Annotated in this window: 33 protein-coding genes (2 of these 33 only partly in view); 21 read left to right on the plus strand and 12 right to left on the minus strand. The window is 62.3% G+C overall.

The genetic code is table 11. The features are described from left to right. The 6 genes in view from AC3WQS_RS18505 to hisF are tightly spaced (at most 19 nt apart) and all read left to right on the plus strand, a layout consistent with a single transcriptional unit that may run on beyond the window. On the plus strand, positions 1-723 hold the 3' portion of the coding sequence (locus tag AC3WQS_RS18505) for an MFS transporter (protein WP_042449554.1). The gene continues 399 nt to the left of window position 1, outside the view; the window shows 723 of its 1122 coding nt (coding positions 400-1122); the start codon falls outside the window, past its left edge; it ends in the stop codon at positions 721-723. 9 nt (positions 724-732) lie between these two features. After that, positions 733-1368: an imidazole glycerol phosphate synthase subunit HisH gene (hisH, locus tag AC3WQS_RS18510; RefSeq protein ID WP_003942389.1), complete on the plus strand. Its 636-nt coding sequence runs from the start codon at positions 733-735 to the stop codon at positions 1366-1368. Beyond that, a complete protein-coding gene (locus AC3WQS_RS18515) occupies positions 1365-1616 on the plus strand; it encodes a hypothetical protein (protein WP_019748773.1) in 252 nt (83 codons plus the stop codon). Before hisH ends, AC3WQS_RS18515 begins: the two co-directional genes overlap by 4 nt. A 19-nt stretch (positions 1617-1635) precedes the next feature. After that, entirely contained in the window at positions 1636-2370 is a 735-nt protein-coding gene (priA, locus tag AC3WQS_RS18520; RefSeq protein WP_003942371.1) for a bifunctional 1-(5-phosphoribosyl)-5-((5-phosphoribosylamino)methylideneamino)imidazole-4-carboxamide isomerase/phosphoribosylanthranilate isomerase PriA, read from the plus strand. Between the two features lie 9 nt (positions 2371-2379). Next, positions 2380-3213, plus strand: a complete 834-nt coding sequence (locus AC3WQS_RS18525) for an inositol monophosphatase family protein (RefSeq protein ID WP_021333657.1) — start codon at positions 2380-2382, stop codon at positions 3211-3213. Then, the gene (gene hisF, locus AC3WQS_RS18530) at positions 3210-3983 is read left to right on the plus strand and encodes an imidazole glycerol phosphate synthase subunit HisF (RefSeq protein ID WP_003942380.1); all 774 of its coding nucleotides are present in this window, start codon (positions 3210-3212) and stop codon (positions 3981-3983) included. Before AC3WQS_RS18525 ends, hisF begins: the two co-directional genes overlap by 4 nt. Here the strand turns inward: hisF and AC3WQS_RS18535 are convergent. Further along, positions 3980-4597 (minus strand): TetR/AcrR family transcriptional regulator, encoded by a 618-nt coding sequence (locus AC3WQS_RS18535; RefSeq protein WP_029255504.1) that lies wholly within the window; start codon positions 4595-4597, stop codon positions 3980-3982. The two genes, hisF and AC3WQS_RS18535, sit on opposite strands and share 4 nt — an antisense overlap. Positions 4598-4715: 118 nt before the next feature. Here AC3WQS_RS18535 and AC3WQS_RS18540 point away from each other — a divergent pair, with 118 nt between their 5' ends. Continuing rightward, entirely contained in the window at positions 4716-6197 is a 1482-nt protein-coding gene (locus AC3WQS_RS18540; protein ID WP_042952046.1) for a flavin-containing monooxygenase, read from the plus strand. 21 nt (positions 6198-6218) lie between these two features. Here AC3WQS_RS18540 and AC3WQS_RS18545 read toward each other — a convergent pair whose 3' ends face one another. Further along, the gene (locus tag AC3WQS_RS18545) at positions 6219-6740 is read right to left on the minus strand and encodes a universal stress protein (RefSeq protein WP_020907996.1); all 522 of its coding nucleotides are present in this window, start codon (positions 6738-6740) and stop codon (positions 6219-6221) included. A gap of 101 nt (positions 6741-6841) precedes the next feature. Here AC3WQS_RS18545 and hisI point away from each other — a divergent pair, with 101 nt between their 5' ends. The 4 genes from hisI to AC3WQS_RS18565 all read left to right on the plus strand — a co-directional run bounded on the left by hisI (position 6842) and on the right by AC3WQS_RS18565 (position 8602). Next, positions 6842-7189: a phosphoribosyl-AMP cyclohydrolase gene (gene hisI / locus AC3WQS_RS18550; protein ID WP_003942390.1), complete on the plus strand. Its 348-nt coding sequence runs from the start codon at positions 6842-6844 to the stop codon at positions 7187-7189. Between the two features lie 6 nt (positions 7190-7195). Then, positions 7196-7489, plus strand: a complete 294-nt coding sequence (locus tag AC3WQS_RS18555) for a DUF1905 domain-containing protein (protein ID WP_042952044.1) — start codon at positions 7196-7198, stop codon at positions 7487-7489. A gap of 26 nt (positions 7490-7515) precedes the next feature. Further along, entirely contained in the window at positions 7516-8142 is a 627-nt protein-coding gene (locus AC3WQS_RS18560) for an SRPBCC family protein (RefSeq protein WP_492713298.1), read from the plus strand. A 73-nt stretch (positions 8143-8215) separates the two neighbouring features. Beyond that, positions 8216-8602, plus strand: coding sequence for a DUF2784 domain-containing protein (locus tag AC3WQS_RS18565; protein ID WP_042952043.1), 387 nt, complete (start codon positions 8216-8218; stop codon positions 8600-8602). A gap of 60 nt (positions 8603-8662) precedes the next feature. Here AC3WQS_RS18565 and AC3WQS_RS18570 read toward each other — a convergent pair whose 3' ends face one another. After that, a complete protein-coding gene (locus AC3WQS_RS18570) occupies positions 8663-9088 on the minus strand; it encodes a nitroreductase/quinone reductase family protein (protein ID WP_182262356.1) in 426 nt (141 codons plus the stop codon). A gap of 109 nt (positions 9089-9197) precedes the next feature. On the opposite strand from AC3WQS_RS18570, the gene AC3WQS_RS18575 reads away from it, so the two are divergent. Further along, positions 9198-9620, plus strand: coding sequence for an ArsR/SmtB family transcription factor (locus AC3WQS_RS18575; RefSeq protein WP_020907992.1), 423 nt, complete (start codon positions 9198-9200; stop codon positions 9618-9620). Beyond that, a complete protein-coding gene (locus AC3WQS_RS18580; protein ID WP_264612923.1) occupies positions 9617-10657 on the plus strand; it encodes a cation diffusion facilitator family transporter in 1041 nt (346 codons plus the stop codon). Before AC3WQS_RS18575 ends, AC3WQS_RS18580 begins: the two co-directional genes overlap by 4 nt. Positions 10658-10670: 13 nt before the next feature. Here AC3WQS_RS18580 and AC3WQS_RS18585 read toward each other — a convergent pair whose 3' ends face one another. Beyond that, the gene (locus AC3WQS_RS18585) at positions 10671-11282 is read right to left on the minus strand and encodes a VOC family protein (RefSeq protein ID WP_019748763.1); all 612 of its coding nucleotides are present in this window, start codon (positions 11280-11282) and stop codon (positions 10671-10673) included. 317 nt (positions 11283-11599) lie between these two features. On the opposite strand from AC3WQS_RS18585, the gene AC3WQS_RS18590 reads away from it, so the two are divergent. Then, the gene (locus tag AC3WQS_RS18590) at positions 11600-14704 is read left to right on the plus strand and encodes a multicopper oxidase family protein (RefSeq protein WP_492713301.1); all 3105 of its coding nucleotides are present in this window, start codon (positions 11600-11602) and stop codon (positions 14702-14704) included. Positions 14705-14822: 118 nt separating this feature from the next. Then, a complete protein-coding gene (locus AC3WQS_RS18595) occupies positions 14823-16061 on the plus strand; it encodes an HNH endonuclease signature motif containing protein (RefSeq protein WP_492713299.1) in 1239 nt (412 codons plus the stop codon). Between the two features lie 85 nt (positions 16062-16146). Here the strand turns inward: AC3WQS_RS18595 and AC3WQS_RS18600 are convergent, their stop codons facing one another. The 3 genes from AC3WQS_RS18600 to AC3WQS_RS18610 are packed head-to-tail and all read right to left on the minus strand — an operon-like array spanning position 16147 to position 20629. Continuing rightward, positions 16147-17118, minus strand: a complete 972-nt coding sequence (locus AC3WQS_RS18600) for an antibiotic biosynthesis monooxygenase (protein WP_029255495.1) — start codon at positions 17116-17118, stop codon at positions 16147-16149. Then, complete coding sequence (locus AC3WQS_RS18605; protein ID WP_046378654.1) at positions 17115-19808, minus strand: molybdopterin-dependent oxidoreductase; 2694 nt, start codon at positions 19806-19808, stop codon at positions 17115-17117. The genes AC3WQS_RS18600 and AC3WQS_RS18605 overlap by 4 nt, the downstream gene beginning before the upstream one ends. Further along, entirely contained in the window at positions 19805-20629 is an 825-nt protein-coding gene (locus AC3WQS_RS18610; RefSeq protein ID WP_021333613.1) for an FAD binding domain-containing protein, read from the minus strand. The genes AC3WQS_RS18605 and AC3WQS_RS18610 overlap by 4 nt, the downstream gene beginning before the upstream one ends. Before the next feature lie 259 nt (positions 20630-20888). Here AC3WQS_RS18610 and AC3WQS_RS18615 point away from each other — a divergent pair, with 259 nt between their 5' ends. The 3 genes from AC3WQS_RS18615 to AC3WQS_RS18625 all read left to right on the plus strand — a co-directional run bounded on the left by AC3WQS_RS18615 (position 20889) and on the right by AC3WQS_RS18625 (position 49783). After that, positions 20889-47735 (plus strand): non-ribosomal peptide synthase/polyketide synthase, encoded by a 26847-nt coding sequence (locus tag AC3WQS_RS18615; RefSeq protein ID WP_492741528.1) that lies wholly within the window; start codon positions 20889-20891, stop codon positions 47733-47735. Positions 47736-47821: 86 nt separating this feature from the next. Then, positions 47822-48844, plus strand: coding sequence for an alpha/beta hydrolase (locus AC3WQS_RS18620; protein WP_046378652.1), 1023 nt, complete (start codon positions 47822-47824; stop codon positions 48842-48844). 102 nt (positions 48845-48946) lie between these two features. Beyond that, positions 48947-49783 (plus strand): helix-turn-helix domain-containing GNAT family N-acetyltransferase, encoded by an 837-nt coding sequence (locus AC3WQS_RS18625; protein ID WP_492713315.1) that lies wholly within the window; start codon positions 48947-48949, stop codon positions 49781-49783. A 10-nt stretch (positions 49784-49793) separates the two neighbouring features. On the opposite strand, the gene AC3WQS_RS18630 is transcribed toward AC3WQS_RS18625, so the two are convergent. The 5 genes from AC3WQS_RS18630 to AC3WQS_RS18650 all read right to left on the minus strand — a co-directional run bounded on the left by AC3WQS_RS18630 (position 49794) and on the right by AC3WQS_RS18650 (position 55021). Next, a complete protein-coding gene (locus tag AC3WQS_RS18630; RefSeq protein WP_020907950.1) occupies positions 49794-51260 on the minus strand; it encodes an FAD-dependent oxidoreductase in 1467 nt (488 codons plus the stop codon). Between the two features lie 87 nt (positions 51261-51347). Then, the gene (locus AC3WQS_RS18635; RefSeq protein WP_084325651.1) at positions 51348-51809 is read right to left on the minus strand and encodes a carboxymuconolactone decarboxylase family protein; all 462 of its coding nucleotides are present in this window, start codon (positions 51807-51809) and stop codon (positions 51348-51350) included. Beyond that, a complete protein-coding gene (locus AC3WQS_RS18640; RefSeq protein ID WP_259121173.1) occupies positions 51806-52750 on the minus strand; it encodes an NAD(P)-dependent oxidoreductase in 945 nt (314 codons plus the stop codon). The genes AC3WQS_RS18635 and AC3WQS_RS18640 overlap by 4 nt, the downstream gene beginning before the upstream one ends. Then, positions 52747-53496 (minus strand): SDR family oxidoreductase, encoded by a 750-nt coding sequence (locus tag AC3WQS_RS18645; RefSeq protein ID WP_007728639.1) that lies wholly within the window; start codon positions 53494-53496, stop codon positions 52747-52749. The genes AC3WQS_RS18640 and AC3WQS_RS18645 overlap by 4 nt, the downstream gene beginning before the upstream one ends. A 58-nt stretch (positions 53497-53554) precedes the next feature. Continuing rightward, the gene (locus AC3WQS_RS18650) at positions 53555-55021 is read right to left on the minus strand and encodes an aldehyde dehydrogenase (RefSeq protein ID WP_084325648.1); all 1467 of its coding nucleotides are present in this window, start codon (positions 55019-55021) and stop codon (positions 53555-53557) included. Between the two features lie 243 nt (positions 55022-55264). Here AC3WQS_RS18650 and AC3WQS_RS18655 point away from each other — a divergent pair, with 243 nt between their 5' ends. The 3 genes from AC3WQS_RS18655 to AC3WQS_RS18665 form a co-directional block, all read left to right on the plus strand. Next, positions 55265-56122, plus strand: coding sequence for a mycofactocin-coupled SDR family oxidoreductase (locus AC3WQS_RS18655; protein ID WP_264612915.1), 858 nt, complete (start codon positions 55265-55267; stop codon positions 56120-56122). A gap of 136 nt (positions 56123-56258) precedes the next feature. Then, entirely contained in the window at positions 56259-56825 is a 567-nt protein-coding gene (locus AC3WQS_RS18660; RefSeq protein ID WP_024487471.1) for a TetR/AcrR family transcriptional regulator, read from the plus strand. After that, positions 56822-57671: the 5' portion of a cytochrome P450 gene (locus AC3WQS_RS18665; protein WP_492713316.1), read on the plus strand. 356 nt of this gene lie beyond the right edge of the window; only the first 850 of its 1206 coding nucleotides appear in the window; it begins with the start codon at positions 56822-56824; its stop codon lies beyond the right edge, outside the window. Before AC3WQS_RS18660 ends, AC3WQS_RS18665 begins: the two co-directional genes overlap by 4 nt.

A 57671-nucleotide genomic window follows, 5' to 3' on the forward strand; every position in this document is an offset into this window, starting at 1 on the left:
GCGTCACAAATGGCGGGGCTTCCGCTGGGGCTTGCAATCATGGAACGGTGGTCGGCGACACCGGTGTTCGTCCTCGGTGCGCTGATCCCGGCGCTCGCGCTGGTGGCCATTGCCGGGTTGCCGAAGATCTTCGCCCAGCCGACCGGGGAATCCGTTCGACTGAGTGTGTTCGCCGTCTTGGTTCCGGTGCTCGCTCTGGCGTGTGTGTCCGCGTCGTTCGGCGGGCTGTCGTCTCTACTGCCGATCGCAATTTCGGAGCGCGCGGCCGTTGCAGGTGTGGTGTTGGCGACCGCCAGTGGATCGATGTTGATCGGCCGGTACTCGGCGGGCCTGATCGCCGATCGTCTCGGCAGTGGTCGGACACTCGCGCCGGCATTGGCGTCGTCGACCATCGGATTGGTGCTGTTCGCGATCAACGTCGACGGCGGGTCGACGCCGGTCTTGTTCTGCGCGGCGGTCCTTTTCGGGCTCGGGTTCGGGGCGGTGCAGAACGAATCCTTGGTCATGGCGTTTCAGGCTGCCGGCCCGAGGCAACTCGGATCCGCCAGCGCGATCTGGAACATCGGCTACGACGCCGGCACCGGAATCGGTGCATTGGCGTTGGGATTCGTGGCCACGACTGCCGGCTATGCGTGGGTCTTCGCGGTCTCCGCGGTCGTTGTCGCTCTGCTCCCGGCACTGGCCGCGGGCGGCAAAGTGATTGGCAGCAGGGTTGCCCGATAGAGTTGGGGCATGAGCGCTTCCACGATTGCTGTACTCGATTACGGCTCCGGCAACCTGCATTCGGCTACTCGCGCACTGGCGCGCACCGGGGCGCAGGTGGAGGTGACCAACGATATGAAGGTTGCATTGGCGGCCGACGGTCTGGTGGTGCCCGGCGTCGGTGCGTTCGCGGCCTGCATGGAAGGTCTGCGCGCAGTCCAGGGTGACCGAATCATCGGTAGACGCTTGGCCGGTGGCCGACCGGTGCTGGGTATCTGCGTCGGCATGCAGATTCTGTTCGACCGCGGAGTCGAATTCGGTGTCGAGGCGGAGGGCTGCGGCGAATGGCCTGGCACCGTCGAGAGGCTGCAAGCAGAGGTTTTGCCGCACATGGGCTGGAACACCGTGGAGGCTCCGGAGTCGAGCACGCTGTTCAAGGGTATCGACGCCGACACCCGCTTCTACTTCGTTCACTCGTACGGTGTGCAGAGTTGGGAACTCGCGCCGTCCGAGCACATCGCACCTCCGAAGCTGACGTGGGCAGATCACGGCGGAAAGTTCCTCGCTGCCGTCGAGAACGGTGCGTTGTCGGCAACGCAGTTCCACCCCGAGAAATCCGGCGACGCAGGCGCCGAGTTGCTGAGCAACTGGGTGCAGAGTTTGTGACCGGGAGTTCCGGCCCGAACCGTGGCGACGACTTTTCCCTCGCTCGTCTGGCGTTGTTCTCGCTCGGCGCCGCTGTGGCTGCGTTGGCGGTCGCCACCGTCGTCATCGTCGTGCTCAAACCCTCGCCGGGTGTCGGTCTCGCGATCGGTCTCGTGGGGGTCGTTGCTGCGATCGCGGCAATGGGCGTCGTATCCAAGCGGATGACCCGAAAAGCGTTCGGTGACCCGGAAGACGGTTCGAGGTCCTGACCTACTAGGGTTACCGCACGTGAGCCTGGTCCTTTTGCCTGCTGTAGATGTTGTCAACGGTGAAGCTGTTCGCCTCGTGCAAGGAGAGGCGGGAAGTGAGACCGGTTACGGGTCGCCCCGCGACGCTGCTCTTGCGTGGCAGAACGACGGTGCCGAATGGGTGCATCTTGTCGACCTCGACGCCGCTTTCGGGCGTGGGTCCAACAGTGAACTGCTGGCAGGCGTCATCGGCGACCTGACGGTCAAGGTGGAACTCTCCGGAGGAATCCGCGACGACGCTTCCCTGGAAGCTGCACTGGCCACCGGCTGTGCCCGCGTCAATCTCGGAACCGCCGCTATCGAAGATCCCGAGTGGTGTGCCCGTGCATTGGCCAAGTACGGCGACAAGATCGCCGTCGGACTCGACGTTCGTCTGGTCGACGGCCAGTACCGCACCCGTGGGCGCGGCTGGGTCACCGACGGCGGCGATCTGTGGGAGACCCTGGCCCGTCTCGATCGCGACGGCTGCACCCGTTACGTCGTCACCGACGTCTCCAAAGACGGCACACTCACCGGTCCCAACCTCGAACTTCTCAGTCAGGTCTGCGCTGTCACCGACGCTCACGTCGTCGCCTCCGGTGGTGTGTCGACCATCGAGGATCTGCTCGCCATTTCCAGCCTGGTTGATCAGGGTGTCGAGGGCGCGATCGTGGGCAAGGCGCTGTATGCCGGTCGCTTCACTCTCCCCGAAGCGCTGGCAGCAGTTTCCGGATAGATTTTCCAGATGACTCCGACGCGTGACCTCGACGAACTTCTCGCGATTGCGGGTCGGCTTCTCGATGGCGTCCACGATCAGTTCGTCGCCGGTGTCGGCGCCCCGAGTGCGGTCCGCAAGGGCTGGGGTGATTTTGCCACCGAGGTCGATCTTGCGCTCGAGAAGCGGTTGACCGCGGAGTTGTTCGAGCAGACCGGCATCGAGGTGCACGGCGAGGAATTCGGCGGCCCAGACGTCGGTTCGGGGCTCGTCTGGGTTCTCGACCCCGTCGACGGTACTTTCAACTATTCGGCCGGATTGCCTACTGCCGGAACACTGTTGGCGCTTCTCGACGATGGTGTCCCGGTGCTCGGATTGACCTGGCTTCCGTTGATCGGTCACACGTACGCCACTCGTGCCGGCGGTCCGTTGTTGGTCAACGGAATCGCCGTACCGCCGCTGGAGCCAACCGATCTGGCGTCGTCGATCGTCGGATTGGGTGCCCTCAACGTCAACAGTCGCGGCCGGATCCCCGGCAGTTTCCGTCTCGACCTCCTCGCCGAGATCAGCAAAGTGTCCTCGCGGATCCGGATACACGGCTCCACCGGAGTCGATCTCGCTTTCACGGCGGCCGGCATCCTGGGCGGAGCGATCGTCTACGGCCGCAACGCGTGGGACAACGCGGCCGGGGTCGCTCTCGTTCGCGGTGCGGGCGGGGTGGTCACCGATCTGGCCGGCAACCCGTGGACCGTAGAATCGGAGTCGGTGCTCGCTGCCGCCCCGGGCATCCACGGTGAGATTCTCGATATCCTCAACGCGCTCGGTGATCCGCGCGCTTCGTCCTCAGGAGGACCACAGTCATGACCCTCGCAGTTCGTGTGATTCCGTGCCTCGACGTCGACGCCGGACGAGTGGTCAAGGGTGTCAACTTCGAGAATCTTCGCGACGCCGGAGATCCCGTGGAACTCGCGGCAGCGTACGACGCTCAGGGCGCCGACGAACTGACCTTCCTGGACGTCACCGCCTCCACGTCGGATCGTGGCACGATGCTCGACGTCGTAAGTCGTACTGCCGAGCAGGTTTTCATTCCTCTGACCGTCGGCGGTGGAGTGCGCACGGTCGCGGACGTCGATCGCCTTCTGCGTGCCGGTGCCGACAAGGTCAGCGTCAATACCGCGGCGATTGCGCGCCCGGAACTGCTCAAGGAACTGAGTGAGCGTTTCGGCTCGCAGTGCATCGTCCTCTCGGTCGACGCCCGCACCGTTCCGCAGGGGCAGCCGGACACACCGTCGGGGTGGGAGGTCACCACGCACGGGGGCAAGCGCGGCACGGGCATCGACGCTGTCGAGTGGGCCGAGCGTGGTGCCGAGTTGGGAGTGGGGGAGATCCTGCTCAACTCGATGGACGCCGACGGCACCAAAGCGGGCTTCGACCTTCTGATGATCCGCGCTGTCCGGGCAGCAGTCCACGTACCGGTGATCGCCAGTGGCGGTGCCGGCCTGGTCGAGCACTTTGCCCCGGCAGTCGAAGCGGGCGCAGACGCAGTTCTCGCAGCAAGTGTCTTCCACTTCGGCGATCTGAGCATCCCGGAGGTCAAGGATGCGATGCGTGCCGAGGGAATCGTCGTTCGCTAGGCGTTCTCGGCGCGGATTCCGTCGAACATGAGGCGGCTGATGGCTTGGTTCAGCGTGGTGCAGTCGACGGACGAATCGGCTCGCAATCCTTGAATCGCACTTGCCAGCATCATGCCGTTGACGGCCTGCGCAGTGTTGTCGACGTCGAGGTCGGCGCGTAGATAGCCGCATTCGACTCCGTGATGCAGGTACGCCGCGGTCAACGATGCCGACTGGTCGAGTAGATCGAGCATCCGGCCAGTGAGATCGGCGTCGACGCCTGTCGTCTCGAAGAGCAGAACCCGCGGAATGCGCGGGTCGTCGAAGAAGATGCGGGGGAGCGCTTCGGCGATGCGACCGACCTGGGCGCGGTACTCGTCCAACGTATTTGCTGCGTCAGGGGCATTTTCGACGGCGAGTGCGCTGATGATCTTTGCGATCAGATCGTCGATGACGTGGTCGATGATGTCGCGCTTGTTCTCGAAGTATCGGTAGAACGTGCCGTGACCGATTCCGAGAGTTGTTGCGATATCGGCAATTCCGGTCGCGTGGTAGCCGCGTTCCGCGAAGCACTCGAATGATGCGTCGATGATCTCGCGGCGCAATTCCGCTTTTTTTCGTTCCGCTCGGGTCATGGCCTTCGTCACGTCTGGAATGATACCGTTCTCAATAACGGAATGACGTGTCAGTTTCTGATGTGCAGTTCACGGGTGCGTGGTTCATGGGTGTGCAGTTCATGAGAGGGATTCTCCGATGGCAGTGCAGTACGACGCAGTAGTGGTGGGGGCGGGCTTCGGCGGAATGGGTGCGGCCATTCAACTCAAGCGGATGGGCCTGGACAACCTGGCGATTCTCGAGCGTGAGGACGATCTGGGTGGAACCTGGCACGTCAACCGCTATCCCGGTTTGGCTGTCGACATCGCGTCGGTCACCTACTCGTATTCGTTCGAGCCCAATCCGAACTGGTCCAGGCTCTTCGCACCGGGTGCCGAACTCAAGAAGTACGCCGATCATGTCGCGGACAAGTACGACCTGCGGAAGCACATGACGTTCGGTGCCGTGGTCAACGGAGCCCTCTGGGACGAAGATTCCTCGCACTGGGTGGTCTCCGTGGAGGGGGCACCGGACATCACTGCCAAGTACCTCCTGACTGCGACGGGTTTCCTCTCGCAGCCCCATCGACCGGACATCTCCGGTATCGACGAATTTGCGGGCAAGATCATCCACACCACCGCCTGGGACGATTCCTACGACTTGTCGGGCACCAAGACTGCAATCATCGGAACCGGCGCCACCGCCGTGCAGTTGATCCCCGAGGTGGCGCGGCAGGCCGCAGAGTTGACCGTCTACCAACGCACCCCGATCTGGGTCGTTCCCAAGATCGACGTCCCCATTCCGAGCGCAGTGCAGAAGCTGTTCTCGCGCATTCCGCTCACCCAGCGAATCGCCCGCGCTGTCAGTTCGTCGATACTCGAAATGATCATGGTCAGCGCGGTCCTGCATTACAAGCAGGTCAAACTGTTGAACAAGGGCGCTGCAGCCGCATCGCGAGCGTTTCTGCGGTCGCAGGTCCGTGACGCGCATCTCCGCAAGCAACTCACACCGGACTACGACTTCGGGTGCAAGCGACCCACGTTCTCGAACAGCTATTTCCGTACCTTCACCAAAGACAACGTGCACCTCGAAACCACGTCGATCGACCACATTGCTGCCGACGGAATCGTCACGGCCGACGGCCGCAAGACCGAGATCGACACGCTGGTGCTGGCAACGGGATTCAACCTCTGGGATGTGAACTTTCCGGCCATCGAGGTTATCGGCCGTGAGGGCCGAAACCTCGGTAAGTGGTGGCGCGACAACCGTTTCCAGGCCTATGAGGGGGTCGCGGTTCCCTACTTCCCCAATTTCCTCACGCTCGCCAGTCCGTACTCGTACAGCGGGTTGTCCTACTTCACGACTATCGAATCCCAGATGCAGCACATGGATCGACTGTTCGGTGAGGTGAAACGGCGTGGCGCGGAGACGTTCGAGGTCACCGAAACCGCCAACGCCGAGTTCCTGGACCGGATGACGGAGAACCTCGCGGACTCCGTCTTTTACGGCGGCAGTTGCCAGACTGCGCGGAGCTACTACTTCAATCAGCACGGGGAGGCGGCGATCCTGCGGCCCACGTCTACACGCAATGCGTTTGTCGAAGCGAAACGCTTTCCGCTCGAGGATTATTCGATCAGCTAGGCGGGCATGCCCCGTGTTCGGCTATCTCGCCGATCTGACTCCGCTCGGAACCGATATCACGGGATAGCGGTTCTGCCGGTTCAGTCGGGAAGAGACCGAGCTGTGTATCAGTTGGCTCACCGCGGAGGCAGCGCCTTTTCGCGGTGAGCCGATCACGATGGTGAAGGCGTCGTACTTGTCCGCGGTCGCGAGGATGACACCGGCCGGGTCGCCGTAGGTACAGTCGTATGTCCAGGTGTCCGTGTGCGAGGCAAGCGTCGAGGTTGTCTGTTCGCGTTGCGACACCATCTCGTCGTGCAGACGCGTTTCGAACTGTGGTGAGTCGGTTTCGACAGGCAAGTCCTCGGACGTGATGCAGTGAACGACGTGGAGTGCTGAATCCTCCTTGGCGGCAAGCGTCAATCCGTAGCTGACGACATTCTTGCCGCTCAGGCCTGTGCCGATCCCGACAACGATGTGGCGGGTCGGGACGCGATCGGTGCTCGCGTTCACGAGGTGGCAGGTGTACTCCGGGTGTGGGCCGTCATGACGTTGATGGTTCATGTCGGATCCTCTTCCAGAGCGAGAAGCGAAGAAACTTCCATTCTACGGCGACCAAGCAGGGGAATTCCACGGAAGTCACAGGTGGAAGGTATAAACGTCATATGAGCCTTGATCCCGCAATCGCGGCGAAGCTGAAGCGAAACGACGCCGGACTGTTCAGCGCGGTTGCGCAGGAGAAGTCGACCGGTGATGTGCTGATGGTCGCGTGGATGGACGACGAAGCGCTCGCGCGAACACTGGAAACCCGTAAGGGGACGTACTATTCGCGCTCGCGGCAGCAGTACTGGGTCAAGGGAGAGACCTCCGGGCACACCCAGTACGTGCACGAGGTGCGCCTCGACTGTGACGGCGATTCCGTCTTGCTGATCGTCGATCAGGAGGGCGCCGCGTGCCACACCGGCACTCACACGTGTTTCGACACCGACGTCCTGCTCGCTGCTGAGCAGTGACGCGAGATGGCCACTGACAAGACTCCACAACCGCTCGATTACTCGTTCACCGCTCCCATCGAGAAAGACGGTGCGTTCGCAACGTTCTTGACCGTGCCCGGCTCGGCGGAACTTCTCGGAACCAGACGCGCTGTGAAGGTGGTCGGGACCCTCGATGGTGAGCATCCCTTCGAGGCGACGCTGATGCCCTCCGGCGACGGACCGCACTGGCTTCCGCTGCGCGTGGCGCTGTGCAAGGCGATCGGCAAGAGCGCCGCTGGAGAAGAGGTAGCGGTACATCTACAGCAGCGCCTGAGCTGAAAGTTTCGCTCGAACCGAGGAGTCTCATGGTCGACAAAGCAGTTGATTCGTTGCAGTTGGTGGCGCGAGAACTGGGCCCGTTCGGCGGAGACGAGGGGAAAACGCGCATGCTGCGCATGTCGCGGACTCTCCCGGCACCAATAGGCACGGTCTGGGCGGCGATCACCGAGTTCGACCGCATTCGCCAATGGTTCATGCCGGTCGCGGGAGAAGCCATGATCGGCGGCCACTATCAGCTCGAGGGCAACGCCGGCGGCGAGATTTTGGCGTGCGAAGCTCCTCGAACTCTTCGCATCACCTGGGAATATGGCGGCGATGTGAGCTATGTGACTGTAAATCTCGCCGAAAAGGGCAGTGGTGCAACGCTGTTCGATTTCGAACATGCCGCGGACGTGGAGCCGGATCGGTGGGCCGAGTACGGTCCAGGTGCCGTCGGTGTCGGGTGGGACATGGGACTGCTCGGGCTGGCTCGCCACGTGGAACTGGGGATCGCGACGCCACTCGAGACACCTGAGTGGTCGGCGAGCGACGAGGCCAGGGCATTCATCGCGGGAAGCAGTGAACTGTGGGCCGAAGCTGCGATCGCATCGGGCGACGACCCGGATGCGGCTGCAGCCGCCGCTGCTCGCACGACCGCTGCATACACCGGGTAGATCACCTCTACGAGGACTAACATCGGATTAGTCTGGTTGTTGCGGGACTTCCGCGCCACGAGCGGAGACGACGATGGTGTATCGGCTCATCGAAGTAGTGACGGTGTTCGTTCACTTCGGGTTTGTCCTCTATGTGGTGCTGGGTGGGTTCGTGGCGTGGAAGTGGCGTCGTACCATCGGTTTCCACCTACTTGCAGTCGTCTGGGGAGCCGGTTCGATAGCGGTCGGATATGACTGCCCGCTGACCAATCTCGAGAACTGGGCCCGCCGAATGGCCGGTATCGCGGAGTTGCCGTCCACCGGATTCATCTCGCACTACATCACCGGCGTGTTCTATCCGGCGAGTATCGAAGGCCTGGTACAGGCGCTCGCGGCGACAGTGGTTGTCGGATCCTGGGTCGGATACGTGCTGCTCGGACGGCATTCGAAGGCTGAGGTCAAAGCCTCTTCAGCGACCTGATTCCGTACAAACGATCCCAGCCGTTTCCGAATGGAAACGGCTGGGAGGCGCTACCTGGATTTACGCGCGAGTCAGGGCTACCACCGGGATTGTGCGGATCCCAGCTGTCTTCTCCGCGTATTCGGCAAATCCCGGGTATCGACTGGCCTGCTCGTCGTAGATGCGGTCACGCTTCTCGCCGGTTACTTCGCTGACGGAGACCGGGTATGTTTCGGTGCCGATCTCGACCGCTGCCTGGTCGGTGGCAACGAGGTTGTAGTACCAGTCGGGATTGGTCGGGGCACCGGCCTTGGATGCAAAAACGTAGATGGTCTTCGGATCCTGCTCGTCTGCCAGATACATCATGGGACTCACGAAATCGCGTCCGGATTTGCGTCCTGTGTGGTGGACCAACAGCATGGGCGCACCTTCGAAGGGGCCACCTACCTTGCCCTCGTTCTCCCGAAATTCCGCAATGATTCCTGCGTTCCAATCGTCGGTACTCATCGTTGTCTCCCGGTCTGCGAGTGGCGAAGGGCTCTGCCGCCAAGCTTTGCACAACTGGTGAATCGACGAGAGGTCATCTTCGGCGTCCAGCATGATCTACTATCTACGTATGAACGCAGATAGCGGTGTTTGTCGCCGCAAGCTTCCCGATGATCAAGTCGACCTCGTAGTCGAGGTGTTCCGCATGCTGGCCGACGCAACCCGTGTGCAGGTTTTGTGGGCATTGGTAGACCGCGAGTGCTCGGTGAACGAACTGGCGGAACGCGTCGGCAAGCCGGCGCCCTCGGTGTCGCAGCACCTGGCGAAATTGCGCATGGCAAGGTTGGTGCGAACGCGCCGCGATGGTACGACGGTGTTCTATCGTCTGGAGAACGACCATGTGCGCCAACTGGTTACGGATGCGGTCTTCAATGCGGAGCATGCAGGACCAGGATTGCCGGGGCATCACCGTAGTGAAGGTGAGCTTCGGGAGATACACCCGGAGCGCTCGGCGAAGGTCGATCGTAGCGATCAAGAAGAAGGTGCGTCATGACGCACGAACCAAAGATGTCCCACGGCCACGGCCACGGCCACCGCCATGTCCACGGGCCGAAGGGATTTCGATCGGCAGTCCGCGAAGTGTTCTCGCCGCACAGTCACGACGCTGCCGACAGTGTCGACGACGCATTGGAATCGAGCGCAATCGGCATCCGGGCGGTCAAGATCAGTCTTGTCGCGCTCGGCGTCACCGCAGTTGCTCAGGTTGCGATCGTGGCGATCTCGGGTTCGGTGGCGCTGCTGGCGGACACCATTCACAACTTCTCCGACGCGCTCACTGCAGTCCCACTCTGGATTGCCTTCGCGCTCGGTCGGCGCGCTGCGACCAGGCGCTATACCTATGGTTTCGGACGTGCGGAGGATTTGGCCGGACTGTTCGTGCTCGCCATGATCGCACTGTCGGCAGTGATCGCCGGTGTCGAGGCGGTGAGGCGATTGATCAACCCGGTCGAGATCGAGCACCTCGGTTGGGTAGCGGCGGCAGGTTTGATCGGTTTCATCGGAAACGAATTGGTGGCGTTGTATCGGATCAGGGTCGGCAGGCAAATCGGTTCAGCGGCCCTGGTGGCCGATGGATTGCATGCTCGGACCGACGGATTCACTTCGCTCGCAGTCCTTCTGGGGGCCGGGGGAGTTGCGCTGGGTTTCCCGTTGGCAGATCCGATCATCGGCCTTGTCATCACCGTGGCCATCGTGGCGGTGCTGAGGACTGCAGCGCGAGACGTCTTCCGGCGGTTGATGGACGGCGTCGAACCGGAGTTGGTGGACGGCGCCGAGCATGCATTGATGCACGAACCCGGAGTCCTCGGTGTTCGTGATCTGAAGATGCGGTGGATCGGACACCGACTGCATGCCGATGCAGAACTCGACATCGATCCCCGGGCAACGCTTGCCGAAGCTCACGCGATTGCACACAGCGCCGAGCATTCGCTCACTCACGCGGTACCCAAACTCGCTACCGCCTTGGTGCATGCGTACCCGGCGCATGACGCGCCGAACTCCGAGGTCGGATACCGATCGCCTTCCCGGTGATCCGTGCCTGATGTCAAGCGGACGCGACTTCCCAGGCGAAACCGTCAGGATCCGCGAAGGGTTCGGACGCACCGGTGATGGTGATTCGGTGCGATCCGGTGCCCTCGGGAGCGAGCCCGGCGTCCTTTGCCAGGGCGCCTCGGCCGTACAGTGCCAGCGTGACATTGTTTGCTGCGCTGGTGAATTCGACGTACTTGCGGCCGAAGCTCTTCGACACCTCGAGGCCGTGGTCGAGGTAGAACTGCTTGCTGGCCTTGACGTCTTCGGCGCCGAGCAGCAGCACGAGGCTGTCGATTGTGCGGGTGGCGGGTTCATTGTTCTTCTTCGACGACGTGGCGATCTTCCAGATCGAACCGTCCGGAGCCTGAAGGACTCCGCCGTATCCCCAGAGGGATTTCTTCACCGGCTTCAAGACGGCGGCACCGGCTGCGAGTGCGGCGCCGACGAAGGCGTCGACGATGTTCGGTTGGGAGACGACGAGCGAAAGGGTGTACCCACGAAACCCGGTTGTCGGTTCGTTCGATTCGCGTAGCTGGATTCGATCTCCGACGCCGAGAGCGTTGTAGAAGGCTTCGGCTGCGACGAGGTCGGGTACGTCGAGGATCACGGATTGCGCGGTGGTCATCCGGGCGCTCCCTGCTGATGTGCGGATTGACGACGTGTGGTCGGAAGTGGACTTCTGTGGTGTGTTCATGTGTTTCAACGTAATTGCGGGCCCCTTGGCTGTGCTTCTCGATTTCTGATCGGTTTGCTGAGACTGCTTGCAAGGTGCAGCGCTCGAGCGGGCACTAGGTGGGCAATTTGTCGTGAATGTACTGTTCAGCCGATGTTTTCTCGATAGGCTGATGAGCGCTGATCGGACGTATCTCACGCCACCATGGAACGGGGAAACCAGTGATCGCACTGCGAGGAAGGTCGTTAGCCGCAGCAGTAGTGGTGTCCATGACGATGGCGTTGGCCGCGTGTACGTCCGCTGAATCGGCGCCCGAGGTGGGCGCCAACTACGGCTCGGACGGAACCGCCGTCGACTACCGGGAGCCGGTGAAACTGAGTAGCCGAGATGGTGTTCTCGAGGTGCGCTTGTCCGCTCATCAGGGAGTGATTCCGCTCGATACCGCTTCGGCGCCCGTGTCGAATTTTCTGCTCTTCGGGTACGAGGTCATCCGCGGTACGGCGTCGGACGGATCGACCTCGGCGAGTGACGTCTATCCGGCGCCGACTCTCCGCGTCAATCCCGGAGAGCGATTGATTATTCATTACGACAACGATTTGCAGGATCTCACGATCGAGGACTTCTACGATCCGGCATTCACACCGGCGGGCGGGGACGTGCCGATCTATCCGCCGGCGCTGACGTCGGCTCCGCTGAATCTGCACACGCACGGAGTGCACGTGAGTCCGGACGGCAATGCGGACAACGTGTTGCTCAACATTCCCGCCGGCCAGGGAAACGTGTACGACTACGCGATTCCGGGGACGATGCCGAACGGTCTCTACTGGTACCACAGTCACCGGCACACCCTCACCGCCCAGCAGACGTACATGGGCTTGGCCGGGCTACTGGAAATCGGCCGGCCGGACGGGAATTTGCCTGTCGTGACGGCAAACGACGTTCCGATTCGCGATATGGCACTGCAGTACAACTTCGTATTCGACCGCAAAGGAAAGGGCCGGCAGCTCAACGACGCGAACTGGCCCCAATTCGTCAGTACGTTGACGCCACCCGCCGGTACCGAATTAGCCGACGGGACGTACCGTCCGAGCCTTGCTCCGGTGAATTTCTCGGACACCACCGAGGGCGCGCAGTATTTCACCAACTGGTACGCGGGACCGTTGTCCCCGGCCAATCATCGTGGACAGAATCAATTCGTTCCAGGCAATCTGCAGAGCTTCGTGGGTGAATCGACGAGTGTTCCGGCCGATCCCTCACTGCCGGACAACCAACGCGATGTGCAGTACACCGTGAACGGTCAGTTCCAGCCGTCGCTGAAACTGAAGCCGGGGCAGACCGAGATCTGGGTGCTTGCCAACATCAGCGACTTTGCCTACATGCCGGTTACGTTGACGGAAACCGCAACCGGCACCCATCCGAAGTTCGCAATCGTGGGGCAGGACGGAAACCCGTTCGACGAGGTCAGGCCACCCGTGGACGGGGACGGAACCAGGCTGGTGATTCCGCCGGCCTCGCGCTATGCAATCGCCGTGACGATGCCGGAGTCCGGCGATCTGGTGCTGGAGATGCCACCGCTGGAAGGTGCGAAACCGGTGAGCAATCCGGGAATTCTCTATACCAACAACGGTACCGACAATCCGCCCGCCGAACTCGGAACCGTCACCGTCGACCCGTCGGTGATCAGTTACGCGGACAGATTCTTCACGTTCCCGACTCAGCAGTTGATCCGCGCGACGCCAGACGAGGGCGAAGGGAAGACGACTCCCTTCGAGTTCGGACAGAAGCTCGATACCTACACCTCGTTCGTGGATACAGCAGCGATGACGCCCGACGTGACCCGCAACCTCACAGTGTCCGGTGGGTTCGGAAACGAGAAGGCCAGCAACAGCGATCCGAAGGCCTTCACCTACGAATTCGCCGACAACACGTTCCCCAACATCCCGCTGATTCAACCGCGGCTGAATTCCGTTGAAGAATGGAAGATCACGAACCTCAACAACGACGAACACCCGATGCATATTCACGTGAACGACTTCCAAGTGATGGAAGTCGTTGATCCCGTCGCAGGGACGACGACAGGGGTTCAGCCCTGGGGGATCGACAATGTAAACGTGCCTGCTCCGGTGACTGACGAGAATGAGAATGCTCTCGAGCCTGCGTCAGTGACGTTGCGAACGAAGTTCACCGAGTACACCGGAACCTTTGTGATTCACTGCCACCGACTCAATCACGAGGACAACGGTTTGATGGCTACCGTCAACGTGATTCCCGAGGTATCGACGTATGCCGTCGCGATACCTGGTTCGGCCGGCGTGCCCGCCAAGGTGCAGATATTCGATGCCAACGGCGACAAACTGATCACCGCTGTGACGCCCTTCCCGTCGTTCGAAGGCACCCCGAGTGTGGCGATGGCGGACGTGAACGGAGACATGGTGCTTGATCTGGTCGCTGGAACAGGGGCAGGCTCGGCTCCGGAAGTGGTGGCGTACAACGCAGTCGGCGGCGTGCCGTTCACCGACGAGTTGGCAAGATTTGCGCCCTTCGATGTGGGTTTCCGCGGTGGAGTGAACGTCGGTGGTGTCGACATCGACGGAAATGCACTGGCAGACAACATCATCGTTGCATCAGGCCCGGGGATGGAGTCGCAGGTCAAGATTTACTCCACCGACCTTCCGGCGGACAAGAGGTCCGCACCCGCAGAATTCGGTTCGTTCTCGCCGTACCCGGGATCGAGTAGCGGAGTCACGTTCGCAACCGGAATGGTCGACAGTCACTCCGGTCGAGCGAGCATCGTGACAGCACCCGGTGCGGGCGAGGAGCCGTTGATCAAGACGTTCCGCTACGACCTGTACGAACCGACGGCGGCTGCGCAGGGCGACTCCGATGAACACGCAGGTCATACGGTTGGTCCGGTAACGACATCACAGTTCTTGGCCTTCGACCAGGGCTACCGCGACGGGGTGTCTCTGTCGACGGGTTGGGTGGCCGGCGCCGAGGGTGGCGCAAAGTCGATAGTGGCAGGCATGCTCGGAGGAGAAGGATCAATCCGCGTCTTTTCGAGTGGATCCAGGCTCGACGGTGCACCCGAGATGTACCTCGAGAGTCCAGATCACCATTCGACGGACGTGGCATTTCGGGAGGTTGCAGCTTTCGACCCGTTCACCGCTCCAGGGTCGGGTGTGGGAGTGGCCACGACGAGCACGACTACCGGCGCGGATCTCCTCGTCAGCGGCAGCAACGGAACGGGTGCCGAAGTTCGGAAATTCACTCTCGGTCGTGCCGATCCGTCTGCGACCACACTGACACCGACGCTTGTAGGAACGCTTCCGCCCTATCCCGTCGGCGGGGGAGTTCTGCCGCTCGGTGCTCGATGATCAGGTTTTGAAATTTTCTGAAAGTAGTTACATATCAACCGGTCTCGAGTTCGATGTTTCTTGAAACCTGTCCGTTATGTCTCTGGCTATCGAAAGTATGTTCGATTAAACTTTGAGCATGGACAGTCGGGAAGCGTGGCAACTGGATGGCGAGGGCCTCAAGGGTGAGGTTCTGGATCTGGTGCGTGTCCGGCACGAGTTGCAGTCGCGGTTGGTGTTGCTGATCGTGGAGATGTTTTCCCGGGAGGTTCTCGGTGGGAAGGGTTTTCGGGCGATCGCGCAGTGGTTGCATGGTTCGACGAATTTGGAGATCGGTGAGTGCAGTCTGCTGGTCGGGTTGGCGCGGTTGTTGATGCTCGAACCTGTTGTCGCGGATGCGTTTCACCGGGGTGACGTGGATGCGTTGAAAGCGCGTCAGGTGGCGTCGTTTTGTCAGCATCCACCGAAGAACATGACTCTGGCAGATGTGGACAAGGCTCGCGGGATTCTGCTTGGTCTGGCGTCGAAGAACATCGCGGATTGTGATGCGGTGCGGGCGGCGATTCGGCGGATCGAGAAGCAGTACGGAAAACGCGAGGACGGTGTTCCGGTCGGTGAGGATTCGGAGCGTAACGAGTTCTACGCCTCGAAAGGCTTGTACGGGCGGGTCACGGTGAAGGGCGATTTGGATGCTGTGAACGGGGCCCGTCTGATCACGTTGTTGTCGAGTTTGTCGGCTCCGACACCGGTGAAGGACGGCGTGAAGGACACCCGTACTCCTACATTACGGCGGGCGGACGGGTTTTGCGAACTGTTGCGCCGGTATGAGCGGGCGGGGTTGGGCCCGGTCGAAGGCGGGGTGAAACCGCACATCACGGTGACTGCGTCGGCGAAGGACTTGACGGATCTGCAAGCGTTGAAAGACCTGCTGCCGTCGACGGAGGAACTCGGATTCGCGTGGACGGATTGGGTGGGCCCGATCAGTATCGATACTGCGCGGATGTTGGCGTGCGACTGCACCGTGACGCGGATCTTGTTGGACGAGAAGGGTGTTCCGCTCGAGTGCGGTAAGGAAGCGAGAACGGCGACGGTGCCGCAGCGGCGTGCGTTGGCGGTTCGTGATGGTGGGTGTGCGTTTCCGGGGTGCGGGACTCCGTCGGGGTGGTGCGATGCTCATCATATTGTTCATTGGAACGATGGTGGTCCAACAGATCTCGACAATCTGATCTTGTTGTGCGGTCATCATCATCGGACGATGCACCACACGGAGTGGCGGGTGGAGATCGGACCGGATCGGAAGTCGGTGTTCTATCCGCCGATGTCGGTTGATCCGTATCAGCAGCCGATCGGCGGGAACAGCCCGCCGACGGCCGCCTGAACGGGCATAACTGGAAATGCCAGCGTATGCACCGGGGAAGAATCATGCCCCGGTACATGCGCTGGCATTTCGCGTTCTGGAGAGCTCAGGGCAGCGACCAGAACTGAGTAGTCACCAGATAGAAGACGACCACCCAGAACAAGGTCACCGCAGCGACGATCGCCACCCCTTGCGCGTTGGTTTTTGCGACAGGAATCCCTGGAGGTGGACGCAGCCAACGGTGCAGGAGCCGATTCACGTAGTACGGCATCGTGAAGAAACTCATGATGAAGCTCGACAACAGGTTGCCGATCAACAATCCGAGCCAGAGTGGCAGCTTCAGCGGTGACAGCGCCAAAGTTAGCAAGACGACAGTCGGGTAGAGACCGACCCAGACCGCGATCGAGGTTTTTGTCTCCGAAGGTGGAGGGGCCTCGTTTCCGTTCTCGTCGAAGGCAAACCAACTGCCGAACGAATTGTCCACGGTTCGCAGTTCGAAGTCGTGGAACTTGCGACCCTCGGCGAGAAGCTGTTGTCGCTCAGGGGAAGTCAGCCACGTGTCGAGATGGGCAGCATTGTCGAAGCGATACAGCAGGGTCCACTCATCCTGCACACCGTCGACTGGGCGAAACAGTTCGGTGCCGCGGAATCCGTCGAAAGCACTCTCCACCTCCCGAAGGCGATCCTGCCAGGCAAGGAACTCGTCGATACTGTCGTCACCTACTCGGTGCGTCACTACGACAGTCAGCAGTGGGTCCGGAGGCCTGATCCCGCCGCTCACTACCTGCTGCGTGGCCGGGCCGTCGAAGAACTGACGACCGCTGTCGAGGTAGTCCTGCCTCGTCGCGCTGTTGATCCACGCTTGAACATGAGCGATGGAGTCGAATCGGTACACGATCACCCAATCAGGTTGGGTGGGCGTCGGAGCCGCGATTTCTGCCCCGAGGAAGCCTGCATAATCTGCGGCCGCCCGGTTGAGATCTTTCTGCCAGACCTCGAATTCTTTCTCCAGTCCGGCACGCACTCGCTGGCCGATGATGACCGTAGCGGCGCTGTCCGCCGATGTGTTCGCGGTCATCGGTTCAGGCCTGAGTAGATGCGTTCCGGGGTGAGCGGTAGTGACCGGAATCGTGACCCGGTGGCATCCTGCAGTGCGTTCGCCAAAGCAGGGGCAACCGGATTGATGCAGCACTCCGCCATGCCCTTGGAGCGGAGTGGGCCGACGGAGTCTGATGACTCGACGAGGATCACCTCGGTGCGTGGGACATCTGCATAGGTCGGGATCCGGTAGTTACGTAGATTCGGGTTCGTCATCGCGCCGTTTGCGTCTACGTGGAAGTTCTCGGTGAGTGCGAAGCCGATGCCCTGGGCGACGCCACCTTCGATCTGTCCCCGCACCTGCGCCGGATTGATGATCACCCCAGCGTCGGTGGCTTGGACACTGTAGAGGATGCGGATCTCGCCGGTGATGCGATGGACGGCGATCCGGAAGCCATGAGTGTTGGACACCACGCTGCGCGGCGACCCGTACGCTTTCCGTGCTTCGGTGAATCGGATCCCGCGCGGGCGTGCAGCCTCGAGTAACTCTTGCAGTGTTAATCGAGTACTACCGCAGACGATCTTGTCGTCGTCCATCGAGCACAGGTCAATCGAGACGCCGGTGTGATGTGCGGCGAAGGCCAGTAGTCGATCGCGGAGCGCATTCGACGCGCGGAGTACCGCGTTCCCAGCGACAAACAGGCCGGCGCTGGCGAAAGCGCCTGTGTCGAAACCGGTTCGGTCGGTGTCCGACTGAATGATTCGTACACGTGACGGTGTTGTGCCCAGCTGATTTGCGGCGATCTGCACGTGGGCCGTAGAAGTTCCCTCACCGAATTCGACTGTGCCGATAGCAAGTTCGTATACACAGTCTTCGCCGAGGGTGAGCCAAGCCTCGGAAATGTGCTCGGTGGGTGGCGCGGTCTCATGTAGTGAACTGGCAGTACCGGTGCCGATCAGCCAATCGTCTCCGAGCGAGGGAACCGGTTGGCGCTTCAACGCTGCGTCGATCAGATCGACGCATTGCCCCAGTCCGTCTTCGGTGAAGATCACGTCGTCTGGGCCGTCTTCGAGTGCGACGAGTGAATCGCCAGGTCGGACGATATTGCGTCGACGCAGTTCGAGCGGATCCATGTTCAGCGCGATGGCCAATTCGGTCATGGCCGATTCCACGGCAAAGGCCGGTTGAGTCATCCCGTACCCACGCAAAGCGCCGCTCGGGACGTTATTGGTGTACACGGAATACGCATCGAACTTCTTGTTCGCACAGCGATAGAGCGAGACTGCCGCGCCGCCGGCAAAGAGTGTCTCTCCGCCGTGGTTTCCGTATGCACCGGTGTTCGAGACGTTGCGATAGTGGAACGCGGTGAGTGTCCCGTCCGACTTTGCTCCGAGCTTGATTGTGAGTTTCATCGGATGACGCGGTGACGCGGTGGTGAACTCTTCTTCTCGGGTGAATTCGAGGCAGACGGGACGACCGGTGTCCAGGGTGGCGAGCGCCACCAGATCTTCGCTGATCACTTCCTGTTTTCCTCCGAACCCGCCGCCCACGCGTTTGCAGAACACGCGCAGCTGATCCGGGCGGAGGTCGAAGAGATGGGCGAGTTTGACCTTGGCGATGGAGGGGGACTGCGAACTCGTGCGAACGTGAAGGCGTCCGTCTTCCATCCATGAAATCGAACCGTGCGTCTCGAGATGTGCGTGCTGCACTCGCGGCGAGAAGTAGGTGCCTTCGTGGATGACGTCGGCCTCGGCGAACCCGGCCTCGACGTCGCCCACGTGACCGTGAAGTTCGAGCAGGATGTTGTGCTCGGGATCTCGAACAAAGGGATCGTCGGATCCGTGCAGGGCTGGAGCGCCGTCGGCCATGGCCTCTTCCGGATCGAACACGGAAGGCAGGATCTCGTAATCGACCTTCACCTTCCGACGGCCTTCTTCCGCAGCGACGACGGAGTCGGCGAGGACGGCCACCACCCGCTGACCCACGAACCGCACGACGTTGTCGAGGATGTACGTGTCGTCCGGATCAACAAGGTGGTCGGTATGAATTGCCGTTGTAAAGAGCTTGCGCGGCACGTCTTTCCAGGTGTACACGCGATGGACACCGGGGACGGCGAGCGCCTCGGTGGTGTCGATGGAGGTGATGCGTGCATGCGCGTGGGGCGAGTGCAGCACTTTCAGGTGCAGCATGCCGTCGATCGCGGTGTCCATAGTGTATTCGGCTCGGCCGGTCACGACGTCGGTGGCCGCCGGCGCCCCGACGCTGGTCCCGACCGCCTGTCCGGGGAGGGCAACTTCGACAGCGCCGACACCGTTGACCGCGTCTTCGATGGATCGGTAACCGGTGCAGCGGCACAGGTTTCCCTTGAGCGCTCGCGGCAAGTCTTCTTTCTGCGCGTCGGTGAGCGCCGCGGAGGTCATGATCATTCCGGCGGTGCAGAACCCACACTGAAAGCCGGGTGCATCCCGGAACTGTTGCTGAATCGGATGGAGATCTTCGGGCGTACCGAGTCCCTCGATCGTGGTCACCGCGCGACCGTCGGCGCGAAAGGCGGGCGTGATGCAGCTGTGTATCGGCGCTCCGTCGAGCCACACTGTGCACGCCCCGCAGTCCCCGCCGTCGCAACCCTTCTTCACCCCGTGGTGTCCGAGGTGTCGAAGAAACGTCCGGAGACACTGTCCCGGGAACGGTTCCTCGTCGAACTTCCGGTCGTTCACCGTGTAGCTCATGACTGGCTCCCCGTGAGTTCGATTCGGAGCTCGTCGGCGTAGTGACGGGCGAGGTGCAGGCGGTGGTCGGGGGTTCCGTTGGGATCGTCGAACCAACTGTCGGCCGAAATGGAGTCGACAGCTCGTCGCAGAGAGTGCTCGTCCGGCATCGTGTCGAACGTCAGCCGTATCGGATGCGTAGTGCCGGCGGTGATGGTGACGTGAAAGTCGTCGGCTCCCGGAGTCTGCGTCGCGATCATGAAGATCGTCGAACGGCCGAGGTGCGTGAGACTGAAGCGGCGGTGGGCGTGGCGTTTGGTGAGCGCGTGCACCGGGAACTCGATGCTCCGAAGAACTTCGCCCGGCTCCAGGACATTCTGGTGGTCACCGGTCACGAAGTCGCACGCGTCGACGGTCCTCACTGTTCCGGCGGTGGCCCACAGCGTGAAAGTAGCCTCGAGTGCAACTGCCAGGGTGATCATCGGTCCGGCGGGAAGCGACATACAGATGTTCCCGCCTACGGTGGCCGAATTCCACACCTTGAAAGACGAGAGGAAGTACTCGCAGCTGACGCGAATAAGTGGACTCGCACCCCAATTGTCCGGCGGGACAAACGCATACAGTTCGGCAACGGTGCACGTAGCTCCGACACTGAAATGAGTCGCGCCGACCTCCAGTGGTGTCCACCCGAGCGCGGTGAGGTCGACGAGTCGACGTGTGTCGGGTTGTTCCGCTGAGAACAGCCACGTTCCTCCCGCGAGCCAGGCGTCGCCGGGACGCCACACGTCCCCTGGGCGATCCGGTGGTCGGCGTATCACGTCGGTAATGGTGGTGATGTCCATGCGCCTGCTCCCCTCGGGGGATGTGTCGTCTCGGAGTGGGACATTACCGAGGTGACGGGACACATTCACACTTTTAGTGCATATCGGGCACGTGAAACATGGGCGATACGTACGTGACATCGCCTGGTGGTCCGTGCATGTGCTTGCCGATTCTGGGTACGACTGCTTGAGAGGCGCGATCAGCCTCTTGCTTTCGCGCTGTTGATTCGGACGCGGCTACGCACTCGGCGGCCGCGGAGATCATGCGGGGCGGGGCGCTGTGAAACCCTTCGAGGTAAGACGGACCGACCCTTTTGATGAGACCCTCTTTCCGCTCTCGGCCGCCCAACGGGCAACCTGGTTCGCTCAGCAATTCGATCCCGAAGTCCCGATTCTGATAGCGCACTACGTGGAGTTGCGCGGCGAACTCGACGTCGAATTACTGGATCGCGAAACGCGGGCAGGTGCTTACGAGTTTCAATCTCCCATGCTCAAAGTCATCGAGGTTGATGGTCAGCCGATGCAGTACGTGGACGAGAAGGCCGAAATCTCGGTCGGTTTGGTCGACTTCCGCTGGACCGAGGATCCCTTCGAGGCTGCGCTCGAGTGGATGCGTCGAGATTGCCGGACGCCGCTCGACCTGGCAGTCGACGGAATCGTCGCGACCGCTGTGCTGCGCGTGGGTGACGCGCACTATCTGTGGTACAGCCGTATCCATCATGTCGCGCTCGACGGTTTCGGTGCCATGACCATGATGAACCGCATTGCGCATCGGTACTCGGCCTCGGCGGCGAGAAAAGATCTGCAGCCGAGTCGTGCCGCGACACTGCGCACGCTGTACGACATCGACGAGCGGTACAGACAGTCGGATCGATTCGCTGCCGATCGTGAGTACTGGGCAGGGCGCAATACAGTCGGTGCCGGATCCAGCTTGGCGGAGGCTTCTGGGCCCGCACACATCGAGAGCCGACTCGAAAGCACACTGATGTCGGACCGGAGCTGTGCCCTTCTCCACGAATCCGAGAACCACGCTGCAACGGTCGTCGCTGCGCTCGCGTTGTACCTCTCGCGAATGACGGCGAAAGAGACTGTCCAGATTCATGTTCCGATGTCCGGACGGACTACGGCGGTGTTGCGGGACTCGGGCGGCATGATGGTGAACGTCGCGCCGCTGCTCATCAGTGTCGCCGCCGTCGACACCGTCGGTGAACTCTTCGCCCAGGTCCAGCATGAGCTCATGGGTGCATTGCGGCACCAGCGCTGCAGCCTCGACGACATCCGTCGGGACGCAGGCGTGACGAGCGGTCTGGAAGGCGAAGACTCATATGCCGGGCCCATGGTCAACGTCATGCTGTTTCGCCAGGAGGTGCAGTTGGGCGAGGTGGTTGGGGAGTATCACATCGTCACCTCCGGGCCGGTGGAAGACCTTCTGGTCAACGTGTATCCGAGCGGCGACAGGCTGCGTGTCGACTTCCGGGCAAACCCGATCCGATACGAGGAGGCGGGTTTACGCGAGCACCACCGGAATTTTGTCGGCTTGCTGGAAGAGTTGATCGCGTCTGATTCCGGTGCCGAGCTCGCAGACATTCACGGCCCGACGGCCCGGGAGGGCGAGCGACGACAACGCGAAGTGCGGCACCTCGAGTATTGGAGACATGAGCTCACCGGGGCGCCCGAACTTTTGCAACTTCCCTTCGATCGACCAAGGCCTGCAACGCAATCGCTGGACAGTGCACAGGTTGAGGTCGTGATCGCCGCAGACACCCACGCGCGGATTACAGAAATGGCAAGTGATCTCGGGACGGACACACGCGCGGTCCTACATACGGGCTTCGCGCTAGTGGTGAGCCGATTGTCCGGGGCTTCGGACGTGGTAATCGGTACGCCGACGGGATCCGACACGAACATCGTTGCCATCCGGAGTCGCATCGATCTGGAGACGCCGTTCACGGCGCTCGTGGGCAGTGTCGTCGAGGTCCGAAGTAATGCGCTGCCGCACAGTGGGATACGGCTCGAGCAGGTGGCGCAGTCGCTCGAGGTGGAGGATGTACCTGCGTATGCGCCGGTGATACAGGTGACGTTCGAGTCCGTCGCCAGCGCTGACGAGCACCCTCCCGACCTCGGCCGCTTCGATCTCGGAGTGTCTGCAGTCGAACTGTTCGACGAGGTGGGTACGCCGTCCGGAATCACGGTGACGCTCGCGTTTGCCACCGACCTGTTCGACGCCGAGACGGCACGTGGCCTCGGTTTGCGGTTCGCGCGCGTCCTGGAATCCGTCACCACAGATCCGGCAATGATGGTCGGCGACATCGACATCTTGTCCGACGACGAGCGATCCGCGATGCAGCCTGTCCGCAGTGACCCTCGCGCTTCGCACCGCACCCTGGCCGAACTGTTCGACGGTGCGGCGCGCACACACTCCGACGGCGTGGCCCTGTCGTATCTCGATGGCGAGTTGACGTATCGAGAACTCGACGATCGTTCGTCGAAGTTGGCCCGAGTCTTGATCGACCGCGGCATCGGTCCGGAAAACAGTGTGGCGCTGGGTTTGACGCGTTCGATCGAATCGGTTGTCGCGATGTTGGCGGTGACCAAAGCCGGCGCGGCATTCGTGCCGGTGGATCCGACCTATCCGGGTGAACGTGTTCGCTTCATGCTGAACGATTCCGGCGCCGTACTGGGGCTCACGGTCGTTTCCGAACTTCATCGTTTGCCGGATTCGATTTCCTGGATAGCAATCGACGACGCTGAGTTCCGTGGCCGACTTGCACGGCTGTCCGTGCGCTCCATCTCCGACGTCCATCGGGTGCACCCGATCCGGCCCGACAATCCCGCATACGTGATCTACACTTCGGGTTCCACCGGACTCCCCAAGGGGGTGACGGTTTCGCATCGTGGACTGGAAGCGCTTGCTGCCGAACAGCGTTCGCGGTTCGGTGCGACCCAGGATGCGCGAACATTGCACTTCTCGACCCCGAGTTTCGACGCCTCGATTTTCGAATACCTGCTGGCTTTCGGGGCCGGAGCGACCATGGTGATTGTACCGAGCACGATCTACGGCGGTGACGAGCTGTCTCGCTTCCTCGAATCCCAGCGTGTCACGCATGGTTTTGTCACTACTGCGGCGCTCGGAACAGTTTCGCCCGAGGGCCTTTCGGACTTCGGCGACGTGGTGGTCGGTGGTGAGGCCTGTCCGCCGGATCTTGTGCAGCGGTGGGCTCCCGGCCGACGGCTGTGCAATGCCTACGGGCCGACCGAGACCACCGTCATGTCGAACATCGGCGAGCCGATGGTGTCGTCGGAGAACATCACAGTGGGCGGTCCGCTCCGCGGTTTCGAGGAGATCGTGCTCGATCAGCGATTGCACCCCGTCCCCGACGGTGTTGTGGGCGAGCTGTACATCTCGGGAGACGCGCTCGCACGCGGATATCACCGGAAGTATGCGTTGACCGCAGGACGATTCGTGGCCGACCCGTTCGGTCTCCCGGGCCGGCGGATGTATCGAACGGGGGACTTGGTGCGGCGGCGCCGTGGCCGTGCACTCGAGTACGTCGGCCGCAGCGATTTCCAGGTGAAAGTTCGCGGATTCCGTATCGAGCTCGGGGAAATCGACAGCGTCGTGCAGTCGTGTCCGCAGGTCGAGAATGCAGTTACCGTGGCGCGTGCGGCTCCCTCCGGTACAACGATGATTACCACGTACGTCGTGCCTGCCGGCGGAAGTGCGCTCTCGACGGCCGATCTGACGCAGTACGCCGCGAGCCGTGTGCCGTCGTACATGGTTCCTGCGGCCTTTGTTCTTCTCGACGAGTTGCCGGTAACTCCATCGGGAAAGGTCGATCGCGCTGCCTTACCGGCACCTCGGTTCGATGCTCGGTCGGACAACTTTCGACCGCCCGAGGGCGCCGAAGAACTACGGCTGGCCGAGATTTTTGCCGACGTTCTAGGTGCCGAGGCGGTGGGTGCGGGTGACGACTTCTTCGAGCTGGGTGGGAACTCACTGATCGCCACAAAGCTGATCGCACGAGTCAATGCCGCTGAAGCAATCGATTTCGGGGTGCGGACTTTGTTCGAAGCACCGACGATCGAATCACTGGCTCTCCAGGTGCGTGACGCGAAGTCCTCCGGTGTTGATTCCTCGCGTTCGAAGCGTCCAATCCTGCAGGCACATTCGTACAGGGACAAGATTCCGGTGTCTCTGGCGCAACAACGCCTGTGGTTTGTCAATCAGTTCGACACGTCGTCCCCGGCCTACAACATCGCGATGGTGGTCCGACTGTCAGGGGCGTTGGATGTGGCTGCGCTGAAACTCGCGATGGGAGATGTTGTCGATCGACATGAATCGCTTCGCACCGTCTACCCGGCGTCGGTCGACGGTCCACATCAGGTCGTGGTTCCTTCGGAACGTGTGACGTCGGAGATGGCGTGGGAAGTATCCGTTGACGAGGAAGCCTTGGACAGGCGCGTCGCCGATCTCGCTCGCGAGGGGTTCGACGTGAGCGCGAACGTGCCCGTGCGCGGCTCCCTTTTTCGAATCACTCGGGACGTTCATGTCCTCGCGTTGGTGGTTCACCATATTTTGGCAGATGGAGCATCACTCGAGCCGCTGGCCCGCGACCTGACCCGCGCCTACGCGGCGCGGGCTGCCGGTCGGGCACCGGACTGGCCGCCTTTGCCTGTGCAGTACGCCGACTACAGCCAATGGCAGATCGAACTGCTCGGCAGTGCCGCCGATCCGGACACGCTCCAGGCGAAGCAGTTGGACTACTGGACGTCCACCCTGTCCGGTCTACCTGACGTGATCGACCTTCCGCTGGATCGACCGAGGCCGGCGGAACGATCCATGCGCGGTGAATCGGTCCGATTCTCGGTGCCCGCAGACGTGCACAGTGACCTCCTCGAACTCGCTCGGAATCACAACGCGACACCGTTCATGGTGATGCACGCAGTGCTGGCCGTTCTGTTGGCACGGCTGAGCGCCTCGCCGGACATAGCGATCGGCACTCCGGTGGGAGGGCGCGCCGAGCAAGTCCTCGACGATCTGGTCGGGATGTTCGTCAACACGGTCGTCCTGCGAACCGCCGTTGATACCGCCGCGACTTTCGAGGAAATCCTTTCACGAACTCGCGAAGTTGATCTGGCAGCGTTCGGGCAAACCGAGGTGCCGTTCGAGCGAGTCGTCGATGCAGTTGCTCCGGAGCGTTCACCGTCTCATTCACCGCTCTTCCAGGTTCTGTTGGAATTTCAGAACACCGCAGATCCTCACCTCGAACTACCAGGACTCGGTGTCGATGTTGTTTCAGTCGACATCGGTGTCGCCAAATTCGACTTGCAATTGTCGCTCTCCGAAAAGCGTGGCAAGGACGGAATCCCGGTGGGTTTCGACGCCGCCTTCACCTACGCCTCCGATATCTTCGAGCGCACCACAGTCACCGAGTTCGGGGAGCGCTTCGTCCACCTACTGCGGTCGGTGGTATCGAATCCAACTGCCCCAGTGGGTGATACGGAGATTCTGGGTGCGCCCGAGCGTGGGTTGGTGGTGGGTGGTTGGGATGGTGTGGGGGTTGCGGTGGGGGGTTTGACGTTGGTGGATGTGTTGGATGGGCGGTTTGCTGGTGTGGGTGGTGGGGGGTTGGTGTGTGGTGGGGTGGTGTTGTCGTGGGGTGAGTTTGATGTTCGGGTGAATCGTTTTGCGCGGTTGTTGATTTCGTTGGGGGTGGGTCCGGAGTCGCGGGTGTGTGTGGTGTTGTCGCGGTCGGTGGAGTTGTTGGTGGCGGTGTTTGCGGTGGTGCGGGCTGGTGGGGTGTTTGTTCCGGTGGATGTGGGTGCGCCGGTGGAGCGGGTGGGGTTTGTGGTGGGGGTGGTGGATCCGGTGGTGGTGTTGTCGCGGGGTGGTGATGGTGGGTGTTTGCCGGTGGGGGTGGGGTTTGTTGATGTGGGTTGTGTTGATGTTTCGGGGTTTTCGGGTGATCCGGTGGGGGTGGGGGATCGGTTGGGGGTGTTGTTGCCTGAGCATGCGGTGTATGTGATGTTTACGTCGGGGTCGACGGGTCGTCCGAAGGGGGTGGTGGTTTCGCATGCGGGGGTGGTGAATCGGTTGTTCTGGATGCAGGGGGAGTTTCCGTTGGGTGTGGGGGATGTGGTGTTGCAGAAGACGCCGGTGTCGTTCGATGTGTCGGTGTGGGAGTTGTTTTGGCCGTTGATGGTGGGTGCGCGGTTGGTGGTGGCGGATCCGGGTGGGCATCGTGATCCGGTGTATTTGGTGGGTGTGATCGAGCGGTGGGGGGTGTCGGTGGTGCATTTTGTGCCGTCGATGTTGGAGGTGTTCGTGGGGGAGCCTTCGGTGGTGGTGGGGTGTTCGAGTGTGCGTCGGGTGTTTGTGTCGGGTGAGGGGTTGTCGTCGGTGTTGGCGGGGCGGTTTGCGGGGGTGTGTGGTGCGGAGTTGGTGAATTTGTACGGGCCGACGGAGGCGTCGGTGGATGTGACGTTTCATGTGGTGGATGGTGTTGTGGGGGTGGGTGTTCCGATTGGTCGGCCGGTGTGGAATACGCGGGTGTTGGTGTTGGATTCGCGGTTGCGGCCGGTTCCGGTGGGTGTGGTGGGGGAGTTGTATGTGGGTGGGGTGCAGGTGGCTCGGGGGTATGAGGGTCGTGTGGATTTGACGGTGGGTCGGTTTGTGGCGGATCCGGTGTCGGGGGTGGTGGGTGCTCGGGTGTATCGGACGGGTGATGTGGTGCGGTGGGGGTGTGGTGGGGTGTTGGAGTTTGTGGGGCGCACGGATTTTCAGGTGAAGGTGCGGGGGCAGCGGGTGGAGTTGGGTGAGGTGGAGGCGGTGTTGGCTGCTCAGGTGGGGGTGGCTGGTGCGGTGGTGGTGTTGCGGTCGGGTGTGGGTGGGGATTTTTTGGTGGGGTTTGTGGTGGGTGAGGTGGGGGTGGTGGTCGATGAGGTGGTGGTGTTGGAGGGGGTGCGGAGGTCTCTTCCGGGGTTCATGGTGCCGTCGGTGGTGGTGGTGTTGGGGGAGTTTCCGGTGACGGTGCATGGGAAGTTGGACCGTAAAGCCCTCCCGGACGTCAACTTCGAACCTCAATCGCTGCAGTATGTTGCGCCACGAACGCCGGTCGAGGAGACGGTTGCCGCAATCTTCGATGATCTGTTGGGAACGTCGACGGTGGGTGTGTACGACGACTTCTTTGCCCTTGGTGGGAACTCTCTGAGTGCAGCCAGGTTGGTTGCGCGAGTGAATTCTGTTCTCGGCGAACGGATCAACATTCGCGACGTCTTCGATGCTTCTACCGTTGCAGCGCTGGCCGAGTTGGCGCAGTGTCGCGGAGGAGAGGGGGCCAAGCCGGCGTTGAGGCCGCGGGGTACGACGACGGATATCCCACTTTCGCCGGCGCAGGAGCGAATGTGGTTTGCGAATCAGTTCGAGCCCGAGTCCGCCGCCTACAACGTCGCGTGCGCGTTGAGGCTCGACGGCACAGTGAATCTGAGTGCACTTCACGCGGCATTTGTCGACGTCGTCGAGCGGCACGAGTCCTTGCGCACTGTTTTTCCTCTCACTGACGACGGCCCGCGTCAAGTGATCACGTCTACCTCACAGGTGGTATCGGATCTTGCACCGATACTTGTGCAGGGAGAGGAAGAGCTGCGCGAGCGTTGCCGGCAGATCGTTTCGGATGGTTTCGACGTCATGCAGCAGGTCCCGATGCGCGCCACCTTGTTGCGGCGAGACGACCAGGTCCACTCGCATGTCCTGGTGATCGTGATTCACCACATCGCCGCCGACGGATTCTCCACGGTACCGCTGGCCCGAGATCTCATGAGCGCGTACACCTCCCGTGTGAGCGGTGAGGCTCCTCGGTGGGCGCCGCTCGAGATCCAGTACGCCGACTATGCGTTGTGGCAACGTGGTTGGTTGGGTTCGGAATCCGACTCTCGGTCTTTGATCTCGAAACAGCTCGCCTATTGGGTCGAGAATCTTGCGGGTGCACCGGAAGTTCTCGACATTCCGACCGATCGACCGCGCGGTGATGTGCGTTCGCTTCGACGCGGACGGATTCGGTTCGAGTTCAGTCCGGAGGTTCATGCCGGTGTGGTTGCCCTGTCGCGCAGACACAACGCCACCGTCTTCATGGTTGTGCACGCAGCCTTGGCAGTGCTGCTGGCGAGGCTCAGCGATGAGGAGGACGTAGCCGTCGGAACTCCGATCGCCGGGCGTGGGGAGCGCGAACTCGACGACCTGGTGGGCATGTTCGTCAACACGTTGGTCTTGCGCACTGCAGTGGACCGCGGCGCGACTTTCGGGGAGTTCCTCGACCAGGTCCGAAACGTAGATCTGAGCGCCTTCACTCATGCGGACGTGCCGTTCGAACGAGTCGTCGAGATAGTGAATCCTTCACGTTCGACGGCATACTCGCCCCTGTTTCAAGTCATGTTGGAGTTCCAAGACATCGAGCGACCGACACTGGAACTTCCCGACCTGCAGGTGACCGACGTGGGTGTCGTGATCGACACCATCACCTTCGATCTGCAGTTGACGGTGGCGCAGAACACTGGCACCGCCGGTGAATCGGATGGTATTGGTGCTGAATTCGGATATGCCGCAGATATTTTCGACGAGGAAACAGTAGGGGGCTTCGTCGACCGCCTGCAACGGATTCTCGAGTACGTCACCACGGATCCGCAATCGCGGATCGGAGATATCGATATCCTCGACGCCCGTGAGTCAGCCGAACTGGTACCCGTGCGAGGTGTGATCTCCACCGCTGTTCAAACCCTTCCCGATTTGCTCACGACAGCAACAGATATGGCGACCACCCAGGATCTCGGCGCCGTCGCGCTGGTGTTCGAGGAACGTGAAGTGACCTATCTCGAACTAGACGCACAGTCGAATCGATTGGCCCGCATGCTGATCGAATCCGGAGTGGGTCCCGAAACGGTGGTGGCGATGTGTCTCCCACGCTCCGTCGAGTCCGTTCTGGCGGTGTGGTCCATTGCCAAGACAGGTGCAGCATTCCTTCCCGTGGACCCGGGACTTCCTGCTGCACGTATCGAGTACATGCTGGGCGACTCCGGTGCAGCGTGGGGGATAACGACCCGAGCTCACCACGCAGCATTGTCCGGCCTCGTGCCGTGGCTGGTCCTCGACGATGCCGGTTTCGAGGAACGGCTGTGGGCGTACTCGCCATCGAAAGTCACCGACGCGGATCGGAAGGCACGGATTCGAATCGACAATCCGGCCTATCTGATCTACACCTCGGGATCAACGGGAACACCCAAGGGTGTGACGGTCACACATCGCGGGTTGAGCAACTTTGCTCTCCAGGAGCGCGAGACATTCGCCGCCACGACCCGATCCAGAACTCTGCACTTCGCTTCGCCGAGTTTCGACGCTTCGGTTCTCGAACTCATGTTGGCCGTTGGTGCGGGATCCACGATGGTGATCGTGCCACCGACCGTCTACGGCGGGTCGGAGCTGGCGGCGTTACTGGAGCGCGAGCGCGTCACCCATTGTTTTGTGACTCCGGCGGCTTTGGCGTCCGTCGCCCCAGACGGACTCACCACTGTCGGTTGTGTCGTGACAGGTGGGGAGGCCTGCCCGCCGGAGTTGGTGGCCCGCTGGGCGCCGGGCAGAAAGATGTTCAACGCCTACGGTCCTACCGAGGCAACTGTGGTGTCGAGCATCAGTGCGGCACTGGCTCCGAACGACCCGGTCACCATCGGCGCACCTACTCGCGGATTCAGCGAGGTAGTGCTGGACTCGCGTCTGAGAGCGGTGCCGGTAGGTGTCGTGGGAGAGTTGTATCTTGCCGGACCGGCTCTCGCTCGCGGCTATCACCGGCGATCCCCGTTGACCGCCACGCAGTTTGTCGCAGATCCCTTCGGTGCGCCGGGAACGCGGATCTATCGCACGGGTGATCGCGTGCGGTGGACGCCCGACCGACAGCTGGAGTATCTCGGGCGCACCGATGCCCAAGTGAAGGTCCGTGGGTTCCGCATCGAACTCGGGGAAGTCGAGGTGGCACTGCAGACGCACCCGCGCGTGGCCCAGGCGGTGACGGGCGTCTGGAACGGCGACGGCAGGGATCGGTTGAACGGCAGGGATCGGTTGATCGGATACGTGGTTCCCGATCGCGGAGCGAGTGTCGATCCGCGAGACGTCCTCGCGCATGCAGGCAAGCGTCTGCCGTCGTACATGGTGCCTGCGGCGGTTGTGGTGCTCGACGCACTTCCGCTGACGGTTCACGGAAAACTGGACCGCGCAGCGCTTCCCGCACCCGATTTCTCGTCCACGGCCACACCCGACCGGACACCGCGAACGGAAACCGAGAATCTTCTTGCCGCTCTGTTCGCGCAGGTTCTCGGCCTGGACACCGTAGGAGTGCACGATTCGTTCTTCGAGCTCGGTGGAGACAGCATCATGTCCATCCAATTGGTCGCCCGCGCTCGCGATGCTGGTGTGATCATCTCGCCCCGAGACGTATTCCACCACAAATCTGTTGCCGCGCTCGCCGAGTCGGCGCACGTGGAGCAGGACGGTCCTGATGTGCTCGCGGAGCTACCGGGGTCCGCTGTCGGAACTGTTCCACTGAGCCCGGTGGCGCAGTGGATGCTCGACCGTAGCAGTGGCGGGCTGCGTGGCGGTGAATTGAAACGGTTCTCCCAGGCGCTCTTGCTGACAGCTCCCGCTGATCTCACCCAGGACCTCCTTGTCCGTGGTGTCCAGGAGTTGCTGGACCGCCACGGAATGCTGCGAGCACGCTTGGACGAGAGCGACCGGGTCATGGAAGTCCTACCACCCGGCTCGATCTCGGCCGAAGGACTGATCCATCGAGTAGCTGTCGGTTCGGTGGACGACGAACGTTTCAGGGCCTTGGCGTCGGGAGAGCTCGAGGCCGCTGCCGACAGCTTGGATGCCGCCGCGGCTGACATGGTGCGCGTGATCTGGTTCGACCTGGTCGACAAACCCGACTTGTCGAACCAGCGGGGCCGACTACTTGTGGTGATTCATCACCTGGTTGTCGACGGCGTCTCGTGGCGCATTCTGGTCACCGACCTGGCGACGGTGACAGCACAACTCCGGGCCGGTGTCACGCCCGAACTGCCACAGATCGGAACGTCGTTCCGGCGGTGGGCGCACGGGCTTGTCGAGCACGTGGGCGATCGGAGCGTCGAACGGGACATGTGGAAAACGATCCTTGACGGCGATGACCCGCTGATCGGTTCGCGCCCACTCGATCCCACGATCGACGTCGACGGCACGGTCGACACCGTCACAGTGGACATCGCGCCTCCGGTGACCAGGAACCTACTCACCACGGTTCCTGCGGCATTTCACGCCGGCGTGAACGACGGACTCCTCACTGCTGTTGCGTTGGCCTCGATCGAGTGGCGACGACGCCGCGGTATGGATACCGCTGCCGCCCTGATCACGCTCGAAGGACACGGCCGCGAGGAAGGAGCGGTTCCTGGCGCAGACCTCGCGCGCACCGTTGGTTGGTTCACCACGCTCTACCCGGTGCGCGTGGACCTCGGCGGAATCGACGTCGACGACGCACTGGCAGGTGGCGCCGACGCCGGACGGGCTCTCAAAGCCGTCAAGGAATACGTGCGTGCGATCCCCGATCATGGAATCGGATTCGGGATGTTGCGCTACCTGTCGGGCGAGAGCGAACCACTCGGCCGATTCCGTTCTCCTCAGATCAGTTTCAACTATCTGGGCCGGATCAGCTCCTCTGACGGAACACAGGACTGGCTGCCGGTGGAGGGCAATCGAAAGCTCGGCGGAACCCAGAATCGGTCCATGCCTGTGGCGTCCGTGATCGACATCAACGCGGCGGTTGAGGACCATGTCGACGGGCCCTGCCTGACAGCATCTTTCACCTTTCCCCGCGGAGTGCTCGACAGGTCTGACATCGCGGAGTTCGCGGAACTGTGGCGTCGTGCGCTCGACGGACTCACCGCGCACGCATCGCGACCTGATGCGGGCGGTCTGACGCCGTCGGACATTCCCCTGGTCTCGGTCGACCAACAACAGATCGAACGCTGGGAGAACGACTTCCCCGGATTGCACGATGTCTGGTCGGTGTCGCCCCTTCAGGCCGGGCTGATGTTCCATGCCTCACTGGCGGCCACGTCGACGGACGTCTACACAGCGCAGTTGTGCGTCGAGCTCGAAGGAGCGGTTGATTCCGAGCGTTTGCGCGGCGCTGCTGCCGGACTACTGGCAAACCACCCGAATCTGTGTGCAGCGTTCGTCTACGACGCACACGGCCTACCGGTGCAGTTGATTGTCGACGATGCAGTGATTCCCTGGACCGAGGTCGACCTGAGTGATTGCGGATCGGCAACCGAAGCAGAGCTGGAGCGCCGCCTCGACGAGGATCGCAGTGCACCCTTCGACCTCGCCTCGCCGCCACTGCTTCGGCTGACGTTGCTGCGAACCTCGCCGTCGAGGTGTGTGTTGGTGGTGACAAACCATCACATCGTTCTCGACGGTTGGTCGATGCCGTTGTTGGTGCGCGAACTGCTGATGAGATACGCGGACGACAGTCTCCCGGTCGAGAGCGTCCCGGCCGATCAGCCCCAGACTCCGTCGTACCGCACCTATCTGGAATGGTTGGCGCACCGCGACATCGAGACCTCGCTCGCGGTCTGGGAGGACGCCATGGAAGGCGTCGACGAGCCGACGTTGTTGGCGGCTTCGGCGCCGACCGCCGATCAGGTGGTACCCGAAGAGGTCACCGTCGATCTGCCGGATTCGGTGCTCGACGGACTCGGTGCGCTCGTCCAGCGGAGCGGGATCACGATGAACACGGTGATCCAAGCGGCGTGGGGTGTCCTGTTGTCTCGAATGCTTTCCCGCGACGACGTAGTCTTCGGCGTCACAGTCTCGGGCCGCTCACCTGAATTGCCTGGTGTGGAAAACATGATGGGGCTGCTGATCAACACATTGCCTGTCCGCGTGCAACTGGATCCAGACGAGACGTGTGCACAGCTGTTCGCTCGACTACAAGGCGAGCAGACAGATCTGCTCGATCATCACTATGTCGGACTCGGCGCGATTCAATCTGCCGTAGGGACAGGCAATTTGTTCGACACACTGTCGGTCTTCGAGTCGTATCCAATCGATACCTCGGGGATGGACGGGAACACCGACATAGCCGGTATGCGCGTCACCGCTGTGAATGCCCGCGACGCCACGCATTACCCGCTCACCGTGCTGTCGGTCGCGGAACCGACGCTGCAGGTGAGCCTGCGGTATCAGCCGGCGGCATTCGACCGCGCCGCGGTCGGCACCATTGCACAGCGAATGTCGCGAATTCTTGCCGCCTTTGCAGCGAACGCGGATACACCGGTCGGTGAGGTCGACGTGTTGGTCGCGGGTGAGCGTGGGTTGGTGGTGGGTGGTTGGGATGGTGTGGGGGTTGCGGTGGGGGGTTTGACGTTGGTGGATGTGTTGGATGGGCGGTTTGCTGGTGTGGGTGGTGGGGGGTTGGTGTGTGGTGGGGTGGTGTTGTCGTGGGGTGAGTTTGATGTTCGGGTGAATCGTTTTGCGCGGTTGTTGATTTCGTTGGGGGTGGGTCCGGAGTCGCGGGTGTGTGTGGTGTTGTCGCGGTCGGTGGAGTTGTTGGTGGCGGTGTTTGCGGTGGTGCGGGCTGGTGGGGTGTTTGTTCCGGTGGATGTGGGTGCGCCGGTGGAGCGGGTGGGGTTTGTGGTGGGGGTGGTGGATCCGGTGGTGGTGTTGTCGCGGGGTGGTGATGGTGGGTGTTTGCCGGTGGGGGTGGATTTTGTTGATGTGGGTTGTTTTGATGTTTCGGGTTTTTCGGGTGATCCGGTGGGGGTGGGTGATCGGTTGGGGGTGTTGTTGCCTGAGCATGCGGTGTATGTGATGTTCACGTCGGGGTCGACGGGTCGTCCGAAGGGGGTGGTGGTTTCGCATGCGGGGGTGGTGAATCGGTTGTTGTGGATGCAGGGGGAGTTTCCGTTGGGTGTGGGGGATGTGGTGTTGCAGAAGACGCCGGTGTCGTTCGATGTGTCGGTGTGGGAGTTGTTTTGGCCGTTGATGGTGGGTGCGCGGTTGGTGGTGGCGGATCCGGGTGGGCATCGTGATCCGGTGTATTTGGTGGGTGTGATCGAGCGGTGGGGGGTGTCGGTGGTGCATTTTGTGCCGTCGATGTTGGAGGTGTTCGTGGGGGAGCCTTCGGTGGTGGTGGGGTGTTCGAGTGTGCGTCGGGTGTTTGTGTCGGGTGAGGGGTTGTCGTCGGTGTTGGCGGGGCGGTTTGCGGGGGTGTGTGGTGCGGAGTTGGTGAATTTGTACGGGCCGACGGAGGCGTCGGTGGATGTGACGTTTCATGTGGTGGATGGTGTTGTGGGGGTGGGTGTTCCGATTGGTCGGCCGGTGTGGAATACGCGGGTGTTGGTGTTGGATTCGCGGTTGCGGCCGGTTCCGGTGGGTGTGGTGGGGGAGTTGTATGTGGGTGGGGTGCAGGTGGCTCGGGGGTATGAGGGTCGTGTGGATTTGACGGTGGGTCGGTTTGTGGCGGATCCGGTGTCGGGGGTGGTGGGTGCTCGGGTGTATCGGACGGGTGATGTGGTGCGGTGGGGGTGTGGTGGGGTGTTGGAGTTTGTGGGGCGCACGGATTTTCAGGTGAAGGTGCGGGGGCAGCGGGTGGAGTTGGGTGAGGTGGAGGCGGTGTTGGCTGCTCAGGTGGGGGTGGCTGGTGCGGTGGTGGTGTTGCGGTCGGGTGTGGGTGGGGATTTTTTGGTGGGGTTTGTGGTGGGTGAGGTGGGGGTGGTGGTCGATGAGGTGGTGGTGTTGGAGGGGGTGCGGAGGTCTCTTGCGGGGTTCATGGTGCCGTCGGTGGTGGTGGTGTTGGGGGAGTTTCCGGTGACGGTGCATGGGAAGTTGGATCGTAAAGCCCTCCCGGACACTACTTTTACAGCCGCGGACTATCGGATGCCGAGCACACGAGCCGAAGTTATGGTCACTCGAGCCATCGCCGAGGTGCTCGATCTCGACCAGGTGGGCGCCGACGACAATTTCTTCGAACTGGGTGGAGACTCGCTCAGCGCCACTCGCGTCGCAGCGCGCATCAGATCCGAATCGAGCACGAATGTCGGTGTGAAGGCCTTGTTCGACACTCCCGTGGTCGCTGATCTGGCGGCATCGATCGATCAGCTACAAGCTGTGCTGCGAGGTTCGGGGCCGGAAGGTTCGAGTATTTCAGAAATCGCGGGTAAGACCCGGCCAGAACACATTCCGCTATCGCTCTCACAGGCGCGCATGTGGTTCGTCAACCAGTTCGACACCTCGTCTCCGCTCTACAACATCCCCGTCGCACTACAACTGGACGGCTTCCTGGATTCGGGTGCGCTCCAAGCCGCACTGGGTGATGTGGTGGAACGGCACGAAACCCTTCGAACGATCTTCCCGACGTCCGCGAACGGGCCCCACCAGGTGATCGCCGAACCAGCGCTCGCTGCTCCTCGAATCCTCCCCTTGCCGATTCCCGGCGAGCGGCTTTTTACGGACTTGCACGCGTTCTTCGACGTCGGATTCGATGTGGCCGAAGAGTTCCCGCTGCACGTGAGGTTACTCCGAATCGGGCCGGAGCAGCATGTTCTTGCGATCGTCGTCCACCACATCGCCGCGGACGGTTTCTCGATGGCGCCACTGGCACGTGACCTGATGCGCGCCTATACATCCCGTGCTCAGGAGCAGAATCCGGACTGGGAGCCACTGCCCATCCAGTATGCCGACTACAGCCTGTGGCAGCGGGAGATCCTCGACGCACAAGTTGGTCCGGGAACGTCGACGTCGGATGAATTCGATTACTGGACAGCGAAGCTGTCGGATATTCCAGAAGTCTTGCCGCTCCCTCTCGATCGACCACGAACGCCGAAGCGGTCTACCGAGGGCGCGGTGGTTTCGATGGACTTCTCACCCGAGATCCATCGCGTTGTGACCGACCTCGCACACCAGAATGGTGCGTCCCTGTTCATGGTGATGCATGCGGCGCTCGCGGTGTTGCTGGCACGGCTTTCGGCGTCGGACGACGTAGTGATCGGCACTCCGGTTGCAGGGCGCGGTGTTTCGGTGTTCGACGATGTGGTCGGGATGTTCGTCAACACGCTCGTGCTCCGCACACCCGTCGAATCCGGAGCAACCTTTGCCGAGGTATTGGCCGCGGTGCGGTCAACGGATCTCGGCGCACTCGACCATGCAGACATTCCCTTCGAGAGGTTGGTGGATCACCTCTCGCCCGACCGTTCCACCGCGCATTCACCCCTCTTTCAAGTACTCCTCGAATTCCAGACCGATACGGGACTGCGCTTCGAATTGCCGGAACTTACGGTTCGCTCGCTCGACATCGATCTTGCGGTTGCAAAATTCGATCTGCAACTGAGTGTGATGGAGCACGTCGACGAGCACGGTGGGCCGGCCGGTATCAGCGCCGGTTTCCGTTATGCAACAGATATTTTCGATCGAGTATCGGTGACGCGCATCGCGGAGCGCTTCGAGAGAGTGATCGGCGCCGTGATCGAGGATCCGTCGGCAGTCGTCGGCGACATCGACATACTTCTGGCCGGCGAATACAGCGAGATGCTGGTTGCGCCCTCGCCCTCGCCCTCGCCCTCGGCCTCGGGCTCGGCCTCGGTCTCGGGCGTCGGAACCCACGAGGATTCGCTGTCGGATCTCTTCGATCGTGCGGTGCTGACGTCCGGTGATGCCGTGGCGGTGCGCTGCGACGGATTGTCCGTCACCTACCGCGAACTCGACGAGCGAGCAAACCGCCTCGCTCGACTGTTGGTGGCTCAGGGTGTGGTGCCGGAAACCCTGGTGGCAGTCGCGATGACCCGCTCGATCGACCTGGTGGTGGCATTGCTGGCGGTGGTGAAGGCGGGTGGCGGATACCTACCGGTGGACCTGACTTCTCCGGTCGACCGCGTGGACTTCGTGCTGCGTGACTCCGCGCCGAAGTGTGTGCTGACCACTGGGGCCGACGGCGCGGACATACGAGACAGTGACGCAATCGCAGACAACGAGATTCCAGTGATTGCCGTGGACGACCCGGCGATTCTCCAAGCGCTGCTTAGGAGTTCTCCGTTTCCGGTGACCGACCAAGACCGGCTGCTACCGCTCCGACCCGATTCGGTGGCCTACGTGATTTACACCTCGGGGTCTACTGGGCGTCCGAAGGGGGTGCAGGTTTCCCACCGCAACGTCGTGACGTTGCTGGCAAACACCCGAGCGCTCTTCGGCTTCGACAGCGGCGATGTGTGGACGATGTTCCATTCCGAGGCATTCGACTTCTCGGTCTGGGAAATGTGGGGCGCACTCGCACACGGTGGCCGGCTCGTACTGGTCGACTACTTCACGGCCCGTTCACCAGAGGCATTCCTCGAATTGCTACGGCACGAACGTGTCACGGTGCTCAACCAAACTCCCACTGCCTTCTATCAATTGGCGGAAGCCGACCGGCGTATCGGGAGCGCGGCCCTGTCATTGCGCTACGTGATCTTCGGTGGAGAAGCCCTCGACTTCGGACAGTTGACGCGCTGGTACGCCCGCCGCGGGACTTCGTCACCAGATCTGGTCAACATGTACGGCATCACGGAGACCACGGTGCACGTCAGCCACCTACTGCTCGATCGTGAGCTGGCGCGTGACGGATCGGCCTCGGTGATCGGTCGGGCGTTGCCCGGATTGCGTGTGTATGTGTTGGATCAGCGGTTGCACCCGGTGCCGCCCGGTGTGGTGGGTGAACTGTATGTCTGCGGCGATCAGGTGTCACGCGGATACCTCGGCCGGTTCGGTCTGACCTCCGCGCGGTTCATTCCCGACCTCACCGTCAGTGGGGCGCGTATGTATCGATCCGGTGACCTGGGGCGCTGGAACGACAGCGGGCAGCTGGAGTACCTCGGACGAAACGATCTGCAGGTGCAGGTGAAGGGGTACCGAATCGAACTCGGCGAGGTGGAGGCTGCGCTGCTCTCCGGAGTGGGCGTGTCTCAGGCGGCGGTCGTGGCCCGCAGAGACCGGTTGGTGGGCTACGTGGTGCCGGAGGCCGTTGCCACTGTCTCTCCGGCGGCGTTGCTCGAGTATCTCTCACAGAGGTTGGCGGCACACATGGTCCCCGCTGTCGTGACGGTTCTCGAGGCGTTGCCGCTGACGGTGAACGGCAAACTCGACCGGAAAGCGTTGCCTGAACCTGACTTCGGGCTACAGACAACCGTGAGTCGTGGCCCCGCCTCCGAGACGGAAAGCATCCTTGCGGGCCTGTTCGCCGAAGTTCTGGGACTCGACGAGGTGGGGGTCGACGATTCGTTCTTCACTCTCGGTGGTGACTCGATCATGTCCATCCAGTTGGTGACGCGAGCCAAGTCTGCCGGAGTTTTGATCTCACCGCGCGAGGTATTCGAACGCAAAACCGTTGCGGCGCTGTCCGAGACGGCCGGTACGTCTGGCGGTTACGCTGTTCTCGATGAGTTGCCCGGTGGCGGCGTCGGGGAGATCGAGTTGACGCCGATCGCGGCGTGGATGCTCGATCGCGGCGGAGATTTTCGGCGGTACTCACAATCTGTTCTCCTCGCGGTTCCTGCCACGCTCGACGAGGTCACGCTGACACAGGCGATGCAGGCCGTGCTGGACCACCACGACATCCTCCGCGCGGGCATCCGGGCGACGCTGCATCCTGAATCCGCTCGGCGGATGGACGTTGCGCCAGCAGGTACGGTGCGGGCGGAGACCGTCGTACGCCACGTGGGCCTAGAGGGTGCTGCCGCGGAGACGGTCTCGGCAGAACTCGACGCAGCTCTGGGGCGGCTCGACCCGGAGACAGGTGTGATGGTGCAGGCAGTCCTGCTCGACACCGACGGACAGATTCAAAAGGAAGGACAGCGCCAGAAACGGTTGCTACTGGTAGCACACCATCTGGTGACGGACGGTGTTTCCTGGCGAATCCTGATCCCCGATCTTGCACTTGCTTGTGCGCAGGTGCAATCAGGCGTCGACCCGTCACTGGCTCCGGTCGGGACCTCGATGCGTCGATGGGCACGTGGCCTCGTCGACGCCGCGCGCGAGCCGGATCGGGTTGCTGAACTCGACTATTGGCGAGAGGTGCTCGCGGGTCCAGATCCGGCTCTGGGTGTGCGCGCCCTGACGAAGAGGGACACCGCCTCGGCCACCACTGACATCGAAGTACGAGTTCCCACGGCATTGACCGAGGCCGTGTCGACGACAGTGCCGCAGGCGATTCACGGGAGCGTCGAGGACGGATTGTTGACGGCTTTGGCTCTTGCGATGGTCCGCTGGCATAGGGAGCGCGGGATCGACAATCCGGAGACATTGATCAGCCTCGAGGGACACGGACGCGAGGAACAGGTGGTTCCCGGGGCAGATCTTGCTCGCACAGTGGGATGGTTCACGTCGATCTTCCCGGTGCGGATCGATCTGAGCGGAGTGGATCCGAGCGACGCCTTCGCCGGCGGTCCGGCTGCGGGCGTCGCTGCCAAGGCCGTCAAGGAACAACTCCGGGCGGTGCCGGACCGCGGCATCGGCTTCGGGTTGCTGTGCTATCTGAACCGCGAAACGGCACAGACACTTTCGCAACTTCCGGAGCCCCAGATCAGTTTCAACTACCTCGGACGCGTCGGTGGATCCGAGGCCGACGCTTCAGCGGGATGGGTACCGATCCGCGACGAGAACTTGCGGACGGTTACGGCCGTCGATCTCCCACTCGCCGGCGTCCTCGAGGTCAACGTGATGACCGTCGACGACAGCGACACCGACAACAGTGATACCGAGGACGGCCCGCAGCTCGTTGCCAGCTGGACGTTCCCACCGGACATTCTGGGCGCGGATGACGTTCGGCAACTGGCGCAGTGGTGGCTCGACGCATTGGTCGGGCTCGGAGAGTACGCGACGGACAGCGGCGGATTCACACCCTCGGACTTCGATCTGGTCGATCTTCGACAGGACGCGGTCGACGACCTCGAAAGCCGGTGCCCCGACCTGAGCGACGTCTGGTCGCTCTCTCCATTGCAAGCGGGGTTGTTGTTCCATGCCGAACTTGCCGAACGATCGGTCGACGCATACCTCGTACAAGTGGCTCTCGATCTAGCCGGCGCAGTCGATTCGGAGCGCCTGCATCGCGCCGCCGACGCGCTGCTCGACAGGCATGAGAACCTGCGTACCGCCTTCCTTCACGGCGCGGACGGCCGTGCCGTCCAGGTGGTCCGAAGCACCGTGGCAGCGCCGTGGCAGGAAATCGACCTCACTGGTGCAACAGATCAGGATCTTGATCGAGCACTGGCGGAGGACCGAGCGCGCCCGTTCGACATGGCGCAGGCGCCGTTGATCAGATTCACGCTGATTGCTCTCGCCCCCGAAAAGTTCACGCTGGTGCTCACCAACCATCACATCCTTCTGGACGGCTGGTCCATGCCACTGCTGATCCGGGAGTTGGCGACGCTCTATGCCGCTGACGGTGAAGTGGCGGCCTTGCCTCACGCGCGCGCGTATCGCGACTATCTGACCTGGATGAGCCGCCGCGATCAGCAAGCTTCTCGAGCTGTATGGGCGAGGACGCTGAGCGGAGTCGAAGGACCGACGCTGTTGGCTCCGGCGGTTCGATCTCGTCGACTCTCCACCATGGCGGCCGAGTGGGTGTTCGATCTGGACGAGGAGTTCACAACCTCACTTCGCGGGATGGCGCGTGAACTCGGGCTGACGATCAACACAATTGTTCAGGCATCGTGGGGGATCGTCCTCGCTGCACTGACCGGGAGAGACGATGTGGTGTTCGGAGCGACGGTGTCGGGTCGACCTCCCGAGCTGACCGGGATCGAAACCATGATCGGGCTGTTTATCAACACAATTCCGGTCCGAATCACTCTGCGCCCGAGAGAAAGTATCGGCACACTCCTCGCGCGGATCCAGGCCGAGCAAGCAGAGCTGTCGGATCACCACTATCTCGGGCTTTCCGAGATCCAAGTAGCCACGGGGCCGGAGACCGGGTTCGACACGTTGACTGTCTTCGAATCGTATCCCGTTGACCGTCAGGGCCTTTCGTCCGATACCGATATCGCGGGGATCCGGATCGCCGATGTCGAAGCCAAGGACGCTGCCCACTACCCGCTCAGCCTAGTGGCATCGGTCGACACCAGACTCCGCCTGAAATTCGAGTATCTACCCGAGGTTTTCGGTGCCGCCGACATCGAAGAGATCGCCGGACGACTGCATCGCGTACTCGAAGCGTGTGCCCAGCCGGATCGCCCCTTGGCTGTGGTGTCGGTGCTCGCTCCGTCCGAACGTGCCGAATTGGTGCCGGCCCGTGGCACGGCTGGTGGGTCGTCGCGCGTCTTCCCCGAGATCTTCGACGCGGCAGCCCAGCGTGATCCGAACGCGCTCGCCGTGGAATCGACGGACGGCAGCCTGACCTACGGCGAGCTGGACATCCTCTCCAATCGCATTGCTCGCGTGCTGGTCTCGCGAGGACTGGGAACCGAGGACTACGTAGCAGTCGGTGTCCCACGCTCTCTCACGTCCGTGGTGTCGATACTTGCCGTCGCCAAGACGGGCGCTGCATTCGTGCCGATCGATCCCGCCTATCCCGACGAGCGGATCAATCACATGCTGATCGATTCGAAGGTCAGCTTCGGATTGACCACCACCGCGGGCCGAGATCGATTGCCCGATATCGCGGAGTGGCTGATTCTCGACGATCCGCATTTCACGAAGAAGTGCGAGGAATTCTCGGGGAGCCCGTTGACCGACAATGACCGACTCCGTCCGATCGGGTTGGATTCAGCTGCCTACGTGGTCTACACCTCGGGGTCGACCGGCGTGCCAAAGGGAGTCGTGGTCGCACAGCGAGGGCTCGACAACTTCGCCCGAGACCAGGTCGAACGCTACGGCGCAACTCCACAATCACGCACGCTGCACTTCTCCACTCCGAGTTTCGACGGGTCGCTCTTCGAATATCTGCAGGCTTTCGGCGCCGGGGCGACGATGGTTATCGCTCCACCCGGGATCTACGGGGGCGAGGACCTGGCGCAGCTTCTGGCCGAGCACGCCGTCACGCACGCGTTCATCACCACGGCGGCATTGGCAACGGTGGACCCGGGTGGGCTGGAACAACTTTCGGAAGTCGTATTCGGGGGCGAGGCGTGCCCACCCGATCTCGTTGCTCGCTGGGCACCTGGCCGCCGCCTGTACAACGCGTACGGACCGACCGAAGCAACGGTCATGTCGAACGTCAGTCCGCCGATGACCGCCGGGGAGCGCATCACGATCGGTGGACCTGTCAGTGGCGTCAGCGAACTGGTGCTCGACGCTCGACTTCAAGCGGTTCCCGTCGGGGTCCCCGGCGAGCTGTATCTGGCCGGACCAGGCGTGGCGCGGGGATATCACCGAAGGACGGGGTTGACGGCAGAGCGCTTTGTTGCCAATCCGGCCGACCCAGGAACGCGGATGTACCGCACCGGCGACATCGTGCGATGGACGGCGGACATGTGTGTCGAGTACGTCGGGCGAAGCGACTTCCAGGTCAAGGTTCGAGGCTTCCGTGTCGAACTCGGTGAGATCGACAGTGTGCTGATGGCGGAGCCCAACGTCGGATTTGCCGTTACGGTTGCCGATTCCGCCCCCACCGGAGACACCCGACTCGTGTCGTACGTCGTGCCCACCGCGGGTCGACTGGACACCAGGCTCCTGATTCGCGCCGTGGCCCGGCGCTTGCCTTCGCACATGGTGCCTGCCGTTCTCACGGTGCTGGAGAACATACCATTGACCGCTGTCGGAAAAGTTGACCGTTCGGCATTGCCCAGCCCCGAAATCGAGACGACCACAGGGGATTTCCGTCCCCCTGTCGGCCCGGTCCAACAGGCAGTGTCGGACGTGTTCGCCGAGGTGCTCGGCCTCGAACGAGTCGGTACCGACATCAGTTTCTTCGAGCTCGGTGGAAATTCTCTGAGCGCCACTTCGGTCGCGGCGAGGCTACGGGCGGTGCTCGGAGCCACCGTCGGCGTGCGGGACCTGTTCGAGACGCCGACGGTGGCCGAGTTGGCCACGGTGATCGACCAGTCGGTCGCCGAACGGTCGGAGCGACTGGAACCGCGCCCCCGACCCGACAACATCCCCTTGTCGTTTGCTCAGCAGCGGATGTGGTTCGTCAATCAACTCGACACCAGTTCTCCTGCATACAACATTCCGCTCGTGGTGCGGTTGAGCGGTGAACTCGACAAACCGGCCTTGAGATCAGCGATGTCCGATGTCATCGCCCGCCACGAATCGCTGCGAACGATGTTCCCGGTCCACGGCGACGGACCGGTCCAGCACATCGTGCCCACCGAAAGCGCCGCGCTGCCACAACTGGCCGAGACATCGGTGACCGACGAACATCATCTCCGTGACGAGCTTGCCCGAATGGTCTCGGCTGGTTTCGACGTCGCCGCACGAATTCCCCTGCGGGCAGCGTTGTTCACCATCGATGAGCGCGAACATGTACTTGCCGTAGTGGTGCACCACATCTCGGCTGACGGCTTCTCGATGTCTCCACTGACCCGAGACGTGATGATTGCATACGAGGCCCACGCGTACGGCGGGGAACCCCAGTGGACGCCGCTTCCAGTCCAGTACGCCGACTTTGCGCTCTGGCAACGGGAGATTCTGGGCTCCGGCGACGACCCTGGGTCGGTGATCACCGAGCAGTTGGCTTACTGGCGACGCGCACTGTCAGGCGCTCCCGACCTCTTGGAACTTCCCCTCGATCGAGACCGGCCGACACAACAGAGTTTTCACGGCTCGCGGATTCACTTCTCGATCAGCAGTGATCTTCACCGCCGTATCCGAGACGTGTCGAGGCAGCAAGAGTCCACTGCATTCATGACTGTGCATGCAGCGCTCGCGCTCTTGCTGGCACGTTTGGGCAGCACCGACGACATCGTGATCGGAACGCCGATCGCCGGCCGGGGAGATCGTGCCCTCGATGATCTGGTCGGCATGTTCGTCGGCACGCTCGCACTGCGCACACAGGTCGACCCGGCTCAATCGTTCCGGGAGTTGGTTGCGCATTGCCGCGAAGTCGACCTCGCCGCGTTCGCGCACTCCGACGTTCCCTTCGAGCGGGTAGTGGACGCGGTCGGGCCGAAACGGTCGAGTGCCTATGCACCGATTTCCTCGGTGTCGCTGGAATTCCAGAACAACGATCGGCCGATTCTGAAGCTGGCGGGACTGGAAGTCCGCGGGATCGACCCAGAACTCGAGGTAGTGAAGGTAGACCTGGAATTCCTCCTCGCCGAAGAGTACGACGATCGCGGTGCACCGGGAGGAATGAGCGGAGCCGTCGACTTTGCCACCGATCTCTTCGACCCCGGTACGGTCAGCGGGTTTGCCGACATGTTCGTTCGTGTACTCGAGGCCGTGACCCGGAATCCGCAGGTACCGATCGGTGACATCGATCTACTCGGCGATCTTGAACGTCGCGAGTTGACGCCGGCGCATGGGCTCCCAGAAGTAGCTCCGAAATTGTGGCCTGAGTTGTTGGCGGACGCCGTGGCGATCGATCCGGACTCGGTGGCCCTGTCGCTCGAGAACCGGCAGCTCAGTTATCGCGACCTGGACGAGTGGTCGAATCGTGTTGCCCGGGAGTTGTGCGGTCGCGGTGTGGGCCCGGAGACCTTCGTGGCACTGGGAATGCCTCGCTCGATCGAATCGGTGGTGGCGATCTGGTCGGTGACCAAAGCCGGAGCGGCTTTTGTGCCTGTCGATCCGGCCTATCCGCGCGAGCGCGTCGAATACATGCTCGCCGATTGCCGAGCCTCGCTCGGTTTGACCGTTCAGTCCAGCCGAACTCACCTACCCGACGTTGTTCCCTGGCTGGAACTCGACGACCCACACTTCGCCCGGCGGGTAGCCGCGCTGTCGCCGGAACCGATCACCGATGACGATCGAACCGGTGTACTGAACCTCGATCATCCGGCCTACCTGATCTACACCTCGGGATCTACCGGGAAACCCAAGGGAGTGAACATTACTCATCGAGGTTTGGCGAGCTTCACGGCCGAAACTCGTGAGAGGTTCGAGGTCACTCACGACTCTCATGTCTCACAGTTGGCATCGCCGAGTTTCGACGCTTCCATCTTCGAGTTGACGATGGCATTCAGCGCCTCGGCGCAAGTCGTGATCGTTCCGCCTGCTGTGTACGGTGGCGCCGAATTGGCCGATGTTTTCCGGCGCGAGCAGGTCACTCATGCCACCATTACACCGACCGCGCTGGCGGCGTTGGGTGACAACGGTTTCGAGGCGCTCCGTGTTCTCGATCTGGTGGGCGAGGCCTGCCCGCCGGAGGTCGTCGCGCAATGGGCGCCGGGTCGGAGGCTGCACAACGGCTACGGCCCGACTGAAACCACCGTGCAGGCGAGTGTCAGCGATTCGATGAAACCCGGTGCGGGAGTGAACATCGGCTCGCCGGCAGTGGGCTTCGGCTTCCTGGTGCTGGACGAGCGTTTGCAGCCCGTCCCGGTGGGCGTGCCAGGGGAGTTGTACATCATCGGCCCAGGTATGGCACGTGGGTACCATAATCGGGCGTCGCTCACCTCGGAACGATTTGTCGCTTGCTTGTACGGATCGCCGGGGCGCCGGATGTACCGCACCGGAGATGTCGTGCGTTGGCGTGAATCCGGCGGTGACAGTGCCAAAATCGTTGGTTCCGGCGATGGAGTGCATCACACACTCGAATACATCGGGCGCAGCGACTTCCAGGTCAAGGTCCGTGGTTTTCGGATCGAACTCGGGGAAATCGATGCAGTTCTCTCACGCCATCCGTCGGTGGACTTCGCCGCGACTGTCGGCTACACGGGACCGTCGGGTGAAACGGTCCTGGTGTCGTACGTGCGTACGTCAGCTGCCGACGCCTCCGACAGCGACGAGATACGGGCGTACGCAGCCGACCGACTTCCCTCGCACATGGTTCCATCGGCAGTGGTACTTCTCGAGCGGATTCCGATGACACCGGTGGGCAAGCTCGACCGAAAGGCTCTACCGGAACCCGAATTCAGTTCGGCTGCAGCCGAGTTCCGCGAGCCGGTCACCGACACCGAGCGCGCCGTGGTCGACTCGTTTGTCGAGATTCTGGGTGTCAGCCGGGTGAGCACTACCGACAGCTTCTTCGACCTGGGCGGGTCCTCCCTGGTAGCCACCCGAATCGTCAGCGCACTGTACTCCCGTTTCCAACGCAGAATTCCACTTCAGTGGATGTTCCTCGACCCGACACCCGCTGGAATCGCTCGACGCCTCGACATGCCGACAGTGGACGCCGGCATGGAAGAGCTTCTCGCCGTGGTTGTTCCGCTGCGGACAGAAGGAAGTGGGCGACCGCTGTTCTGCGTGCACCCTGGTATCGGCCTGTCCTGGGGGTACGCCGGCTTGGTGCGGTATCTGCCCGAGGACCGACCGGTGTACGGACTTCAGCTACCCGCACTCAGCGACGACGGTGACTATCAGTCGATCGAACAGTTGGCGCATCGCTACGTCGAAGAGATGGAAGCCGTTTCGCCGGACGGGCCGTACGACTTGCTCGGTTGGTCCCTCGGCGGAGTCATCGCGCACGCCATGGCCGTCGAACTGCAATCGTCCGGCCGCGAAGTTGCCACACTGACGATGATGGACAGCTACCCCGACAACGGCGATGCCCCTGCGTCAGCCGCACTCGACGTCCGAGACCTACTGCGAGGACTCGGCCTCGAGATCGAGACCGACCGAGATCTGACCTTCGACGAGGCGGCGGCCGTGCTGGCCCGGAGGCTCGGGCCCGAGACGGGAGTCGACGGTCGGGACCTCGAGCGGATTGCCAGAGGGTACGAGACTTCGCAGAGAATCACGCACCAGTTCGTTCCCCAGATCTACGAGGGAGACCTGCTGATCTTCCCGGCTGACGGAAAAGACGACACGATTCCGCGGGAGAGGTCGCCACAGGAATGGCGTCCGCTCGTGACGGGCCGGATCGTGGAGGTACCGGTGCGATGCGGACACAACGAGATGATCGAGGCACCGGCCATTGCGGTCATCGGACCGGAGATGGCTCGGGTGCTCTCGATGTTTTCCGGATACTCCGAACGGGCATGACAACTTGAAGCCACCGAGCCGCACGCCCGTGAAGCGAGCGCCACCGAGCTGTTGCCGGGCACCGCAATCGAGCACGAGGAGCGGCAATGAGAAGGATCGGACGTACTCGGGCGATACTGGTCGTCGCCCTCGTCGCATGGACGGGATTGTTCGGTGAAGCGGCGCTTGCCTCGGCCGATCAGGCGCGAACATCCCCTCCAGACAGTTCAGCTCTCGATCACGTCGAGGAAATCAACGCCCGTCAGCTGACGATGTACGTCTACTCCGCTGCAATGGACAAGGTGATTCCGCTCGAGGTGATTCGGCCGGCAGACACGAGTGCGCCCCGGCCGACTCTCTACCTGCTCAACGGCGCGGGCGGAGGCGAGGACACGGCGACGTGGCAGACACGCACAGACGTCGTCGACTTCTTCGGCGACAAGAACGTCAACGTCGTCAACCCGATCGGCGGTGCCTACAGCTACTACACCGACTGGGAGAAGCCCGATCCTGTTCTCGGGCTGAACAAGTGGACCACGTTCCTCACCGAGGAGTTGCCACCGATCGTCGACGCCACGCTCGGGACTACGGGTGTGAATGCCGTCGCCGGATTGTCGATGGCAGGTACCTCCGTTCTGAGCCTGGCCGAGGCGGCGCCATCCGTTTACCGTGCCGTCGGCGCCTTCAGCGGGTGCGCCGAGACGAGTACTCAACCCGGTCAGGACTACGTGAGATTCGTCGTCGGATTCCGCGGCGGCAACGTGGACAACATGTGGGGTCCTCCCGGCGGTCCGGGCTGGGTAGCCAACGATCCTGTGGTCAACGCCGAGAGATTGCGGGGCGTCGACCTCTACATCAGCAATGGATCGGGCCTGCCCGGCCCACACGAGAATCTGGGGGGACCGATGGTCAACGGCGACCTCGGCGTTCTGGCGAACCAGGTGATCGTGGGTGGAGTCATCGAGGCCGGGACAAACCAGTGCACCCAGCGTTTGGCCGAGCGGCTCGACTCCCTGGGCATCCCGGCCACCTATGATTTCCGGGCAACCGGCACTCACTCCTGGGGTTATTGGCAGGACGATCTTCACAACTCGTGGTCGATGATTGCCGAGTCGATCGGTGCGCGTTAGCCGGTGAACCCGAGGATCGGCGGCTGAGTTGTTTCTCACTTCGGGGCCCGCTCGCCCCACCTAGCCGACCGAACTGCAGGTCAGCGGCGTTATAGTCGCCACATGAGTTCAGAAACACTCGCGCCCCTCGACACCGATGTACTTGCGCGCAGGTTTGCGTGCCTTGGTGATCCGACGCGGCTGCGAGTGCTCCGACTCGCTGCCGGCGGTCCGATCGACGTCGACACGATTGTACACGCCGCATCACTCGAGCCGTCGGCGCTGAGTGCTCACCTCGAGGCCTTGATCGAGGTCGGTTTTGTCGAGGCTTCGGTGCGTGAAGGCACTTCGGTTGTCAGTGTTGCCGGAACGGCATACTCCGATCTGATGGCAGCGGCCGCCGTCGTGGCTGCGCGTGGCCCGGTCGAAGACACACTGGGAGTTCTTCCCGACGATGTGGTGCTGCGCCGCATGGAATCCGGCGACTGGGATGCCGTGCGCTCGATCTACCGCGAAGGAATCGACACCGGAACAGCGACGTTCACCACGTCGGTGCCGTCAGCCGAGAAGCTCGACGCGCAATGGTTGCCCGATCATCGATGGGTCGCCGAGATCGACGGCCGAGTCGAAGGCTGGGCGAGTCTGAGCCCGGTGTCCTCGCGTGATTGCTACCGCGGGGTCGCCGAGAACTCCATCTACATCGGTAGCGGCGCTCGCGGGCGCGGCGTGGGCAAGCTGCTGCTTCGCCGACAGGTGCAAGCCGCCGACGCCAGCGAGATCTGGACGGTGCAGTCGTCGATCTTCCCGGAGAACCGGGCGAGTGTCGCCTTGCATCAGGCCGTCGGATTCCGGATCGTCGGCACTCGCTCGCGTATCGCTCAACTCGGTGGCAGGTGGCGTGACACGTTGTTCCTCGAACGTCGCAGCGAGGACGCTGACATTGAGGACGCTGACATTTGAGAAGAGACGCTCAGCCCTTGGCAGCGCTGATTCCCGCGCGTCGCCCGTAGAAGCTGCCGTCACCGAGGGACGTTCCGGAGGCGTATCCACCGGCGCAGACGCCGGCGGTGCAGCGTCCAGCGGCAAACAAACCCGGGATCGGTTCGCCGGAGACGTGGATGACCTCCGAGTTGATCGACGTGCGCAGACCGCCGAGCGTGAATCCGGCGGTGAAATTGCGAAGGTCGAGCGCAGCGACGGGTGAGCCGATCGGCTTGACCCACTCCTTCTTCTTACCGAGTACCGGGTCTTCACCACGGGCGGCGTGCCGGTTGTAGACCTCGACGGTCGACTGAAGGGTGCCTTCCGGCAGGCCCATGTCGGATTCGAGTTCCTCGACGGTCTCGGCCACCCACTTGGGCTGGAATCTGAAGAACGGTGTGGAACTGTCGGCGGCGCAGCCCTCTTCGTAGGAAGCTTCGTCGATGATCAGGTAGGCCTGATTCTCGTTGCGCAGCAGCGTCTCCTGGCCGATTCTTCCCGGGTACGTGTCTTCGTTGACGTAGCGCTGGCCGCGTCCGTTGACCAGGATGCCGCGGATCATCAACTGGGGGTCGCCGAAGAATGCGACCTCGGTTGCGTCCATGTGTGCGAGGTCGGCCCCGAGTGCCTGCGCCATCTGGATGGCCTTGCCGTCGTGCTCTTCGATAGCCGCACCGGGGCGCCCGATCAGCCGTGGGGCGTACGACTGGATCATCGCTTCGTTGTAGGCGAAGCTTCCCGTCGCCAGTACGACACCCGTGCGTGCTCGAACTGCCACTTCCTTGCCGTACTGCTTGGCGATGATGCCGACTACTCGATCGCCGTCGACGACCAGGCGCTGGACTCGCATGTCGTATTCGGCTCGTACACCGAGGCTTTCGGCCGTCTCGATCAGTGGCTTCATCAACATGAAACCACCGCCCTTCTCCCCGGTGCGCTTGCCGCTCATCTGCGGCACGTGCCCGCGAGGGGCCGGTGTCGCGATCGTGTTGAACGGTGCCGAGTTCTCGCCGCCGGAATACATGAGTCCGTCGTCGAAGGGTGTTTCCCAGCCGGGTTGGCCGTAGAAACTTTCCTTGAACGGCACACCGTTGTCGACGAGCCAGTTGTAGTGCTCGACGCTGCCTTCGCAGTAGTCGGTGATCTTCTCCTCGTCGGCGCCGGGCCCGAGTGCGGCCATCATGAATGATTTCATGTTGGCGGGGGAGTCCTCGAACCCGAGTGCCTGCTGCAACGGGGTCCCGCCGCCCAGATAGATGAATCCACCTGCCAGCGCCGCAGCGCCGCCCCAGCCGCTCGTGCGCTCGAGCACCAATACGTCGGCGCCCGCTCGCGCGGCCTCGATCGAAGCACTCACTCCGGCAATGCCGTAGCCGGCGACGACGACGTCAGCCTCGAAGTCCCACTGCTCGATGCTTGCGGCGGACTGCGGACGGATTGAGCTGGCCTCGGCCATGGATTCGGATCCTTCGTTCTTCTGGTTGGTTGGTGGGGGAATCGGTGGGTGTGATTGATGCCCTGATGGCAGTATCTCGACCGAAAGTCAGTCGGTGTCCGTTTTCGCGGAATCGGCTGCGGCCTTCTCCTTGACGCGCGCGGCTTTACGTCTGTCGGCCTTCACGGCGATCAGCGCATTGTTGAGTCCGGTGGCCAGCGGCCAGCCGACGTAGTGGCACAGGAAGATCGCGGCCTCTTCGAACTGCTGCTCGGTCAACTCCTCGTTGTGGAGAGCAGCGTTGATCTGGATCTTTGCCACATCGTTCTGCCCCTGGGCGGTGATGGCACCGATCAGTAGTAGTCGTCGGTCACGCACCGACAGTCCCGGTCGCGTCCAGATGTCGGCAAAGAGGTGGTCGGCGGTGACCGCGAAGAAGTCGCCGGGAACGTCGGCGGGAAGCTCCCAGCCGTACACCTCGTTCATCTTCGCGACGCCACGAGCGCGGGCCTCGGAGATGCGGCTTTCGTCGGTTCCACCGGCATCGGTCAGGTGAGTGGTGTCGGTCATGCGTGCTCCCGAGTAGTAGATGCCGAAGACGCCGTTGAAGGTTCGGCCGGCCTGTCTTCGCTGTCATTCCCGACGCCCAGACCGGCACCGAGTCCGGCGAGCGCAAGGTGCGCGAGCGGCAGGTCGAGATTCAGCCGATCACCGAGGTCGATGGCCAAGGCCAAGTCCTTCTCCCCGAGATTGCGAACATGCCGCAGTATCGAGAACCACGGGTCGTCCTCCGAGACCGGTGCGGTGGTGTCGCGCAGCATGATCGCGCCCGCGCCACCAGTGATCGCATCGGTGTGCCTGACGACCTTTCCGAGCGTGCGGAGATCGAGTCCTGCTGCTTCGGCGAGTCGCGCGGCCTCGGTCGTGGCGGTGAACGAGACGAAGTGAAGAAGGTTGCGTGCGAGCTTCATTCGCGTTCCCGCGCCGACGTCACCGGCGTGAACCACCAGCTCGGCCCAGGATCCGAAGGGCTCGCGGACGGCTTCGAACGCCTCGTCGGAGCCGCCGATCATCACTGCCAGCCTGCCCCGCGCTGCGCCGCCGGCACCGCCACTGATCGGGGCGTCGACCAGCAGAACACCACGCTGTTGACAGATGTCAGCGAGTTCCACCGCCGTGGTGTCCGAGATAGTGGAGTGAATCGCGACGACAGTGCCTGGCTGTGCAGTCGACAGGATCCCGTGCGGCCCGCACACAACCTCGCGTACCTGCGCGTCGTCGAGCACCGTGACGGAGATGATGCTCGCCTGCGCTGCAACGTCGGCGGGCGTCGATGCTGCGCTCGCGCCCGCAGTGGTGAACGGTTCGAGCGCTTCTGCGCGGGCATCACACACCACCAGTCCGCCCGGCCAGTCCAGGAGGCGCTGCGCCATCGGCGCGCCCATGTTGCCTAGGCCGATGTATCCCAGTCTGGTTTTCGAAGCGCTGGCTTTCGGCGCCGATTCCGTCATGACCGGTACACCTGGCCTCCGTCGACGTTGAAGATCTGCCCGGTCACCCAGCCTGCGTCGTCGGAGAGAAGGAACAGGCACATGCCGACGAGATCCTCCGGCGTTCCCATGCGCTGCAACGGGATTCGCTTTACCATGTCCTTGACGATGTTGCCGGGGGTGACGGTTCGAGTCGCCTCCGTGTCGATGGGACCGGGAGCGATGGCGTTGATCCGGATGTTCGACCAGCCGAGTTCGGTCGCGAGTTGTTGTGTCAGGCTGTTGACGCCGGCTTTCGCGAGTCCGTAGTAATTCGAGTACAGCCAGGCTGCTGTGGAGGACTGGTTGACGATCGAACCGCCCTTCGCGCGCATATGAGGTACGACCGCCCGGCACACGTGCAAGGCGCCGTCCATGTTGACGCTCATGAACTTTCGGTAGTAGTCCCAGTCCACCGTCAACAGGGAATCGATCTTCATTCCGCCGTAGATGGCAGCGTTGTTCACCAGATGCTCGATGCTGCCGAACTGCTCGATCGTGAAGTCGGCAAGTGCCGCAGTCGACTCCCCGTCGGCGACGTCGACGTCCTTGAACACGGCACTTCCACCGTCCGCCGTGATCTGCTTGGCGACAGCCTCACCGAGTTCGCGATTGAGGTCCGCCACGACCACGTTGGCCCCCTCCGCGGCCAGAGCGCGGGCATACGCCTCTCCGATACCCTGCGCTGCTCCGGTGACTATCGCGGTGCGACCGTCGAAACGTCCCATGTCGACCTACTTTCGTGGTGATGATTCTGTGGTGAGGGTGGGGTGAGGGTGTGGAATGTCAGGAAGGTGAAGCGACGAGCTTGGTTTCGAGGTATTCCTCGAAACCGGCGAGGCCCATTTCGCGGCCGATCCCGGATTGTTTGTAGCCGCCGAACGGTGCGTCGGCCGAATACCAGACGCCGCCGTTGACGCTCAGCGTTCCGGTTCTGACACCGGCAACGACGTGCGCGACGCGATCGGGATCGGCGCCCCACACCGACCCGGACAGGCCGTAGGGGGAATCGTTGGCAATCCGGATAGCGTCGTCGTCGTTGTCGTACGGAATGATCACGAGAACGGGCCCGAAAATCTCCTCCTGCGCTACGCGAGACGAGTTGTCCAGCCCGGCAATGAGAGTGGGTTCGACGAAGAAGCCGCTCTGGTGATCGTCGGGTCGGCCTCCACCCGTCACGATCGTGCCGCCCTCTTCGACCGCGAGGGCGAGGTAGCTCTCCACCCTGGCGCGCTGGCGCGCGGAGATGACCGGACCACACACCGTTCCGCGCGCGCTGGGGTCACCGGCTCGGATACCCGCCATCGCGGCGGAGGCCGCGGCCAGAGCATCTTCGTACCGAGCGCGCGGCACGAGAAGTCTGGTACTGAGTGCGCATCCCTGACCGGCATGAACGCACACGGAGAACGCGGCAACCGAGCATGCACCCTTGATGTCCGCGTCGTCGAGGACGATGAATGCGGACTTGCCCCCGAGTTCGAGGAAGACCTTCTTGAGGGTTTGCGCGGCCGTGGCCATCACCGTGCGTCCGGTGGCGGTGGAACCGGTGAAAGACACGAGATCGACGCGCGGATCGCTGCACAGCTGCGCGCCGAGAGAGTGATCTGTCGACGTCACCACGTTGACGACGCCCGCCGGGATCTCGGTTTCTTCTGCAATCACCTTGGCGACCAGCGCGGCGCACCAGGGCGTGTCCGGCGCGGGTTTGAGAACGATGGTGTTGCCGGCCGCGAGGGCGGGGCCGAGTTTGGCGAAATTGATCTGGTGCGGGAAGTTCCACGGTGTGATTGCGCCGACGACGCCGACCGCTTCCTTGAGCAGTCGGCGATGGGTCGGAATCCCCATGGGTGACGCGTGCCCGAGATCTTGTTCCCACGAATAGGTTTCGATCAGGTCAGCCCAGTAGCGAAGATCTTCGATCGGGCCTTCGAGTTGCGGACCGCTCGTCAGCATGACGGGTGCGCCGACCTCGGCGACGGTGATCTCACGCAACTCCTCGATGTGGGACTGGAGTGCGTCGCACAGTTGGCGCAGGCAGCGAGCGCGAAACCCGTGATCGCGTGCCCATTCGGTCTCGTCGAACGCACGGCGCGCCGCGGCAATGGCCGCGTCCATGTCCGCGGTGGTGCCTTCGGCCGCACGGCCGATCAGTTCCTCGGTGGCCGGGTTGAAAACTTCGAAGGTTCCACCCGATCCGGGAACCAGCTTTCCGTCGACGAGAAGTGCAGAACTGTCTGCGGGTCGAAGCGTCATAACGCGAACCCTCTCTTTCTGGACATGTGTCTGGACTCTAGTTCACACTCGTGGTTGAGGCAATGGTTTTTGGGGCATAAGAGATTTCGAGAGCGTCTCGGGATCTGCTTCGGTGAAAAGCGCCTCGTGTCCGGGGCGGCGCGGCTACGGTTCACCGCACATTCACATCCACGCCTTCACATGCACGCCTTCACATCCACGCTTTCACATGCACGCCTTCACATTCACGGGAGAGAGGTCGAAATGAACAGAGTTGACGGAAAAGTGGTGCTGGTGACCGGTGCTGCTCGAGGTCAGGGGCGCAGTCATGCCGTTCATCTCGCACGGGAGGGCGCGCACATCATCGCCTTCGATCTGTGCGCAGACATCGCCAGCAACGAATACCCGCTCGCCAGTCCTGCCGATCTCGAGGAAACGGCTCGACTGGTGAAAGAGACCGGACAGCAGGTGGTGACGGCCCGTGTCGACGTCCGCGATCGCCCCGGACTCGAAACGGCACTTGCCGAGGCGGTAGGTCAGTTGGGCGGATTGCATGTCGTCGTGGCGAACGCCGGTATCTGTCCGCTCGGCAAGCACGTGTCGACTGCCGGTTTCGTCGACGCGTTCGATGTGAACTTTCTCGGTGTCGTCAATACAGTGCACGCGTCGATGGAATACCTCGGCGAAGGGGGTTCGATCATCGCGATCGGCTCTGTTGCCGGTCTGGTGCCACAGACCGGATTCAACGGGCAGCAGGCGCTCCAGGGTCCGGGTGGCGACGGATACGGACTGGCCAAGAAGCTGATTCAGGCATATACCAGTTCGTTGGCACTGACTCTCGGGCCGAGTTCCATTCGCGTCAACGCGATTCATCCGACCAACGTGAACACCGACATGTTGCAGAGCATGCCGATGTACCGGACGTTCCGTCCCGACCTCGAGAATCCGACCGCCGAGGATGCGGCAGTGACGTTCCCGTTCATGCAGGCGATGCCGACCCCGTGGGTCGAGCCCGCGGACATCTCGCATGCGGTCGTGTACCTGTCCTCGGACGAGTCGCGATTCGTCACCGGCCAGCAACTGCGCGTGGACGCTGGTGCCGGGATGAAGATCGGTCTGTAGTAGAACTTTTCGCTTCGTGGCTGCCTGTGAGTGGTGAATTTTCGAAGTTTCCCCATTTCGTTGCCCTGGACAGGGCGCTGTAGTAACGTCCAGACACGTGTCCAGCAAACGGGGCGATTCAAGTGGCGGGGGATCGATTGTCTATGAATCCACTCGCAGGCGCCTCACGGGCAAACAGGCGGAAACTGTGGCCAGGCTTGCCGAAGCAACAGTGAAAGTTCTACGCAAACAAGAGTTTTCCGGACTGACTGTCCGTTCGGTTGCGGCCGAAGCGGGTGTAGGAACTGCGACCGCCTACACGTATTTCGCGTCCAAGGAGCATCTGGTCGCAGAGGTTTTCTGGCGAAGACTTCAGAACTCGTCGGCGCCTGATGGCTCAGGGTTGGATCGCACCGCGCACGTGCTGTCTGTACTTCGAAACATCGCGCTGCTTCTCGCGGACGAACCGGAGGTATCGGCCGCCGTGACCAATGCACTGCTCGGATCCGATCCTGAAGTGGAACATCTTCGCGGGCGGATCGGACTCGAGATCCATCAACGACTCGCTTCGGCGCTGGATCCGAATGGCGAACCCGAAGTGTTGGAAGCGCTCGAAATGCTTTATGCCGGGGCGCTTCTGCGAGCAGGGATCGGCTACGGAACCTACGCGCAAATCGCTGGACGCCTCGAGGCCTCAGCTCTACTGATCCTGGAGAAATCATGACAGAAGCTTTGATCGATCCGGTGGTCTTCAATCCGTACGACTACCACTTTCACGACGATCCGTATCCGACGTACAAGCGTCTGCGCGAAGAATCACCGTTGTATCACAATCCGGACGTTGGCTTTTGGGCGTTGTCGCGATATGCGGACGTGGTCGACGGATTCAAGGACAACAAGCGTCTCTCGAGCGCCAACGGGGTATCGCTCGACCCCGCAGCCTACGGTCCACACGCACATTATGTGATGTCGTTTCTCGCGATGGACGATCCCCGCCATATGCGGTTGCGCCAGTTGGTTTCTCGCGGATTCACGCCGCGACGGGTTGCGGAGCTCGACGGCCGGATACTCGAACTCACGAAGCAACATCTGGTACCTGCGTTGGGCGCGGGGGAGTTCGACTGGATTACGGAGGTGGCGGGAAAGCTGCCGATGGACGTCATCTCCGAACTCATGGGGGTTCCCGAACCCGACAGAGCCGAACTGCGGCGAAAGGCGGATCTGGTGGTGCATCGAGAGGCGGGTGTTCTCGACGTGCCGCAACCTGCGGTGGAGGCTTCGATCAGTTTGATGGGCTACTACAAGGAGATGATCGCGCAGCGTCGCCGATCGCGGACGGACGATCTGACCTCGGCCTTGCTCGATGCCGAGATCGACGGAGACAAACTCTCGGACCAGGAGATCCTCGGATTCATGTTTCTGATGGTCGTGGCCGGAAACGAGACCACGACCAAGCTTCTCGGAAACGCTCTGTACTGGGGTTCGCACCACCGGGAGCAGATCACACCGGTTCTCGACGATCCCGAACGCGCCTCGGAGTGGGTGGAAGAGACTCTTCGCTACGACACGT

It is taken from the genome of Rhodococcus sp. FW305-130 (assembly GCF_058788335.1).

Excerpts from the sequence above, each read along its gene's own strand:
- AC3WQS_RS18580 (WP_264612923.1), top strand. The coding sequence starts at position 9,617 with ATGACGCACGAACCAAAGATGTCCCACGGCCACGGCCACGGCCACCGC.
- hisH (WP_003942389.1), top strand. The coding sequence starts at position 733 with ATGAGCGCTTCCACGATTGCTGTACTCGATTACGGCTCCGGCAACCTG.
- AC3WQS_RS18645 (WP_007728639.1), bottom strand. The coding sequence starts at position 53,496 with ATGGGACGTTTCGACGGTCGCACCGCGATAGTCACCGGAGCAGCGCAG.
- AC3WQS_RS18620 (WP_046378652.1), top strand. The coding sequence starts at position 47,822 with ATGAGAAGGATCGGACGTACTCGGGCGATACTGGTCGTCGCCCTCGTC.
- hisI (WP_003942390.1), top strand. The coding sequence starts at position 6,842 with ATGAGCCTTGATCCCGCAATCGCGGCGAAGCTGAAGCGAAACGACGCC.
- AC3WQS_RS18565 (WP_042952043.1), top strand. The coding sequence starts at position 8,216 with ATGGTGTATCGGCTCATCGAAGTAGTGACGGTGTTCGTTCACTTCGGG.
- AC3WQS_RS18650 (WP_084325648.1), bottom strand. The coding sequence starts at position 55,021 with ATGACGCTTCGACCCGCAGACAGTTCTGCACTTCTCGTCGACGGAAAG.
- AC3WQS_RS18590 (WP_492713301.1), top strand. The coding sequence starts at position 11,600 with ATGACGATGGCGTTGGCCGCGTGTACGTCCGCTGAATCGGCGCCCGAG.
- AC3WQS_RS18630 (WP_020907950.1), bottom strand. The coding sequence starts at position 51,260 with ATGGCCGAGGCCAGCTCAATCCGTCCGCAGTCCGCCGCAAGCATCGAG.
- AC3WQS_RS18595 (WP_492713299.1), top strand. The coding sequence starts at position 14,823 with ATGGACAGTCGGGAAGCGTGGCAACTGGATGGCGAGGGCCTCAAGGGT.
- AC3WQS_RS18575 (WP_020907992.1), top strand. The coding sequence starts at position 9,198 with ATGAACGCAGATAGCGGTGTTTGTCGCCGCAAGCTTCCCGATGATCAA.
- AC3WQS_RS18610 (WP_021333613.1), bottom strand. The coding sequence starts at position 20,629 with ATGGACATCACCACCATTACCGACGTGATACGCCGACCACCGGATCGC.
- AC3WQS_RS18625 (WP_492713315.1), top strand. The coding sequence starts at position 48,947 with ATGAGTTCAGAAACACTCGCGCCCCTCGACACCGATGTACTTGCGCGC.
- AC3WQS_RS18585 (WP_019748763.1), bottom strand. The coding sequence starts at position 11,282 with ATGACCACCGCGCAATCCGTGATCCTCGACGTACCCGACCTCGTCGCA.
- AC3WQS_RS18555 (WP_042952044.1), top strand. The coding sequence starts at position 7,196 with ATGGCCACTGACAAGACTCCACAACCGCTCGATTACTCGTTCACCGCT.
- AC3WQS_RS18540 (WP_042952046.1), top strand. The coding sequence starts at position 4,716 with ATGGCAGTGCAGTACGACGCAGTAGTGGTGGGGGCGGGCTTCGGCGGA.
- AC3WQS_RS18570 (WP_182262356.1), bottom strand. The coding sequence starts at position 9,088 with ATGAGTACCGACGATTGGAACGCAGGAATCATTGCGGAATTTCGGGAG.
- AC3WQS_RS18600 (WP_029255495.1), bottom strand. The coding sequence starts at position 17,118 with ATGACCGCGAACACATCGGCGGACAGCGCCGCTACGGTCATCATCGGC.
- AC3WQS_RS18655 (WP_264612915.1), top strand. The coding sequence starts at position 55,265 with ATGAACAGAGTTGACGGAAAAGTGGTGCTGGTGACCGGTGCTGCTCGA.
- AC3WQS_RS18640 (WP_259121173.1), bottom strand. The coding sequence starts at position 52,750 with ATGACGGAATCGGCGCCGAAAGCCAGCGCTTCGAAAACCAGACTGGGA.
- hisF (WP_003942380.1), top strand. The coding sequence starts at position 3,210 with ATGACCCTCGCAGTTCGTGTGATTCCGTGCCTCGACGTCGACGCCGGA.
- AC3WQS_RS18535 (WP_029255504.1), bottom strand. The coding sequence starts at position 4,597 with ATGACCCGAGCGGAACGAAAAAAAGCGGAATTGCGCCGCGAGATCATC.
- AC3WQS_RS18605 (WP_046378654.1), bottom strand. The coding sequence starts at position 19,808 with ATGAGCTACACGGTGAACGACCGGAAGTTCGACGAGGAACCGTTCCCG.
- AC3WQS_RS18525 (WP_021333657.1), top strand. The coding sequence starts at position 2,380 with ATGACTCCGACGCGTGACCTCGACGAACTTCTCGCGATTGCGGGTCGG.
- AC3WQS_RS18635 (WP_084325651.1), bottom strand. The coding sequence starts at position 51,809 with ATGACCGACACCACTCACCTGACCGATGCCGGTGGAACCGACGAAAGC.
- AC3WQS_RS18560 (WP_492713298.1), top strand. The coding sequence starts at position 7,516 with ATGGTCGACAAAGCAGTTGATTCGTTGCAGTTGGTGGCGCGAGAACTG.
- AC3WQS_RS18545 (WP_020907996.1), bottom strand. The coding sequence starts at position 6,740 with ATGAACCATCAACGTCATGACGGCCCACACCCGGAGTACACCTGCCAC.